Below are 54,710 nucleotides of genomic sequence, written 5' to 3' on the forward strand. Positions count from 1 at the left end.
TCTGGGGCCCGGAAGGTTATTTCCGTGACCGCGGTAGTGATTACCTGGAAGCGCAACAGACTGCACCCATGCAAATGCCGCCGGATGTCAGCACCGCCAAACGTCTGGATCCGCTGTTGCCGATCCCGCGTAACGTGGCCGATGACACCGTCAAGGGCGAGTACATCGTTCCTCGTCCGCAGCCGTTGTCGGCAGCGGCTGACGCCAGCGCCTACTCCCTGCAAAAGACCGGTGATTCGCGTTGGATCGTCGCTCAGAACCCGCCGGCCGAAGCTTGGCCTGTGGCCGTGCAGTTCTTCCAGGACAACGGTTTCCGTCTGGACGAACAGCGTCCGCAAACCGGCGAATTCACCACCACCTGGCAGCATTCCGACGAACTGTCCGCCGCGATGGCCAAGCGCCTGAGCGCAGCCGGTGTCGGCGCCGACAGCGAAACCCGCGTGCGGGTCCGCATCGAGCCAGGCGTGCAGCGCAACACCAGTGAAATCTACGTGGTCAGCGCCGAGCGTCCTGCCGGCAGCACCTCCGACGTGGCCTTCACCAACCGTTCGGTCAACACTGGCCTGGACGCGGCACTGGTCGACGACATGCTCGCGAGCATGAGCCGCACCTCGGAGAAGGGCGGTTCGGTTTCCATGCTGGCTTCGCGTGATTCCGATACGCCAAGTCGTGTCAGCCTGAGCGAAGACGGCAGTGGTAACCCTGTCCTGAACGTCGGCACCGATCTGGATCGTGCCTGGTCGAGCGTCGGTCGTGCGTTGGAACAGGGCGAATGGCGCGTGGAAGACATCAACCGCAGCCTCGGTTTGTACTACATCAACCTGTCTGAAAAAGCCGAGAAGAAAGACGAGAAACCTGGTTTCTTCAGCGGCCTGTTCGGCAGCGCGCCGAGCAAGGAAGAAGTTGAAGCCCGTGCCGAGCGTTATCAGGTTCGCCTGAGCAAGGTTGGCGACAACGTTCAGGTCACCGTCGAGAAAAACATCAACACCGTGGCGCCGGCAGACGTGGCGCGCAAAGTGTTGAGCGTGATTCAGGACAACCTGGGCTGATCACATGCGTTTTGCCGTTCTCGGCAGCGGTAGCCAAGGGAACGGCACGCTGATAGCCAGCGCTGACACGTATGTGCTGGTGGATTGTGGTTTCTCCCTGCGGGAAACCGAAAAACGCCTGCTGCGCTTGGGTGTGAACCCTGCGCAGTTGAGCGCGATACTCGTGACCCACGAACATGCCGACCACGTGCATGGCGTGGGTTTACTGTCTCGGCGCTACAATCTGCCTGTCTACCTCAGTCGCGGTACCCTGCGCGGGATGCGCAAACCAATTGAACCGGCTGGTCTTCTGGCCGGCGGCGAGCAACTGCAGATCGGCGCACTGAGCATCGGCGTCATTGCCGTGGCCCATGATGCACAGGAGCCGACGCAATATGTCTTCAGTGATGGTGAGCGGCGTTTTGGCCTGTTGACCGACCTGGGCTCGTATTGCAACAAGGTGCTGGACGGCTATCGGGACCTCGATGCGTTGATGATCGAGGCCAACCATTGCCGTGACATGCTGGCTCGCGGTCACTACCCGTACTTTCTCAAGCAGCGGGTAGGCGGTGAGCTGGGGCATTTGAACAACCATCAGGCGGCATTCCTGGTGTCCGAGTTGGGCTGGCAAGGCCTGCAACACCTGGTCCTGGCCCATCTGAGCAGCAAGAACAACCTGCCGCAGCTGGCCCGGCAATGTTTTGTCGACACCCTCGGGTGCGACCCGGACTGGCTGCAACTGGCCGATCAAGATTCAGGGCTCGACTGGCGACACATCGCCTAGCCCACCTACTTAGCAAGCGGAGCCCATCATGGAAAAACGTGAAGAACTCTACCGCGGCAAAGCCAAATCGGTTTTCAAGACCGACGACGCTGACCGCTTGATCCTGCTGTTTCGCAACGACACTTCGGCGTTCGACGGCAAGCGCATCGAGCAGCTCGACCGCAAAGGCATGGTGAACAACAAGTTCAACGCCTTCATCATGCAGAAACTCGAAGCAGCCGGCGTGCCGACCCAATTCGACAAACTGCTGGGCGACAACGAATGCCTGGTGAAAAAACTCGACATGATCCCGGTCGAGTGCGTCGTGCGTAACTACGCCGCCGGCAGCCTGGTCAAGCGCCTGGGCGTCGAAGAAGGCATGAAGCTCAACCCTTACACCTTCGAACTGTTCCTGAAGGACGACGCCAAGGGCGACCCGTTCATCAACGAATCCCACGTCGTGGCCTTCGGTTGGGGCACCGCCGAGCAACTGGTTCGCATGAAAGAACTGTCGCTCAAGGTCAACGAAGTCCTGAGCAAACTGTTCGACGACGCCGGCCTGCTGCTGGTCGACTTCAAACTGGAATTCGGTGTGTTCTCCGACGGCTCCATCGTCCTGGGCGACGAATTCAGCCCGGACGGCTGCCGTCTGTGGGACAAAGCCACCGGCAAGAAAATGGACAAGGACCGCTTCCGTCAGGGCCTCGGTGACGTCATCGAAGCCTACGAAGAAGTCGCCAATCGTCTGGGCGTACCGCTTTAATCGACGCAAGCATCTGATAGCACGGAAAAATTTCGCTTAGGGGGTTCGCTTCCGGCAAAAGTGTTGTTATGATGCGCGCCGTTGGAGAGATGCCAGAGTGGCCGAATGGGACGGATTCGAAATCCGTTGTACCTTCACCGGTACCTAGGGTTCGAATCCCTATCTCTCCGCCATTATTCAAAATGACTAAGCCCCTGTAATCATTAATGATTACAGGGGCTTTTTCGTTTGTTCGGTTTTTTTTAGGGCATTTTTAGGGCATTTTGATATGCCAATTTGCTTAAAGTACTGATCTCTTTTAGTGACCTTTCGTGCCTGCGTGGCACCTTTTTTAGGATTTGGCAAAAACTGTCACTTTCTGCTGATGTTTTTTCTGGGTAAAGGTGTGCGATAGCTGAGGTTACCTATGCAAGCCTAACCAAAGTTAGCTAGACTCCGCGCATGATTCGCTTCATTCCCGCAACAGGAATGCTCAGAGCGCGTGTGAAACGGATTCACACGATTCTCAGTACCATCAATCTAATTAGTGAATTTCGATGACGCAGACCACCGCTTGGACCACCGAGACGCTTCGTTTCTCTCTCCTAGGAGTTCCTGAGGGTGTAAAGGTGTCTTGGCAATCCATCGTGGGCATGGAGCCAGAATCGGTTACAAATCGTCCAGCACAACAGCTATCCATCCAGGAAGGTCCTTTCGAGGGCGGGCGACTGATCATCACCTCCCACCCTGGTCGGGTTGATATTACGCTGGCAGCATTGCCACATGACCCGACAAGCCATCCAACGTTGGGTGATTTTTCTAGCGTCAGCGCAAAGTTTGAATCTCGGCTGTGCGCCCTTAAATTGCCGACAGTTGCCCGATTGGCAATGGGCGCAATCCTGAATGTTTTTCCCGGTTCAGTGGAAAGAAGTCACGTAATGTTTAAAGAGTTAGTGCCAGAAGTAAGTTTTGGTGCTGATGCCTCTGATCTTATGTTTCAGGTAAACCGAGTTAAGAAGTTTCCAAAAATTAGCGGAATGATAATGAATAGGCTGACCAAATGGTCTCAATTGTTAAGTCAGACTGTTCAATATCAAAATCATGAAGCATTAGGCACAAAGCAGAATCATCTTATTCAGCTTGAATTGGATATAAATACTCACGCCAATTCTAAGCTTCCACATGCTGATGCGTATAAGACTATTATTGCGGCATTCTTCAGTGAAGCTCGACTGTTAGCAGGAGTTGAAGCAAATGCAAATGGATAGTGCACCTTATGTTGTTGAGTCGTCAGTGATGATGGCTCCAATCGAAAGGCGGATCACGGATTTTTATGATTCCAATCGAGCCGCGTTGGTTGTAAGTCCAAGCTCGACTTCTAACTATCCTGCTTACGAGTTGCGTTCTCGGACGGTTTCTTATGGTTCGTCTAGTAAGGATGTCGTCAACGTTGCTGCTGCGCAAAATCAAAGCTTTAATAAAAGTGGCATTCGCGTATTCGACGCAAAAGAAGGATGGATAGTAAACGAGCTTGTCAATGTTCAGGTGAAGTCCCTGACGGGAAACTTGATAGATGCTATACAAGAGCAGCTCGATTCAATTTATGCGGTGGATGCTGCTGCTGTTATTGACCCGGATCAAAGTAGAGTGGCAATCCGAGCTGTTGTAGATGTTGTTGAAGACTACATAAAAGATAAAGATCTCTGGAGCTTGAATGAGCTTTTAGCTTTGGCGGAGCCAGCCTCCATGAGAAGGATTACGAGTGTATCTGTATTGCGTACATCATTCCGAGTACGCGATAAGCTTAGCAACTGGCCTACACTTTATGATCTTGTCTCGGCGCACCTGAAAGAAACGGGGCAGGATCCTGAGCGCGCGTTGCGTGGTTTGTCTCGGCCTAAGGTAGTTCAGATTGCCTGAGGTTAAACTAATTGGAGATGTAGGGTTGTTCGGGGCTGCAATACTACAAACACAAACTCCCGGACAACGGCATGCCGCATTAGTGTTTAAAGATCGTAGTAAGACTCATTTGAGTCTTCTTCATCTTGCATGGCATTACACCTTGAAATGTGACCCGTTCAATGCTCCCTATCGATCAGTGCCTAGTAAGCATTTTGACGATGAAGAGCTTGAGCTATTTGCGGAACACGCATCAAGGTTGTATGACGAAAACATGGCCGGTATTCCATATGGTATGGAATATACGGGGGCGTCTGTCTTTAATGGTAATTTGAGTTTTATTGATTCCCCAGGTGCTGGGTTGACGTGCGCAACTTTTATTTTAGGATTTTTTGATAGTTTGGGGTTTGAGATTCTCGATCTTTCGTCTTGGCAAAGCCGAGAGGATGATACTCAGTGGCAAGCGAGCATTTATGCAGCGCTTGAGCCCCGTCTTACTCCGGAACGCGCTGATTCTCAGCGAAACTTAATCGGTGCAGCTTATAGATTTAGACCGGAAGAGGTGGTTGGCTCTTTTGGGGTTTTTGAGTCTTCCCCCATAAAATTTGCTGATGCTGTAGAAGTCGGGGTTAAGCTACTAGACGAAATGCGTACTAAATGATTCACGGGTGGCTCCTTGTTAAGGAACCACCATGGAATGTTTTCTATGGTCTAAATCCCAACATTTTCGACACGATACCCGCCATGCTCTTGGTGTCCTTCGGTATCCACCTTCCGTAATGCTTTCTCACCATCGTTGTATCAGCATGCCCGAGCTGCCGAGCCACCCATTCAACTGGAACATAGCTCGACAGCATCTGGCTGGCAAAGGTGTTTCGACACTGGTTGGCCCCTCGGTGGCGAACTTCCGCCTTTTTCAGGTGGGCGGTAAACCAGTTGCTCAAAGTCTTGCCGCTCCAGAGCAGACCACTGGTGGAGCTGCGAAATAAAAACCTGACCTTCATCTTCTTTGAGGTGATGTTGTTACGCTGGATCACGGTGATATCAACGGCTGGTGCTTCTTTGGCGGCGGTAACAATCTCCCGCATCAATTCAAGAGCTGGGTCTATCAGTTCGACGACTCGCACCCTGGAGCGTTCTTTGGGGACTTTGAACTCACAAACGACCAGTGCGCGCCGGACTTGCACCAGGCCAGCATCAAGGTCGATATCCCTATCTCTCCGCCATTATTGAATAAGACTAAGCCCCTGTTATCGTTAAAGATTACGGGGGGCTTTTTCGTTTTTTAGGGTTTCTTTAGGGCATTTTTAGGGCAGAAGATTACGTCGCCACACCGCTTTAGGTCGCTCAGAGTCTCAAGGGGAAATACCTTGCGTAGCTATGCCATGTGCCTGCTTGGAGCTGCCAGCAGACTCAGTGATTCTAATTTTCGATTGTTAGCAACAGGCATGGCAAGACTCATCTCTTCGGATACCGCTAGCATCCGCTCAAATGGATTCAATGCTGAAGATTAGCAAAAAAAGAAATATCAACTAAAGTTATTTGTGGATCCTTACCTATCTTGCTGCTTAGGAAACATCAATGGACGTCATATTGTTTTCGTTGATCTTCATCTGTATGTTCGGCTCGGTCGCGTACGGTAAGTCCGAAACTTGTGAGAATGTAACATTTGATATTACATCTACCATTGATTTGGGTGTAGGTGCTAACAACGTATTGCTCGTCGGGGACGTTAATAATGATAAGCGTGAAGATGTATTATTTGAAGTTAATCAGATGAGCCTTGGCTTTCATGGTATGACAATATACATAACTGCAAGCGATGGAAGACCAGGTTCGCCGATAATCGTTAGGACAAATAACAGCTGGCCAAGAGATCGAGGTACTTCCTTTCAAAAACTGGCAAATACGCCTAAAGAAGCAATATTTATTAGTGAAGACATAGGCAATAGCAATTTGCATGTTAACTACTTAGCCAAGAATGCGCCAAATCCACATTTTATTAACATGAATTCGTCCGGGTTAGATATTGGGAATCTTCGGCAAGTCGGAGATTTCAATGACGATGGCTTATTAGACATGTTGATGTACTACGATTCGCCAAAACCTACCGCTGAATTATTATTTGGAAAGGGGGGGGCACAGTTTTATGCTCCGAAGGTCATCGGGGTAGATCTTGCCGAAAAAAGTGTTTTTCAAAATGGAACATCTGCAAGGCTGGATCGATATTTCGGGCCTGATAATCCTGTTGCATTAGCAATTGGTGAGCAATTGCATCATGATCAGGCAAGTGGACAAAATGTTCCTTCCAGACTCCAAGTCTTCGTTTTAGGCGGAGATGGAAAGACACTGGGGTATCCTCAAGTTGAGTGCTATATTCCAAACGAGATGTTATCGTTCATAAAAAATATGGCGCCAATCTATGATAGTTACCGCATACTATCGCATGCGCCCTGGTATCCAGTTTTTGTTACTTCGAAAAGTTCGGATCCAGCGCTTTGCCAAATTGAAAAGATTTCTAATGGGAAAGCAGAGTTCTCCACTCTTGGTGATGTAAATGGTGATGGAATGGATGATATTATTTGGAAGAGCCTTGTGGATCATCAGATATGGTTCGCGCTTAGTAAGGATTCAGTGTCGCCCGGTAAGTGGAAGCAAGGCACGATTGGTGTTGGTGAGGAAGTTTCCAATATCGCATCAGGATTTTTGAATTCTGATAAATACGCGGATTTGGTGCTTAGGACATCTAGTAAATTAATATACATGTCTCCTAGGTGTATTCCATAAGTTTTGCTAAGGAATCAACAAGAGTTTGCTTGGGTGTGATTAACTTCTAAAACCAAGCATTTTAGATACGATCCCAGCCATACTCTTGGTGTCCTTCGGTATCCATCTACCGTAATGCTTTCTTACCATCGTCGTGTCGCTATGTCCTAGCTGCCTGGCTACCCACTCAATGGGTACGTAACTAGATAGCATCTGGCTGGCGAACGTGTGACGACATTGGTTGGCACCTCGGTGGCGGATTTCCGTTTTTTTCAGATGGGCGGTAAACCAATTGCTCAATGTCTTACCACTCCAGAGCAGGCCGCTTGTGGAGCTGCGGAAAAGAAATCTGACTTTCATCTTCTTTGTCGTGATGTTGTCGCGCTGAATGACGGTTATCTCTACGGCGGGTGCTTCCTTGGCATCGGCAACAATCTCGCGCATCAGTTCGAGAGCGGGGTCAATCAGCTCAATGACTCGTACCCTGGAGCGTTCTTTGGGTACTTTGAATTCACCGACGACTAGTGCTCGTCGCACGTGAACCAAGCCGGCCTCAAGGTCGATATCCTCGATGGCAAGCGCGATGAGTTCTGACAGCATGGGCATCAAGACCGCCATGGATCTGGCCAAGGCTGACCCGTGGACGTTGCGGAAAAACTTCAGCGTGGTGATCGAGAAAACCGCCCGGGAGTTAGCTGGTACTGCATGCCTGGAGCTCGACGAGCCGGCCCCGCCCAAGCAGGAGATCTGCTGCAGCCGGATGTTCGGAAAACGCCTCACAGAGCTGGCCCCGATCAAGGAGGCCGTCGCCACTTACATGATGCGCTCTTCGGAAAAACTGCGTGCCCAGAACTCACTGTGCAAGAAGATCCGCGTCAGTATTCGGACCGGCATGTACAACCCAGATGAAGCGAAGTACGCCAATGGTGTAACGGTCGATCTGCCGTACCCCACCGACGATGTGCGTTTACTTATCACAGCGGCGATCGGCGCCCTCGATCATGTTTTCCGACCGGGTTTTAATTACAGCAAGGCTGAAGTACTGCTTTTGAATCTGTGCCAGCCTGGTGAGTACACCGATGATTTATTTGCTGCCTCGCGATCCAATAAGGCAACGCGTGTCATGACGGTGCTCGATCAGATTAACGAGCGTTGGGGACGTGGCACGCTGCGGTCTGCAAGCGTGCCGAGCTGTCCGAATTGGGCAATGCGACGGGAGCTGATGAGTCAGAGCTACACGACAAAGCTCAATCAGCTTTGGTCCGTTCCATGTTTGTAGTTAACGGGAGCTATTTGGAGTTTACGTTGGCCAATGCTTAGCCTCACCCTCTACAAGTTTTAGTAGTTTTATTTCGTTTTTAAAAGATTTTATAAAGTAGGAGTAATTATGAGAGTATGAGGGGCGAGTTTCAAGCCATGCTTTAGGATCCCACCCGCATTCAATAATGTCGGATGCGGAAAAAACAAATTCTAGCGCATCAGTGAATAGCGGCAAAAACTCTTCATAGCTTTTATATTTGAAGTCATCACTTCCATGAACGAAGTAGTTTCGAGTTTTTATCGCTAGAACTAAAACTCGGTCAATTCCGTCTGATATTTGCGGGCAATGACTTTTTACGATTTCTGCTCTATGGAGGACTTTGCTTCGTAGATTGGCTCGTCCCCACCTTTTCATAACTCCAATGGCTGCCGCTCGATCATCAGACTTCGGTAGGGTTTCAAGTATCTTTATGCATTCCTCTCGTGCGGTATTGTATTCCTGAGTTATTTCCTTGTTTGGTAGCGTAGCTTTTGAAGGCAATATATCAAAAGCATTGGCGGCGGATACAAGCCTGTCGGTGTCATAAGAGCGGTTTTTGTTCAAGCCATTTAAATATTGTATTCGCCCAATGCTCCATTCTGGTTCCCTAATAATCCAGTTTTGTAGAACCGCGGAAAACTCATCGGGCCTATGAATTGGGTTTAAGGGGGCGTCATTGGCTCCCTGGAGAGGGGGGGCCGAGATTGATGAGCTGTAACTACAATATATTTCTAAGTGATTATCTGGTAAAGAATCAAGTTTTTTGATTTTTATATCGCTGGTTTTTTGAGTGCGCCCAGCGACAATCGAAAAAAACCTAGCAAAGGTTGATATATTGTCAATTGTTTTATCGAAACTTATAGGGTCATTGAATTTTAAGTTTGCGGTTATATTGTTTTCACACGTTATTCCGGATTTTCCATCGACAGAGAAGCTAGGGCTATGGGTTATAGTTAATGCACCAATCTGGGTGTCACACTTGAATATATCTAATTTCCCGGTCCAATAGAAGACATGTGGAGTCTCTGATATTTCAGGTGGTGAAAATTCGTAATTGAGATTGGTGGTTTGTTTAATGGTTTCGTGGTTTTTGGTTAACAGAGCTTTTAACTGGTTTTCGGTGCTAAATAAATGTCCAAATGCGCTGCGATCATTAAATAATGTTGGAAGGTCGTTTGTCGTAAAACATACTTCGGTTATTGTGTTTTCGGTGTTGTTAAGTGTTGTGTAACCTATTGATGCGTAATGAGGAAAAACAGAGGCAGTGTATTCAATTCCGCCATGGTGGTAATCGTGTTGTGACCCTGCCTCGATGCACTGTAAGCATGAGATGACTTTATGGTCGAAGCCGATTCCCGTTAAAATATGAAAATCCGAGAGGGGAGGTATGGGTGATTTGCTTTTGAATGTTATTAACGTGTCTTCTCCATTAAGCTTTAGCGTGCCGAAAATTTCTTGGTCAAGTATGTTGAAGAAGCCATTTATTTCTTTTGAGTTAGCGTCCATTTGAAGGTCCTGTACGAACTGTGCCTAGCGATACTTCGACAGCTTGTAGGTGGATTTTTATTAGGGATGACATGCACAACTTATCTGCTCCACGCTCAGTATAGTGAATTCCCACTTCCTGTCGGGGCTGGCGAGGGTGTTGTTAATGAGAGATTTCAGATTTCCCAGTTGGGAGAATTTTATTGTCGACATCAACTCAAATACCTTTTGTATCTCGCTGGTATCTGGTCCGCGCGGTATTCCGCTCGGTGTTCCGAAAGTGACGCGTACAGTTTCACCGCTCACTAGAATTGCTGTTACTTCCTTAGCGCGGAGTTCTACCGGGGGTGACGTGACAACAATGCTGATGATTTCTGCGTTCTTTGCGCCAAAGTTAGATTTTAGCATGCTGCAAAATGCAAATTGCACATTTACATCGGAGGTTAGCGCTAACAAGGTTGTCTGTATTCCGTATTTGTCGGAATGGAAAAATGCTAAAATCGAGCCTGGAATATTTACTGTTATTGTTGGTGTGTTAAGCCAAGTCACGCGTACAGTGATTGTCACTCCCGTGCCGTCACTCAAGACAACACCTGTACTATCAATTTTTTCAATTGCCATTTTTACGTCCTTTGTAGGATTATTCGGAGGGGGTTGCAGGGATTGCTAACGATTGGTGGCCAGATAAGCAGTCTGCGAGCAGGTGTGCATATGTGACGAGAACTTTTATTATTTCCTCAAGCGTATCGTTATAAGAAAATGGTATGTCTGGATGGCCGGCTCGTTCGAGGAGTTTTATAAGGTTGTCGTTACTTGGGTGTATGTAGGAGTTTATGGTATTTCTATACCGCTCTTTCTCAGGCGTGTTGATGTTGGACTCGTTTAAAGTCTTCTCAATAAATTTTTCTTTGTTGTCGATTTTACCGTTATTGTGAACTATTGCATGTCGAAGCTTTTCTATAAAGGTAATAGCAAACCTAAAATTGACATTCTGGCAGTTGGTTTTTTCTAGTTTTTCGAGGTCGCTGAGCTTTTTCCTGAATTGGATTAATATTGACGATGGTTTGTTTTTCTTTTTTTCTTTTGTATAATTCAGGTGCCATTCTTTATCTAATGTATAAATTTCGTGGAGTGTAAGTGCTCCATAGTCGGATAGAGGCCAGAAATTTTTGTCGCGGAATCCTATGTCGGCGTAAAGCTCTTCAATGTAGTCTTCGAAGATCTCGTAAGCCTCAGCTAATATCCATTGGTACTGCTTGTTTCTATGCTGTAATTCAAAATTTATTTGGTCGTCTATATTTTGAGTTTTCTTCCCGTACGAGAGTAGTTCGTTGGTTTTTGCAGAATAGAAGAACATCCTATTTATTGACCTTGGAATGTTCTCGTAAGGGCTGTCTTGTAAGGATTCTCTTTTTTTTGCCTCATGTAAGTTTTCAAGATTTTTGTCGCTGTTGGAGCGGGCAGCGCGCTGCAGTAGAATCAATTCAGAGATTTTAGTGCAGAAGTTGTTAAATATTTTTTGGGGGGGCATTTGAACTCCTATCCTTAGGCTTCGTGCCAGTTCGGATGCGTAGTTACTATCGAACAATGCTTCTGTCCTTTGACTGCCACTGACAGTTAACTGACCGTTACCATAACATTCCCCTGCCTCGAAACTTCATTGCGAGGGCTGTTATTTTTTTTTGCCAATTTCCAGAAAGGCAGTCAGGTACTGATCGAGAATTCCGGTGTGCTCTAACATTCGAAAAGAATTTCTATGAGCAGCATTTTTTTCATGGGCTTCAGTGATACTGCACCATGAGCATTGCTTCAAATCAAAATTTATTTTTGGTTCTTTGCACGATTCACATCTTTCATTATGCGGAACTATTTCTTTGCCATTAAAGATGTAAGTTTTATTTTCGCCATCTAGGAAAAACGGGGTTGTGGTGCTTTTGCCGATGCGCTTCTCGTAATAATTGCATCCTACTATTTGTGAAATTTCTTTTATCTTGTCCTTCAAGGGTTGTGCTGCTTTTGCGCCTACAATTAAGGATGTTACGAAGTTTGCAGGGAAGTAAAGAAGCGTTAGGGTTTCGTTGATTTTATCGATGTTTTTTTCGTTAACGATGAGGCGTCTTTCCTGCTCGTAGCTCCAGCACGTTTGTTTGGAGAAATAGGCGGAGCTTCCAATCGCTTGCTGTAGCCATCCTATATGCCTCGGTTTAGATACTACATATGCACGATCAAGCATGCCCTGCATCCCTTCGTGAGGGCTGTCTCGGTAATCAATGTTTCCAAAGCTTGGGTCTGAGTTTTTTGATTCGAGCCACTCGTCAAGTGCAGCTTCATTTATTTGGGCGACAAAGCCCTGAGAATTTGATGCGTAATGAGCCCACATTGGAGTGATTAATGGAGACTTTGAAAAGCAGGTAACTGGCTGTTGAGTTACCATTGAGATCATCTCGTTGTAATATGCGAGAATTTCAGGGCCTTGATTGTAGTCGATGGTTAAAAAAAATTCGAATGGATCATTATAATCTTTCAAGTAGGAAAGCTTTAAGCTACATGTTCCATCTGCTAGCAAAAATTTGTCAGCTATTTCCGGGCCCATGTATTTATATAAATTGTTATTGTCTTCCATGATCAAGTTACCTCGGCTAAGCATGTGATGTGTTTATTGGCGAAGGCAGAATGCCATCCTTAAGCACCTGACTGGAAGAAAAATTAAATTTGGGAGGGGTATGGGGGTGAGGGGTGGTACAAAAATGGCAGGCGAATTTTATTCTTAATATTGCGCATCATTAGGGTTGCCGGCTGCCACCGGAAGCCGTCGATTCGATTAAGGCAGATTCTGTTAGGGGGGAAGGTTTAGGGCAAAATTAGGGCAAATACAGGGCCGCGATAGGCCGCAGCACGCCACAGGCAGAGGTCGAAAACGCCGTATTTGATGGTCTGGAGCGGTCCTCAGAGATTCATGAAGGGGTTCGAATCCCTATCTCTCCGCCATTATTGAATAAGACTAAGCCACTGAAATTGTTAAAGATTTCAGGGGCTTTTTCGTTTCTGGCATTTCGTTCAGGTATCGCTTTTTGCTATCGAAGCTGAACTCTCGCCTGGATCACCCACAACCCCAGCAAAGTCAGAACAGCAAAGCCCCCGCCCATCAAGAAAGTGCCTTGGAAGCCTACCGTGTCCCACAACGCCCCAGCGATGACGCTGGCCAGCAGCAAGGCCAACCCGGTCAACAGATTGAACATGCCAAATGCCGTCCTGCGCAGTTCAGCCGGCGCGCAATCGGCGATCAGGGCGGCGAATATCCCTTGGGTAAACCCCATGTGCAGCCCCCATAGAACGACGCCAACGACCAGGCCACCGATACCCGGCGCGAATGCCAGAGTCAGGTCGGCAGCAATCAGCAATACCAGCCCTGCGCCGAGCACCGCTACGCGGCTGACACGATCAGACAAAGCCCCGGCGGGATAGGCTGACAGTGAGTACGCCACCCCCATCAGGACAAGCACCGCTGGCGCCCACATCGGCGCCAGCCCGACAGCCTGACCGCGCAGAATCAGAAAGGCTTCGCTGAAACGCGCCAGGGTGAATACCGCAGCGACACCCACCACCCACCAGTAGCCAGCACCCAGTCGGGCTAATTCCCGCCGGCTCAAAGGCGCACGCACCCGGCGCGTCCCTTCCACTTGTTTGGGCTCATGAACGAACACCAGCAGCACCGCGACGGCAAGGAAGGCCGGGATGACGGCCACCCAGAACACCGTCTGGAAGTGGTTCGCGGTTAGCCACATCAATCCGATCGCCAGCAACGGTCCCAGGAATGCACCCACGGTATCCAGAGTTTGCCGCAGGCCGAAAGCTGCCCCCCGTATCTCGGGCGGCGTGATGTCGGCCACCAACGCATCGCGCGGGGCGCCGCGAATACCTTTGCCAATGCGGTCGATAAAACGCGCCCCGATCAGCCAGTCCAGCGAGCCCGCCAAAGGAAAGATCGGTTTGGACAGTGCCCCCAATCCATAGCCCAGCGCCGCGAGCAGTTTGCGCTTGCCCAATCGATCGCTGAGTGCCCCGGAGAATACCTTGGTGATCGAGGCCGTAGCCTCGGCTATGCCTTCGATGAGACCCACGGCCAGAACGGAGGTACCCAGTACGGTGACCATATAGAGCGGCAACAATGCATGGATCATCTCTGAGGAGATGTCCATCAGCATCGAGACGAAGCCCAATGCCCAGATGCCGCCAGGCATGGTGCGCCAAACGTTGCCGGTTGACGCCTTCTCGGTTGGCGCAGTAGTCGAAGTGCCACCCGACTTGTCAGTGGTTTTCATCATGAGCCTCGAAAGCCTGTTTGGCGTAGACATCTAATAGCGCCTCGCACCCCTGCAGCCGTGTTGCCGTTACCTGCGCCAACATACGCTGTATCAACGAGTGATTTCGATCAAACAGTTGCGCAATGTCTCTGGCTTTCGGTGTAACCCTGGTCATTAGCTATCATGCAATACAGGGCAAATCACCGGATGACGGGGGAGTGCATGAACAGATGGCGACGGATTTGGGTGTTTGTGAAGCTGGTGGCAGCATTTGCGGCTTGCCTGGCCGTTGCTGTTCAGGCTTTTAGCTACATGTTGGAAAGTCCCGACGCAGAGCAAATGCACCCTTTGAGCATTGTGGTTGTCGGACTGATCTTTGGCTTCATCACCTATGGAATCCTTTCACTGATTGAAAGGGCTGTGCGGGGTTTCCTGCCCCATCGTGCCCCAGTCACCACCACGGTAGCGGCTCAACCTCAAACAGAACTTGAGGAAGATGCCGTGCTGATGGAAGAACAGCCTTTGGTCCTGTCAGCTGACGATTCAACTCAGCAGAAAAATCAGTGAACAGTCTGTATGGCATGGATTACCGGGCGATCACCAAAGGCTCGAATCAGAGTTTTTGCGTCGGACCAGACAGCACCGCAGCGTAAGAAAAATATGCATCTTCAAGGGAAAAGTTACTCAACGCAGTCACCCAATTTACCGCCCCCCGAATCTATTGGTCGTCCCGCCAATCAAGGCTGGATCTGCGCAACATCCCCTGACATTGAAAGACCCTGCTGCAAAAAATCCTCATCTACTCTCGTTTCGCAGATCACTGATCTGCCGTCATCAGCAATCGCAAGGAGCGAGCAATGTATTTTGAGATTTACAGGCAAACCCGTGGCATCGCACAGACCGGCAAAGGCCAATGGCGGTGGCGTTTGAGGGCGGGAAACCATGAAACGATTGCCAGCGGGGAGGCTTACGTCAATAAGTCTGATTGTGTGCATGCCATCAGTTTGATTCAAGGGACCCACGATCAGACCCCGGTCAAGGAAATCTAGGCTTCAGGTGGTGAAGCTGCTCGGTCAGAGCAGCTTCGTTTCAACGGGCGGTCTTACGGTTGTGAGTGCCGCTGCCTGAATCCGAATTAAGCGCAAACTGCTGAGTCGCATAGACGCCGATTGCGACACCTACCTAAACTGTCATCAGATTTGGGAGCGGGGTCAGTGGATGAATCGTAACGAACTACGCAAGGCCGACATCAACCTGATGGTGGTGTTTGAAACGCTGATGCTCGAACGTAACGTCACCCGGGTGGCGGAAAAGTTGTTTCTCGGTCAGCCGACCATCAGTTCGGCACTCAATCGCTTGCGCACGATGTTCAACGACCCGCTGTTCATTCGTGTCGGGCATCGTATGGAGCCGACGGCGCGGGCCGAGGAGATTATTCTGCACCTGTCGCCGGCGCTGGATTCGTTGTCGGTGGCGTTGAGCCTGACCCATGATTTCGACCCCGCCAGCAGCACCATGACCTTTCGTATCGGGCTGTCGGACGATGTCGAGTTTGGCCTGCTGCCGCCGTTGCTGCGTGCCCTGCGCCAGGAAGCACCCAAGGTGGTGTTCGTGGTGCAGCATGTCGATTACTGGCGGATTCCGGATTTGCTGGCGTCGGGCGACATCACGGTGGGTATCAGCCAGACTCGCGGGCTGCCGGCCAACGCCAAGCGCAAGTTGTTGCGACACATCCTGCCCTGCATTTTGCGCGCGGACGCATCGGACACACCGTTGACGCTCGATGAATATTGCGCGCGACCGCACGTGCTGGTTTCCCACACCGCCAATGTCAGTGGTTACGCCGATGAGTGGCTGGCGGAGATTGGTCGTACGCGCCAAGTCGTCCTTTCCGTGCCGCAATACAGCTCGTTACCGGCCTTGCTAGCCGGGACCGATCTGATCGCCAGTCTGCCGGATTACGCCGCCGAAGCGATGGCCGCGTCTGGCCAGCTGTTCAAGGAACTGTTCCCGTTCAAGGCGCCGACCCTGGATCTGTCGATGGTCTGGCTCAGTCATGTCGATACGGACCCCGCCGAGCGCTGGTTGAGGTCGAGGCTGGAGGCGTTCATGAGTGAACGCGCGCTTTTACCGCCCGAGTGAGTAGGGCGATGCTGTGTTATATGTACGACCTTTCTGCCCACTTTCAGGAGCTCAGTCATGCCTCACCTGCACATGGAATACACCGCCAACCTGCCCGAGCTCAATGCCGACGTGGCGTTGATCCGGCTCAACAATGCGTTGGTGGCTTCCGGTCAGTTTGCTGCCGAATACGACATCAAGAGCCGAGCGGTGAAGGTTGAGACGTTCAAGGTCGGCACGGTGTCAGGTGAGCGAGCTTTTGTGCATGTGAAACTGGCACTGTTGAGCGGTCGCTCACCGCAGATCAAGCAGCAGTTGTCCGAAAGCTTGCTGGCCGTGGTGCAGGACCTGTGTGATTGGCCGACGGATATTGAAGTCCAGCTGGCCGTGGAAATCCTCGACATCGATCGAGAGTCCTACACCAAGATTGCCATCAGCCACTGAGTTTCAGGCCATTTCCTGCTCGGTGCAGGCCTTGACCACTTGCTCGCGCAGCCAGGTGTTGGCGCTGTCCTGATCGACATTCTGGCTCCACTGCATGTCGAGACTGAAACCGGGCAAGCCGTTGGGCGCTTCGCAGTGATTGAAGATCGCGTCGTTGGCCAGCAATTGCTGGATACGCCGAGGCAGGGTCAGGATGAAGTCGGTGCCGGTGATCATCTTCAGTGCTGCGCTGTAGCTATTGGAACGCGCGACGATCTGCCGTTTTTGCGCCTGCTGCGCCAGCCAGCCGTCGACCATGTTGGTGGTGGAAGTCCAGGGGGTCGGGAACACGTGCCGGCGTTCAACAAAGGCTTGCAGGCTTAAACGCGGCTCCGGCGGTGTGGCGCGTTTATCGAAGACACAGACAAGGTCGTCCTCCAGCAGTATCCGGGATTTGAAATCACCGTGATTGCGATGAAAGTTCGGACCGAAGCAAATCACCAGGTCGAGGCTGCCGTCGCGTAGCTCTTCGGCCGGGATGTCGGTTTCAAACTTGTGCATGTTGACCATCACTGGCAGGTCGGCGAAATCGAAGCTTTTCAACAGACGCGGCAGGATCAACTGCTCGAAGTATTCCGGTGCGCAGATATTGAAGGTGACTGGTTGCAGGGTAGGGTCGAATGCTGGCGCACCGGCGTGACACAGATTGATGCTTTCGAGGATCTTCAGCACGTGGGCGTACATGGTGCTGGCTTTGTAGGTGGGGCGCATACCCGCACGGGTATTGATGAACAGTTCGTCTTCGAAGCTGGTGCGCAGCTTTTTCAGGCAGTAACTCACGGTGGACTGGCTGACGCAGAGCGCCTCGGATACACCGCTGACGCTGCTTTGCTCATACACGGCAATAAACACCATGAGGTCCTGCATATCGAGCTTTCTAAGCAAGTTACTGTTCAACATCTGTTCCGTCTCGCTGTGCTCCTTGCGCTGACTGTGCGCAAATTTGTGCGAGTGATCCTAACGGAACGATGGTGCCAGGAGAATGCCTTGTAGGAGTTTTCATGGAAAGTTGTAGGGCCGTTCCAGAGGCCTTCAGCCCTGAACGGCTGCAGGCACCCCGCGGCGGCTGGACATCAGCAGTGCCCACATACCGACTCCCACCAGCAGCGCGCCGATGATTTCCAGCGGCAGTGGCGACTGACGTAACCAGAACCAGTGAAACAATGTGAGGAACAGCGTGCTCAGGTAAATGTAGGAAATAACCGAGGACGGGGCGATAACGCCGATGGCCCGATGCAGCAGCCAGAAGGTCGCCAGCGTGGCGAACACCGCCAGGTAAATCAGCCACCAGAAATCGCTCACGGTCAGCAATGACGCCGATCGCCAGCCACCGCTGAATCCACAGAATGCCAGCAGAAACAGCGCGCCGAACAGCATGTTCCAGAAAGTCATGCCCACCGGGCCGCGACCCTTGAGGCTGCTGGCCTTGAGCCGTTGACTCAGGGGCGAGTAGAGCGCCATCGCCAGGCAACCGACGCCATACACCGACACTGCATACAACGAAGGCAGCTCACCAGGGCCTGCGCCTTTCAAAACCAGCAACACGGCCCCGGCAGCGGCAATCAGCATCGGCAGCACCCGCTGTTTCAGGTTGCTGTCGGGCATCAATACGGCTTCGAACAGCAATGTCAGCAGTGGCACCAAGGTGAACATCGTTCCGGTATTGACGGCCGAGGTGTAGCGCAATGCCTCGAACAGCGAGCCGAAATACACCGCCAGCAGCAAGCCGAGCGCGGCATGGCCGAACAGTCCGCGGGCGGTCATGGCGGTATCGCCCTTGAACAGCAGCAGCGGCAAAAATACCAGGGCGCAGAACAGCAGGCGCAAACCGGTCAGCAGGATCGGGTCGATGGCCTGACTGACCTGTGCTGCCGCAGAAAACGATGCAGCGATCAACAGTGCCCAGAGCAGCATGCCGACGTGAGCGGCGGCGAAACCGGTGTGTTTCATGATGTGAGTTCCAGGGTCAGCGAATGTGTTGGGCGTAATGCCGCGGATCGAAGCGTAAGACCATCAGGATCATCAGTGCCATAACGCCGGTCAGTGACCACCAGGCCCATTCGAAGCTACCGAGCTGATCGCGGATCAACCCGGCAATCAGCGGCGAGAGACCGGCGATCAGGTAGCCGATGCCTTGCACGAACGCGGTCAGGCCACCGGCACGCTGGGGATTGTCCAGATGATCCAGGGACACGATCAGGCTCATCGGGAACAGTCCGCCGATGCCGAGCCCCAACAGGCAGGGCCACAACAGGCTCAAGTGTTGCGGGCTGAGAATAAGCCCGCAGAAACCGGCCATGATCAGCGCCAGCAACACCACCAGCACCACGCGCCGGTCACGGCTGCGGTTGGCGATGGCCGGTGTCAGCAGGCCGGACAACACTTCCATGGCAGTCAAGAAACCCAGAAGCAGCCCGGCGTTTTGTTCGCTCCAACCCTTTTCCACGTAGTACGGCGCCAGCCAGGCCAGCACACAGGTGTAGGACGCCGTGCCCAGGCCGAAGAAGATGGCGAGTAACCAGGCGCGGGAATTGCCGAAGAAGGAGCCATTGCGCTGCGCCTGAGCAGGCTGCGCCGGCAGCCTTTCACGTTGCACGCACCAAAACAGCAACGCTACCAGCGCCAGCGCCGCCCAGATCGCCAGGCCTACGCGCCAGCTGCCGGTGCGGATCATCACCAGCGGTGCAAATGACGCCGCAATCGCTGCGCCGCCCATGATCGATGTGACGTAGAGCCCCATGCACACGGAAACGTTGTCGCTGAAGCGGGATTTGATCAGCGCCGGCATCAACGCCTGGATCAGCGCGATACCGATACCCGCCAGCACGGCGCTGAGGATCAGTTCGGCCGCTGAATCGAGGAACAACCGCGACACCGTGGCCACGCCGATGATCAGCAGCGAGAGCACCACGGTGCGTTGCTCGCCGATTCGTTGGCTGACGCTCAGCCCAAAGAACATCGCCAACCCCATCGCCATCACTGGCAGCATGGTCAACAGCGAGGCCAGGCTGAAACTCAGTGTTATGTCGCCGCGAATCGCCGACAGCAAAGGACCAACGGCGGCCATGGAAGGCCGCAGGTTCAGGGCGACAAGAATGATGCTGAGCATCAGCCAGAGAGCGGGGCGAGAGGTTGCGCGAACGTTTTCCATCTATCGGACCTTGAATGACAAGGAGCCGATTAGGCGCGCGAGGCCTGCGGGCCGCAAATCAGAAAGTCTGGAGTGGTATTTAGAAATTAAATAGTTCTGCTGCGACGCGAGCCCCAATGTGAATGTTTAGCCAGCCCACAACCAAAGTTCTTCAAATCCTGATTTAACGACTTAACCTCCCGTGTGACGCTGCGGGTCATCTGTTCTCTGCGGTTTTATCTATGGACGGTTGTCCCGTCGCACTTCCCTCCGAATTAGCCTTTTGGGCGCTGTGGCACTGCCGTCACGCGCGCCCGCCGGATTCCTGCATTTCCCGTTGATTGTTCTTACAGGTCCCGCGCCATGCGCCGGGATCAAAGCGGCGACGCCTGTGCGTTTGCCTGACGCGGAAATAAGAGAATTCCCATGAGTGTTGCCACGACATCTTTCGCCTCCAAGCAAGAAGCCCTGACCTTTCTGGAACAGAACCCGGATATCGAGATGTTCGAGTTGTTCATCCTCGACAACAACGGTGTACCTCGGGGCAAGTTGCTGCACCGCGATGAATTACTGGCGGTGTTCGAAAGCGGGCGGCCATTGCCGAGCACCATTCTTGGCCTGACCATCAACGGCGATGACGTGGAAAACTCCGGCCTGGTCTGGGACGTTGGCGATATCGACTGCCGGGCGTACCCGATCAGCGGCAGTTTGACGCGCATGCCCTGGCGGCTGATTCCTACGGCGGCGGTGCAGGTCAGCATGCACCCGAAGGAGGGCATGCCCGCGACGATTGCCGATCCACGGCATCTGCTGGCGAAAGTCATCGAGGGCTTGCAGGCCGACGGTTATTACCCGGTGATGGCGGCGGAGCTGGAGTTCTACCTGCTGGATCAGCAGCGCGACAGCAACGGTCGGCCGCAACCGGCGCGGGATGTCGATGGCGGGCGGCCGCGAGGGACTCAGGTCTACGGATTGCGTGAACTGGAACAGATCGAGCCGTTTCTGGCCGATCTCTACAGCGCCTGCAAACTCCAGGGCATTCCCGCGCGCACGGCGATTTCCGAATACGCGCCGGGGCAAGTGGAAATCACCCTCGAACACCGCACCGACGCCTTGCAGGCGATGGACGAAGCGGTGCGCTACAAACGACTGGTCAAAGGCGTGGCCCACAAACACGGGATGACGGCGTGCTTCATGGCCAAACCGTTCGATGACCTGGCGGGCACTGGCATGCACATGCACGTCAGCCTGGCGGACAAGGAGGGCAACAACCTGTTCGCCAGCGAAGCCCCGGACGGCACGCCTCTGCTCAAACAGGCGGTCGGCGGGATGCTCAGTACGTTGCTCGATTCGTTGCTGCTGTTCTGTCCGAACGCCAACTCTTACCGTCGCTTCCAGACCAACAGCTATGCGCCGCTGGCACCCACGTGGGGCGTGGACAATCGCACCGTGAGTTTGCGCGTGCCCGGCGGGCCGGCATTTTCCCGGCATATCGAACACCGCATCTGTGGCGCCGACGCCAACCCGTATCTGGCGGCTGCGGCGATTCTGGCCGGGATCCATCGCGGTATTCGCGAACAACTCGATCCTGGCGCGCCGGTGGAGGGCAATGGCTACGCCCAGGCCACGGAACTGTTGCCGACTGACTGGCTGACCACGTTGCGGGCACTGGAAGGTTCAAGCTGGGCTCGGGAAGCGTTCGGCGGTGAGTTCCTCGGCGTGTACCTGGCGGTAAAACGTGCCGAGTATCGACAGTTCATGGGCGAAGTCGGCGAGCAGGACTGGCGTTGGTATTTGAATCAAGCCTGAACAGAACCTGAACCATTCTCAAATAAATTGAGCGTTTTTGCCTCGTGCCATGAGCCAACTAATCGTTGGCTTCTTTTTCACAAAAAATTGATGGTTGGAAGCCTAAAATTAGTGACGTTGCGGCCAATGAAATTTTCACATTTGGCGAAGGCACTTTTATTCAGGAACAGCCGATCATCATGTTGAAGATTAAAGCCGTGCGCCCCGAGTGGGTGACACTGATTGCCAGCGCCTTTCTATTGGCAGGATTCAATTTAGTTCTCTGGCAACACCTGTTTGAAATCACGACCTCTGACGGTCAAGGCATCGTCATGCGTGTGGCATTCGGGGCGATGATCGTTGCTGCATTCAACATTGTGCTGACCCTGCTGGCGTTCCGGCCGCTAATGAAGCCCGTTTTGACGCTGATCTTTATGGTCAGTGCCAGCGTAGCGTACTTCATGGCTCAATATGGCGTGCTGATTGACACCGGCATGCTGCGTAACTTTGCGCAAACCAATGCGACGGAAGTGCGTGACTTGCTGTCGTTGAAGTTGCTTGTTTATATCCTTCTGTTGGGTGTCTTGCCATCGTTGTTATTGTGGCGGACCCCGGTTAATTACCGTCGCTGGCACCGTGAACTGTTAAGTAAAGCACTGGTATGTGTTGCGTCGGTTGCCGTGATCGGTGGCGTTGCACTGATTAACTATCAGGGCCTGTCTTCGTTGTTTCGCAATCATCATGAATTGCGCCTGATGGTCGTGCCAAGCAACTACATCGGTGCCTCTTTCGGCTTTCTGCGTGAGCAGGTCGCGTCTGCGCAGCAGCCCTTCGTCAAACTGGGTGAAGATGCCCAGCGAAATCCCGCCTGGCAAACCCATGAGCGCAAATCCCTGACCGTGCTGGTGGTGGGCGAAAGTGCCCGGGCCGAGAACTTCGGCGTCCTGGGGTATGACCGTGACACCACACCCAAACTGAGTAAAGAGGCCGGCCTGATCGCGTTCACCGACGTGCATTCCTGCGGGACGGAAACAGCGGTGTCGGTGCCGTGCATGTTCTCCGACATGGGCCGCAAGGATTACAACGCCAGCAAGGCAAAGAACCAGGAAGGCCTGCTGGACGTGCTCAAACGCGCGGGGCTCGACGTGATCTGGCGCGATAACCAATCGGGCTGCAAAGGCACTTGCGATCGGGTCACCCTCGACGACGTCAGTAACCTGAAAGACCCGGTGCTGTGTGCCAATAGCGAATGCCGCGATGAAATCCTGCTGCAGGGTTTGCAGCACTTCATCGATACCCTGGATAAAGACACGGTACTGGTGTTGCACCAGATGGGCAGTCACGGTCCGGAGTACTTCAAGCGCTACCCGAAAGAATACGAGCGCTTCACCCCGGTTTGTGAAAGTAACGCGCTGAACAATTGCAGTCGCGAAAGTATCGTCAATGGCTACGACAACACCCTGGTGTATACCGACCACGTGCTGTCCACCCTGATCGATTTGTTGCGTAACAATCAGGACAAAGTCGATACCGCGATGCTCTATCTGTCGGACCACGGCGAATCCCTGGGCGAGTACAACTTGTTCCTGCATGGCACGCCTTACATGCTGGCACCGGAACAACAAAAACATGTCGCGATGCTGGCCTGGTTTTCCGACAGCTATCAAAAGTCGTTCTCGGTGGACGCCAATTGCCTGCAACTGAGTCGCGACAAACCCTTGAGCCAGGACAACCTGTTCCATTCGATGCTCGGTCTGCTGGAGGTCCAGAGCAAGGTGTACAAGAAGAATCTGGATATGTTTGCTGGATGTCGTGGTGCGGTGAACGACGGCGTATTGGCCACAGAGTGAGTACCTCAACCTTTTTCCATGCCCCGGTCGCTAACGTGCGGCCAGCAGAGTTTCCCCCGAGAGCCATTGCACATGTCCGCTCAACCCCCATCTGCCATCGAGCTTGAGATCGCCCGGCGCTACGATCAGGAGCACGCCCGCGTCTGTCTTCAGCCGCGACCGCGTGGCCTGGCCGGGCGGTTGACGTTCTGGCGTGACGAGCAATTGGTGCGCAACGCGCTCAAGGCTGCCGGCGAACCGGGTCTGGTTCTTGATTTGGCTTGCGGTGTCGGGCGCTTCTGGCCGGTACTGGCCGAGCATGCCAACCGGGTGATCCTCGCGGCCGACCCGTCGCAGGACATACTCGATCATGCCCGTACCCACCATCCGCAGAGTTTGCTGGAGCGGGTCAAAACCTTTCAGAGTTCGGCGTTTACCATCGGCTTGTCGGCGAATGCGGTTGACTGCATTTTTTGCATGCAACTGTTTCAGCACCTCACCTGCCCCGAGCATCGCTTGGCCGTGCTCAAGGAGTTCCATCGGGTCAGTCGCGATACGGTGATTGTGGCGGTACGGGTCGATGCTCATTTCAAAGGTCGGCGCACGGATGCACAGGGTGCTCCGGCCCGACCGTTGGCCAGCAAGGCCGACGTCGAAGCCGAGTTCAAGCGCGCAGGTTTGCGCTTGCTCAGTCATCAGGACTTCCTGCCCGGCTGTGCGCGGATGCGCGTCTACGTACTGCGTAAGGCCGGCTAGTCTCCGCTTGTCAGACATTTCTTGCTGTTTTGCAGGCGTTTTCGCTAAAGCTCTTGTTCAGTGAATGCGCGGAAATCGCCGGGGGCGATATATACTGCGCGCCATTCTTCAAGGGAGAGCCGTGTGGCCATCGATATTCACTGGATTCGCGACAACGATAGCCTCGGTCAGTTTTGCGCCGAGTGGCAGCAGCTGCCATTCGTTGCCCTCGACACCGAATTCATGCGGGTCGACACCTTTTATCCGATTGCAGGCCTGCTGCAGATCGGCGATGGCGTACGCGCTTACCTGATTGACCCGCTGAGCATCGATAACTGGCAGCCACTGGCCGCGTTGCTGGAAAACCCGGCCGTGATCAAAGTCGTCCATGCGTGTAGCGAAGACCTCGAAGTCCTGCTGCGTCTGACCGGCAGCCTGCCGGCGCCACTGTTCGACACTCAGTTGGCCGCCGCTTACCTGAACCTGGGTTTTTCCATGGGCTATTCGCGGCTGGTGCAGGAAGTGCTCGGCATCGACCTGCCCAAGGGCGAGACCCGTTCCGACTGGCTGCAACGTCCACTTTCCGACACCCAAATCAGCTACGCCGCCGAAGATGCTTTGCACTTGGCGGAGGTTTTCGTACAGCTTCGTCCGAAGCTGTCTGACGACAAGTACGCCTGGGTCCTGGAAGACGGCGCCGAGCTGGTGGCCAACCTGCGCCGCGAAGTTGATCCGTATGAGGTCTATCGCGAAGCCAAGCTGGCCTGGAAGCTCTCCCGCGCCCAACTCGCCGTGTTGCGTGAACTGTGCGCCTGGCGCGAGCGCGAGGCCCGCGCCCGTGATCTGCCGCGCAACCGCATCGTGCGTGAGCATTCGCTGTGGCCACTGGCGCGGACTCAGCCGGACAACCTCGGCGCGCTGGCGAAAATCGAAGACATGCACCCGCGTACCGTGCGTCAGGACGGCGAATTTCTGCTTGATCTGATCAAACGCTCTGGCAGTGTGTCGCCTGATCAATGGCCGCCTGCGGTGCCGGAGCCTTTGCCGGTGGACGCCGCCACGCTGGTCAAACAGCTGCGTGCGATCGGCCAGGCCGAAGCCGAGCGCCTGAACATTGCGCCGGAGCTGATGCTGCGCAAGAAAACCCTGGAAGCGCTGCTCAAGAGCGGCTACCCCAACGGTCCTTACCAATTGCCTGATTCGCTGCGTGGCTGGCGCCGCGAATTGATGGGCCAGGCGCTGCTCGACAGCCTGGCCACCGCCGGAGAACAGCCTTGAAACGTATTTGCTCCATTTATCGAAGCTTGAAGAAAAACGAGATGTACCTCTATGTGCTCAAAAGCGATGCACTGGAGCGCGTCCCGGAAAGTCTGATGGCCGCCTTCGGCAAACCGCATCACGCCTTTGACCTGGTGCTGACCCCCGAGCGCAAACTGTCGCGCGAGGACATCACCGTGGTGCTGGAAAACCTTGAGAAGCAGGGTTACCACTTGCAAATGCCGCCGGCCGAAGACGAGTACATCGAACACTTGCCGGAAGAATTGCTGCGCCGCAACGATCCGATGTGACCGGCAGACAGGCTCTGTTCAGAGCCTTTATGAAACACTGGAATGATTTTGGCGATGGCCAGGGCGATGGAGTGATACTCCGTCGGCGGCCGTCTGCACTGTTTTTGAAAGGTTTGAACCATGCGCGTTCTGATTGCTGAACACGACCACCCGGTGTACGCCCAGCTGTTGCGTCAAGCAGCGCCCGACCTGGAAGTGCTGACCAGCGGCGACTCCGCCGAACTGGCCAGCCAGGCCGCTGATTGTCCGATCTGGCTCGGTCAGCCGGACTTGCTGGCGACCTTGCTGCGTCAGGGCCACGAGCCACAATGGCTGCAATCGACCTGGGCGGGCATTACACCGCTGCTGGCCGATGGCTTGCCACGTCACTATCGCCTGACTCGGGCGGTGGGGATTTTTGGTCAGGTCATGGCCGAATACGTGCTGACCTACATGCTCGGCCACGAGCGCGAAGTGCTGCCGCGGCTGGTCAGCCAGGTCGAGCGCAAATGGGACAGTCGCCAGGGCCAAAGTCTGGCTGGGCGCAAAGTATTGATCGTCGGCACCGGTGACATCGGCCAGACCGTGGCGCAGTTCCTTGTGCCGTTTGGTGTCGAGTTGTACGGCATCGCCAGCGAAGCCCGCGAGCAGGCGCCGTTTACCGAAGTCGGGGCGCTGGCTGATCTGCCGCGTCTGGTGGGTGAAGTGGATTACGTGATCAATCTGCTGCCCAATACGCCGAACACCCACGACCTGTACGACGCGGCGCTGTTCAAGCAGTTCAAGCCGACCGGGTTGTTCATCAACGTCGGGCGCGGCGTGGCAGTGGTCGATGCGGACCTGGTGGAGGCCTTGAAAGAAGGGCATCTGGCCGGTGCGGTGATCGACGTCTGCCGTCAGGAGCCGCTGCCGCAACGTCATCCGTTCTGGACCGCTTGGGGCTTGCTGCTGACCGGCCACAGCTCGGCACCGACCTCGCCAGCGATGATGGTGAAACTGTTTGTCGAGAACCTGCGGGCGTATCAGGCGGGTGAGGCGTTGCGCGGGGAAGTGGATTTCAATCGCGGCTACTGAGCCAACCACTTACTTGAATATTGTGCAAAACCTGTGGGAGCGAGCCTGCTCGCGAAAGCGGTCTATCAGTCAACAGTGATGTTGAATGTGACGGCCCCTTCGCGAGCAGGCTCGCTCCCACATTGGTTTTTCGGTGTGGCTTAGAGGGTGAAGTCGCCTTCAGCAGCGAGCTCGCTCAGCGGACGACGCGGGCTTGGCTCTTCGCGCGCTTGCAGGTAGTCCGCCAGCGTCGCCTTGTCGCCCAGTTTGCCCACCGCTACCGCCGCGTGCAGCGCATAACCCTCGGGAATGTTCAGCTCCTTGCGGGTCAGCTCCTGGTCGAAACCGGCCATGCCGTGGGTGTGCCAGCCGCTGATGCTCGCTTGCAGCGCCAGATGGCCCCAAGCGGAACCGGTGTCGAAGGTGTGCCACAAGGCCGGGGTTTCTTCAGTGGCGCCAGGTACCGCGAAGGTGGTTTTCGAGATCACGATCACCAGTGCCGAGGCGTGTTGTGCCCAGCTGCGGTTGAATTCGTTCAGCAGCCCCAGATAGCGCTCCCAGTTTGGCGTGTCGCGACGCGCATACAGAAACCGCCAAGGCTGCGAGTTGTAGGCCGATGGCGCCCAGCGTGCAGCTTCGAAGAAGCTCAGCAGGGTTTCTTCGGAGATCGCTTCGCCGGTGAAGGCGCGGGGCGACCAGCGGTCGGTGAACTGAGGGTGGATGGCATAGTCGGCAACGCGTGGATTAGCACTCATCAGGAGATTCCTTGCTACGTTTGAAGGTGTGGGGCGATGCAAAACCCTACTGGGCGGCGCAATAACTGACAAGCTCGTTCTACCGGCAGTCGCCAACGCTTGGCCCACAAGGGCCTTGGCACTAGACTGGCGGCCTTTTCACCACCTGATGTTGATGCTTGAGCCATGGCCGCCAAAGTCGAACCGTTCTGGATACGCAAAACCCTCGATCAACTCGATCAAGAGGAATGGGAATCGCTGTGCGACGGCTGTGGCCTGTGCTGCCTGCAAAAGCTCGAAGATGAAGACGACAACAGCGTCTATTACACGCGTATCGCCTGCAAACTGCTGGACCTGAAAACCTGTCAGTGCACCGATTACCCGAACCGCCGCGATTTCGTCCCCGACTGCATCCAGCTCACACCGGGCAAGGCTGACGAATTCAAATGGTTGCCACCGACCTGCGGCTATCGACTGGTCAGCGAAGGCAAGGACCTGCCGCTTTGGCACCATCTGGTGTGCGGTGATCGCGATGCGGTGCACCACGAACGTATTTCCCAGTCCGGGCGCATGCTCGCCGAAGGCAGCGTGGCCGAAGACGATTGGGAAGACCATCTGATTTTTCGGGCGGGTTAAACGCCAAGCGTATTAACGTTTCACGAAGGAGTGTGTATGGCTGTGGGATTGCGGCTGGCGTTGGCCTTTGGGCTTTTGGCCCTGAGTTCGCCCGTGTGGGCGGCGAAGAAGGTTGATCTGGATTACCACGTGCGCCTGTTGCCGCAAAGCGATCAGGCCGAAGTGCGGCTGACTCTGGCTCAGGGTTCTGCGGTGCGCAGTCTGGATTTCGATCTGGGCGATGGCAGCCACTACAGCGATTTCAAGGCCGACGGCCAATGGCAGCTCACGCCGGGCAAGCAGGCCCGTGGTGTCTGGCGTCCGGCCGCCGACAAGGCCAGCCTGACCTACCGCGTACGCATCAGCCACGGACGCAAGAGCGGCAGCTTCGATACGCGCATGACCCCGACCTGGGCGCTGATGCGCGGCGACGATCTGGTGCCGGCAGCCAAACTCGATCAGCAGGACGGCATTGAGCTGGTCTCACGCCTTGAATTCGAATTGCCCACCGGCTGGAAAAGCGTTGAAACTGCCTGGCCGCGAATCGGCAAGAACAAATTCCGGATCGATAACGTCTCTCGCTTGTTCGACCGGCCCACCGGCTGGATGCTCGCCGGCCACCTCGGCAGCCGTCGCACGCGGCTTGGGGAAACCGAAGTCACCGTCGCCTCGCCTCAGGGCCAAGGCATGCGCCGCATGGATGTGCTGACACTGTTGACCTTTGTCTGGCCGCAAGTGCAGGCGGTGTATCCCCGTCATCCCGTCAAACTGTTGATTGTCGGCGCCAACGACCCGATGTGGCGCGGCAGCCTGGGCGCGCACGAATCGATCTATCTGAACACCCGTCTGCCGCTGGTCAGCGAAAGCGGTACCAGTGCGCTGGTGCGGGAATTGGCGCAGGTGTTCGGACGGATCAACGATCAGCAGCGCAGTGACTGGATCAGCGAAGGGTTTGCCGAGTATTACGCCATCGAACTGGTGCGTCGCGCCGGCGGCATGAGTGATGAGCGGTATGAGAGTTTGCAAAAGAAGTTGGCCAAGGACAGCCAGAACGTCACGACCTTGCGCGCTGAGCAGGTCAGCCCGGCGCAGGTGTCAAAAGCGGTCGTGTTATTGCAGGAACTGGATCGCGAGATTCGCCTGAAGACCCGCAACAAGCGTTCGCTGGATGATGTGTTGCGCGGGGCGATACATCTGGAGAGCGTGGATACCAAGGAGTTTGTTCAGCTTGCGGAAAGCGTTATTGGCGAGTCTTCCAAGGTCCTTGATACCGAATTGCTTCAGTAACACCGCCTTCGCGAGCAAGCTCGCTCCCACAGGTGACCGCATTCCAATATGGGAGCGACGGTGCGACGATTCGACCTGCTCGCGAAGAGGCCTTAAGCCTCAATGAAAATCTCGGGTTAAACCCCGGTTTTCGGCGACTTCAACGAATCATTACCGGTCACGGTAGCGGTATTGGTCGCCGCTTCAGCATTCGCCTTCAACCGGTTCAACTCTTCACCCGCCCGCTGAATCTTCGCCCGCCCGTTGTTCATGTCCTGACGGCTTTTCTCCAGCAGGCTTTTCGCCGAACTGTGCCCGGTAATACCACGCGCCAGGGCCACACCGCCGATCGCCACTTGAATCAACCCGAACACACCACCGCGACGCAGGCCCTTGCCGACCATCACCACGCCGCCGGCCAGGGAACCGATGCGCTCCCAACCCTGCACGTTCTGCTCAGTGTGAGTCTGGAACGGGGTCGATTCGATGCGTTCTACGCGTTTGAGTTCGCTCATGATCTGTCTCCTGGCTGGAATGACGCTTCAAGAATAGATAATCAAGAATAGATAATTAAGCTGACTGCCGAGGCGGGCGGCTTGTTCCATCGGATGTACGCTGAATCAGCGAAATTTCGCCCCGGACCGGGTGTTGAGTCCCTTGGACATGCGGTCATAGAGCACGACGTTGACGGTGGCCGCCAGGTTCATGCAACCGGTGGTCGGGATGTAGACCACGTCTTCGCACCAGTCGCGAATCTCTTTATCCAGCGAGCCGTCTTCCGGGCCGAAGATGTACAGCGCGCGGTCCGGGTGTGTGTATTCCGGCAGCGAACGGGCGCCGTCCACCAATTCCACAGCAACCGGCACGCAGCCCAGCGGCAGGATTTTTTTCAGGTCGTCGATGCCGATCAGCGGAATGTCGTAGTGGACACGCTTGGTGTCGGTGACGAAGTCGGCGGCGCGTTCATAACGTTTGCCGGTATAGAACACGGACGCCACGCCATAGCAGCCAGCGGCGCGCATCACCGAACCGACGTTCTCCGGTGATTTGGGGTTATACAAACCAATGCAGCTGTACCGTTTGTCTGCCACGAGCGGGTGCCTTCGGGGAAAAAACGGCGATTATACGGGGATTGGGGGAGGGTGGTCAGTTTGTAGATTGGTGGTGTCTGGTCAGCCGCCTTCGCGAGCAAGCTCGCTCCCACATTTGATCTCTGGTGTTCACAAATACTGTGTTCACAGAAGATCCCCTGTGGGAGCGAGCTTGCTCGCGATGAGGCCAGTCAAGGCACTGAAGATCTTCAGTCTTCCTTCTTCATCAGGCCGGCCAACGCGGCAAACGGGTTATGCGTCGCCTTGGCGATTTTCGGCGAGCTCAGCGAGCCTTCACCGAAATACTGTTGATCGGTGTACCGCGAGTGTTCGTTGTCGTGGCAATACAGGCACAACAATTCCCAGTTCGAGCCGTCCTGAGGGTTGTTGTCGTGATTGTGGTCGCGGTGGTGCACGGTCAGTTCGCTCAGGCGCTTGCCGGAAAACTCACGGGCGCAGCGGCCGCACACGTGCGGGTACATTTTCAGGGCCTTGTCGCGGTAACCCATTTCCTTGTCGCGCTGGTTGTCGGCAAGGATGCGGTCCAGTTTCGACGTGTTGGTCGGTGGCGTTGACGAACTCATGGGTTCACCTTTGTAAAAAGACTAATGACGGTATTAAGCGCAGTTTAGCTCAGCCCTTGAGCTTCTCGGCAATCCAGATGGTGTGGCGGGTACCTTTGTTGCCATGGGCGAAGACCTGGACTTCCTCGGCCTTGAAGCCGGCCTTCTTCAGTTTGTCGGAAAACTGTCGGTCAGCGCTCGCGGACCAGACGGCCAACACGCCTTTGGGCCGCAGGGCCTTGGCGCAGGCGCTCAGGCCGCCGGCGGAGTAGAGCCAGCTGTTGGCCTTCTGGGTCAGGCCTTCGGGGCCGTTGTCGACGTCGAGCATGATCGCGTCGAAACCTTGCGGCTCGGCTTGCAGGACTTTGGCCACGTCTTCCATGCGGATTACGGTGCGCGGGTCCAGCAGCGGGTTCCCGGCTTTCTCGCCCAGCGGTCCACGGTTCCACTCCACCACACCCGGCACCAGTTCGGCGACCACCACTTCAGCGGTCTTGCCCAGATGCTTGAGGGCCGAGGCGAGGGTGAAGCCCATGCCCAGGCCGCCGATCAGCACGCGCGAATTCGGCCGACCGGCCACTTTACGGCACGGGATCTCCGCCAGAGCGTCTTCCGAGCCGTGCATGCGGGTGTTCATCAGTTGCCCGCCGTCGCCGCCCTGGATCTTGATGACGAAATCCTCGCCGTATTCGAACAGGCACAAGGCACCGCCATTTTCAGGAATTGGAGTGGTGTCGAGCAGAACGAAACGTTTCATGGGGCTCACTTGAGGAGAAATTGGCATAAGAGGGAGAAGGCAAACACGCGCAGTTGGGAGTAGCCTGCAAAAAGACAACAAGGCCAACGGAGCCATTGATGAAGCGCACCATTCTAACGGTCATTGCCTTGGCCGCGCTCTCGATAACTGCAGTGCAGGCCCAGCAGTTGCAAACCATTCCGACCAGCCCTGCGTCGCTGCCCGGTTCGCCCGGCACCGCGACACCGACACCGTACCCGCAAATCACCCCGACCAGCGTGCCCAAGGTCGGCCCCGGCAGTGGCGGCCCGCCGCTGGTGCCGATCGAGATGCCCAGTCCTCCGACCAAGGATCAACCGTTGCCGGGCCTTGAGCCAAACAGCACGAAGATCAAGTCACCCGGCGGTTAAACCTGCTGCGAGAGCAGTTGCCCATCGGCCATGCGCAAGCGTTTGGAGAGGGAGACGGCGAGGGCGCGGATGATTTTGGCGGCGATTTTCGGCGCATCGTTGAGCATCTTTTCCAGCGAGTCCTTGCCCAGATTGAGCAACTGACAATTGCTCGCGGCCACGCAACTGGCCGAGCGGCGTTCGCCGTCGAGTACGGCCATTTCGCCGAACGCCCGACCGCTGCGTAACGTGGCCATGGTCACCAGGTGCCCGTCGCTGTTGGTTTTCTGCACCGCCACCTGGCCGGTGTGGATGATGCACATGAAGCTGCCGGCATCGCCCTCATGGAAAATCTCTTCGCCCTGAGCAATGGTGCTGATGCTGAAGTAACCCGAGGCCGCGGCGAAGTCCGCCGGCAGCAGTTGATCGAACAGGCCACAGTCCATCAGCCAGTCGCGAATTTCGTTGTTCAGTAAGGTCGGTTCTGACATGTCGTCACGGTCTTTTTCTTGTGTTTGTTGCTGTTCCGGATCTGCAATCCACCACAAATCCCTTGTGGGAGCGGGCTTGCTCGCGAAGGCGGTGTGTCAGACAACATTGATGTTGAATGTGATGGCCTCTTCGCGAGCAAGCCCGCTCCCACAGGGGGTATGTGTCGTACCGGGCCCGGTGTCTGGTGTTAAGACCGACACGCCGGGCCAAGTTCCTCAGGCGATGCCCAAAACCTTGAAAACAAATGCGTATTCGAGTGCTACGTCACGTAATCCCTGATAACGACCGCTCATCCCGCCATGCCCTGCACCCAATTCGGTTTTGAGCAGCAGGGGATTGGTGTCGGTTTTGGTTGCACGTAATTTCGCCACCCACTTGGCCGCTTCCCAGTACTGCACGCGACTGTCGTTGTAGCCGGCAATCACCAGGGTCGCCGGATAGGCTTGCGCGGTGACGTTTTCGTACGGGGCGTAGGCCTTGATCCGATCATAGACGTCCGGTTCTTCAGGATTGCCCCATTCGTCGTACTCGGTGACGGTCAACGGCAGATCCGGGTCGAGCATGGTGTTCAGCACGTCGACGAACGGCACTTCGGCAATCGCAGCAGCAAACAATTCCGGCCGCTGATTGAGCACCGCGCCGATCAGCAGACCACCGGCGCTGCCGCCGCTGATCGCCAGTTGCTGAGGTGTGGTGAAGCCATTGGCGATCAGGTGCTCGGCGCAGGCAATGAAGTCGCTGAAGGTGTTGTGTTTGTGTTCCTGCTTGCCGGCGCGATACCAGGCCTCGCCCAGTTCACCGCCGCCACGCACGTGAGCGATGGCGAACGCCACGCCACGGTCCAGCAGACTCAAACGAGCGTGGGAGAACCACGGGTCGAGGCTTTCACCGTAAGCACCGTAGCCGTACAGATAAAGTGGTGTCGGCTTACCGAGGGCTTCGCGTTTGACGACGAGGCTGATCGGCACTTTCGTACCGTCCGGTGCGGTCGCCCACAGACGCTGACTGACGTAGGCATCGGCGTCGAACGGACCGAGCACCGGGGTTTCCTTGAGGACTTTCTGCTCGCCGCTGCCCAATACCAGTTGGCGGATTTGCGCCGGACGGTTCAACGCTTCGTAGCGCAGACGGATCCTGTCACTGACGAACTCCAGGCTGTTTTGCACATGCAGGCTGTAGGCCGCATCCGGCAATTGCACGCGGTAGCTCGGCAGGTCTTGCGGATGAACTTCGATGATCGGCAAGCCACCTTCACGCAAGCTCAGGGTCATGGCCCCGGCGTTCAGGCTCATACCTTCGATCATCACCGTGTCGCTGTGGGGGATCAGGTTCTGCCAGTCGGCCTCGGTCGGCGCCACGCCGGTGTCTACGGCGTGGTACAGGGCAAAGTTGATGCCGTCGCGATTGGTGCGAATGAACCAGGTCCATTGACCGTCGAGCGCGCCGTGATCGACGTCGTACTCATGGTCTTCAACCCTCGGTGCGATGCAGGTAAACGCCTGCTGCGGCTGGAACGCATCGAGTACCCAGACTTCGCTGGTGGTCTTGCTGCCCAGGGACAGCAGCAATTGCTGCTCGGAACTGGAGCGATAGCAATGCATGAAGAATCGACCGTCCGGCTCATGGAACACCTCTTCAGCCGCCGTACCGTCCAGCCGATAGCGGAACAGTTTGTGCGGGCGATGGGTGTCGTCCAGCTCGCCGAAGAACAGCGTCAGGCTGTCATTGGCCCAGGTCATGCTGCCGTCGCAATCCTGGAATTCCAGTTCACTGACACGTCCGTTGGACAATTCCTTCACGAACAGCGTGAAAATCTCATCGCCCGTGGCATCGATGCTGTAGGCCAGACGCTGGTGGTCCGGGCTGATACTGAAGGCGCCCAGGGAGAAGAATCCACCTTTGGCCAGTTCGTTCGGGTCCAGCAGCAGCTGTTCCTGGCTTTCGTCGAGCTGCAGGCTGTCATCGACAGGGCGCGGGCAGCGGTAGTGACGAGCATATTCATCACCGGCCGTGGTGCGCGTGTAATACAGGTAAGGGCCCCAAGGGGAGGGCAAGGACAGGTCGGTTTCGAGAATCCGGGCCTTGATCTCTTCGAACAGGGTTTCACGCAACCCGGCCTGATCGGCGGTTTGCGCCTCTTGGTAGCGGTTTTCCGCCTTCAGGTAGTCGAGCACCGCGTCGGTGTCGCGCTCCTGCAGCCAGGCATACGGGTCGTCGCCTTCGGCCTTGCGGGCAATGGGAGCGTCGGAAACGTTGACGGATAGGGGCATGAAGGACTCTCGAGCGTTTTACGAAATAGGGTTCGCAGACGGCGGGCAAGCCTGACGTGCGAAAAGTCGTTACTATAAGCGCCTATTTGCCTGCCTTGCCATGGACACCATGACCGAGAACGACTATCTGATCGCTTGGGGCCTCTACGCCTTCGCCGCTTTGGGCTGCCTGTTGGTGTGGATGCGCTTGACCCGCTGGATGTGGCGCTGGCTGCGTGAGCCGCTGCGGCTATTGGTTGCTGTGTTGCTGTTCAGCCCGACCATCATTGATCCGGTGAAGGAAAAGGTCGCTCCGGCCATCGCCATCACGGCCCTCGATTTGCTGTTCAAAGTCGGCAACAACGCCTGGCGCGCGATTTCCGACCTGTTCATGTACGGCATGATCGCTTTCGGCATTTACCTGGTTTTCGTGGCGATTCGTTTCCCTATCGAACGGGCGTCCAACGCTCGCAAGGAACAGGCTGCCGCTGCCAAGGCTGCTGCCCGGGCCGATGACCCTGAAGAGGATCATCCTTTCGGCGGTGCGGGCGATGATCGTTACGGTCGTCCACCGGTGCCGAGCAACCCTCAGCGATTGCGGGTCGAACCGCGTCTGTAACCTTGCCCCTGCCTTTCAGCGAGAATCCGAGCATGTGTGAGTTATTGGGCATGAGCGCCAATGTGCCGACCGATATCGTGTTCAGCTTCACCGGGCTAATGCAGCGCGGCGGCCGCACCGGTCCGCACCGTGACGGCTGGGGCATCGCCTTTTACGAGGGCCATGGCCTGCGTCTGTTTCAGGACCCGGCGGCAAGCTGTGAGTCCGAAGTCGCGAACCTGGTGCAACGCTATCCGATCAAGAGCGAAGTGGTGATCGGGCACATCCGCCAGGCCAATGTCGGCAAGGTCTGCCTGTCCAATACCCATCCGTTTGTGCGTGAGCTGTGGGGCCGTAACTGGTGTTTCGCCCACAACGGCCAGCTCGCGGAGTTTCAACCGATCAAGAGTTTTTACCGCCCCGTCGGCGATACCGACAGCGAAGCGGCGTTCTGCGATCTGCTAAACCGCGTGCGCGCAGCGTTCCCGGAACCGGTAGAGGTCGAAGAACTGCTGCCAGACCTGGTGGCCGCCTGCGCCGAATACCGCAGCAAAGGCGTGTTCAACTGTCTGCTCAGCGATGGTGATTGGTTGTTCTGCTATTGCTCGACCAAACTGGCGCAGATCACCCGCCGCGCGCCATTCGGCCCGGCGCGTTTGAAGGACGTCGATGTGATCGTCGATTTCCAGGCCGAAACCACGCCCAACGACGTGGTCACGGTGATCGCCACCGAACCCTTGACCGAAAACGAAACCTGGACCCGCTACGAACCGGGCCAATGGAGCCTTTGGCGACGCGGTGAATGCGTCAGCCAGGGCAAGACCGAATAAGGATTTCCCTTCATGTTGCTCAGTTATCTACGGCTGGTGTTGTTCGCGGCGGGCCTGTTGATCGGTGTCCAGGTGCCAGGGTTCATCAGCGATTATGCCAAGCGGGTCGAAGCGCATCTGATTGAAGCGCAGACCGGTCTGAGCGGTTTTCAGGGCACGGCGAATCAGTTCTTCAAGGGTGACATGCAGGCATTGGTGGCCCATTACCGCGCCAGCGAAGACCCGATCTTTCGCAGCGATGCCGACAGCCTGAGCACCTTGCTGACCCGTCAACTGGCCCTCGATAAACAGTTCCAGGCCATGCAGGGCCCGTGGTACATCCGCTTCCTGCAAGTGGCATTGGCCGCCGATCCGGATATTCGCAAGGAAACCTGGAATGGCTACAGCTACCAGATCCTGCTGACGCCGGAAGCGATGATCTGGGGCATGAGCGGGGCGTTGCTGTTGTCGTTCGGCATTGAATGCCTGTTCCGTCTGATCGACTGGGTGGTGCTGGGTGGCAAACGCCTGCGCCAGAGCCGGCCGATCGAAGATCGGGATGTGCGGGGGCTGTAAGAAAAAGATCAAAAGATCGCAGCCTTCGGCAGCTCCTACAGGTGTACACATTCCAATGTAGGAGCTGCCGAAGGCTGCGATCTTTTGATTTCAGCTCACCGAAGGTTTGCTCAGGAGGATGTAGTTCTCACCCACCTTCTTCGCATACCCGTCCAGCACCTGCTGACACAACGAAACAATCTCCTCGACCCACTCCACGCCAACCCGCCACGACACCACCACCTGCAAATTCGGTGGCCGTTGATCGATGGCCAGCAAGGTCAATTCCCCCCGCGCCAGTTCCTCGGCTACCAGTACCGGTGGCAGCGCACCAATACCAAATCCGTCCCGCAACAACCGGGTGATCGCCGACACCGAGTTCACGCAGTTCAACCGTGGCGTCATGATGCCGTTGGCCTGCATCAGGGCGAGAATCTCCTGATGCGGATGAGAGTTTTTCGAATAGGTAATGATCCGTTCCCGCGCCAGGTCGGCAATGCCTGAATACTCGCGGTTGTAGATCGAGTTAGTCGCCACAATCCAGCCCATCGGGTGACTGGCCAGCTCAAGGCTGCGCACGCTTTCCTGACGCAACAGGTCGGTTTGCAGGATCAGATCGAGAAAGCCTTTTTGCAGCTGATCGCAGAGGTTGAGCGCGGTATCGGCCACCAACTCGATTTCCACCAGCGGATAGTGATCCATCATTTGCGCCACCAACGGACTCAGCCAGGTATGGATGACCGTGTCCATCACGCCGATGCGAACCCGTCCAACCTTGCTCGAACGGGTTTCGATCGACTGCTTGAGGGATTGCATGGTGTCCATCATTTGCTCGGCGTACTCGAGCACTTTCAAGCCTTCGGGCGTCAGGCTCACGCCACGTGAATCACGCAGGAACAGCTTCACCCCGAGTTCGCCTTCGAGCACGGCAATGCGGCTGGAAATCGACGCCTGGGTGGTGAAGAGCTTGTCTGCCGTCAGGCGAAAACTCTTGAGTCGGGCGACCCAGACAAAGGTCTCGAGAAACTTCAGGTTCATGGGGTCAGCTCGTGCGACCCGCTTTAGGGATAAGGTTTTCTTATGTCTAGGGCGGGTTTTTATTAGTTGGACGTAACAGGGCCGGCAGCCCAAAAATCAGGCCATCCGGTTCCCACGATAGGCGTCGTCGGGGCTCAGAACAATACCAATAAAAATTAGCGCGGAGATTTGCCATGAGTGCGCCCGACACGCTCAACATCCCAAAAGCCACGGTTCGCCCGGGACCTTTCGACTGGTACCGCAACATCAATAAACAGGAACGCCGCACCTTCTGGAGCTGCAAGATCGGCTATGGCCTGGACGGCATGGACACCCAGATGCTCAGCTTCGTGGTGCCGACCCTGATTGCGATGTGGGGCATCACCACCGGCGAGGCCGGGCTGATTCACACCAGCACCCTGATCGCCTCGGCCATCGGCGGTTGGGTGGCGGGAATTCTCTCCGACCGCATCGGTCGCGTACGCACCTTGCAACTCACCGTGCTGTGGTTCGCCTTTTTCACCTTCCTCTGCGGTTTCGCCCAGAACTACGAACAACTGCTGATCAGCCGCACGCTGATGGGCTTCGGTTTCGGCGGCGAATGGACCGCCGGCGCGGTGTTGATGGGTGAAGTGATTCGCGCCAAGGACCGCGGCAAGGCTGTCGGCATGGTGCAATCCGGCTGGGCATTGGGTTGGGGACTGACGGCGATCTTGTATGCGCTGCTGTTCTCGGTGCTGCCACCGGAAGACGCCTGGCGCGCACTGTTCATCCTTGGCATCGTGCCGGCGATTTTCGTGATCTTCGTCCGCCGGCTGGTCAAGGACCCGGAAATCTATCGCGAAGCCAAGGCTAAGCAAGAACCCAGCAATCCGGCAAAATTCTACGAGATCTTCGCTCCCGGCATCCTTTTCACCACGATTCGCGCCTCGGTGCTGACCACCGGAGCTCTGGGCGGTTACTACGCGATCACCTCCTGGTTGCCGACCTTTCTGAAGAACGAACGCGGTTTGAGCGTACTCGGTACGGGCGGTTATCTGGCGATGGTGATCGTCGGTTCCTACGTCGGTTATGTCATCAGCGCGTACTTGACTGACATCCTCGGGCGTAAAAAGAACTTCATTCTGTTCGCGGTCGGCTCGTTCACCATTGTTCTGCTCTACACCCAATTGCCGGTCAGCAATGGCGTGATGCTCTGGCTGGGCTTTCCTCTGGGCTTCTTCGCTTCGGGGATTTTCAGTGGCATGGGCGCGTTTTTGACCGAGCTGTTTCCAACGCGGATTCGCGGTTCGGGTCAGGGCTTTTGCTACAACATTGGCCGGGCGTTGGCGGCGTTGTTCCCACTGTTGATCGGCGTGATGAGCCAGAAGGTGCCATTGAGTGTGGGAATCGGTGCTTTTGCGGCGGTGTCCTACGGGGTGGTGATCCTTGCGGCCCTGAGCCTGCCGGAAACCCGTGGCAAGCAACTCGAAGCCGAGTAACTGATAATCTGCGGGCAAATGCCTTACAGATAGAAAAGAATAAAACTTACAGGAGTGTTCACCGTGAGCCGCCTGCTATTGAACTGCGACATCGGCGAGAGTTTCGGCAACTGGACCATGGGTCTGGACGCCGAGGTCATGCCCTTCATCGATTGCGCCAACATCGCCTGCGGCTTTCATGCGGGCGACCCGAGCATCATGCGCAAGACGGTCAGCCTGGCCCTGAGCAACGGGGTTCAGATCGGCGCACATCCGGCGTATCAGGATCTGGTCGGCTTTGGCCGCCGTTCCATGGCCTATACCGCCCAGGAACTTCAGGACATTGTGCATTACCAGATCGGCGCCCTCGACGGCATTTGCCGGGCTCAGGGCGGGCGGGTGAGTTACGTCAAGCCGCACGGTGCGATGTACAACGACATGATGGCCAACCCGGCGCAATTGCGCGCGGTGCTTCAGGCTGTGGCGTCCTATGATCGCCAGTTACCGCTGATGTTGATGGCCACTCGCGACAACAGCACAGCCCAGCAGTTGGGCGATGAGTACGGCGTAACCCTGTGGTTCGAAGCCTTCGCCGATCGCGCTTACGACAGCGCAGGAATGCTGGTCTCGCGGCAACTGTCGGGCGCGGTGCATCACGATCCTGAAACAATCATCGAACAGGCGCTGACCATTGCCCGCGGCGGCAACCTCACGGCCAGCGATGGCAGTGCCTTGCACTTGCAAGCCAACACCCTTTGCGTACACGGGGACAATGCCAGTTCGGTAGCCGCTGTGCGGCGTATTCGCGAAGCACTTGATCAGCAGAGCGCGTCATGAACCTGCGGGTAGAAGTGGTGGCGCTGGATTGCCTGATGGTGCGCCTGTTCGATGAGATAGCCGAAGCGAACATGCCGTGGATGCTCGCCGCCAGTGAAAGTCTGCGTGCTGCATTCGCCGGGAATCTGATCGATCTGGTGCCGTCCTATACGACGTTGATGGTGCATTACGATCTGACCGCGTTGAGTCCGGCCCAGGCTCGGGAGCTGATCGCCGAGGCCTTGATCGATCTGTCGCCCAACGCCTGCACCCGTGGCAAATGTCATGTGTTGCCGGTCTGGTATGACTTGAGCGTTGGCCCGGAGTTGAGCCTGTTGTCCCAGCGCAGCGGATTGGCCGTGGATGAAGTGATCCGTCGCCACAGCGAGCGCGAATATCAGGTATTCGCCTTGGGTTTTGCGCCGGGTTTCGCCTTCATGGGGCTGGTGGAAGAAGCACTGGCCGCGCCGCGTCTGAACACTCCGCGTAAAAAAGTGGCTGCGGGAAGCGTCGGCATCGCCGAACGCCAAACCGCCGCTTACCCGGTGGTGTCCCCCGGTGGCTGGAATCTGATCGGCCGCACCCCGGCCAAATTGTTCGACCGCGAACGCGACGGCTACAGCCTGATGCAACCAGGCGACACGGTGCGCTTCGAAGCCGTCAGCCATGCCGAATTCATCAATCTGGGTGGTGATGACACGCCATTGGAGGCGCAGGCATGAGCCGTCTATCAATAGAAGCGAGTACACCGCTGTGCCTGTTGCAGGACGCTGGCCGTTTCGGCGTGCGGCATCTGGGCGTGACCCAGGGCGGGGCGGCGGATTGGCGGTCGATGTCGTGGGCCAATTGGTTGCTGGGCAATGGCCTGGATGCACCGGTGATTGAAATCACCCTCGGCGGGTTTACTGTCGTTGCCGAAGAGGATTGCGTGCTGGCGTTGGCCGGGGCGGATCTGGGGGCGCAGGTGGATGGCGAGGCGTTGGCACCGTGGCGCAGTTTCAGGCTGAACAAAGGTCAGCAATTGCAATTCACCCAGCCGCTGCTTGGGGCCCGGGCATATTTGGCAGCCCCGGGCGGATTTGATGCGCCAAAGGTGTTGGGCAGTAGCGCAACCGTGGTCCGTGAGGAACTCGGCGGGCTGGATGGCATGGGCCGGGCGTTGGCCAAAGATGCGCAGTTGAGCTACTCGGGCAGCTCGCTGCTACTGCTGCGGGCGTTGGCGCCCGAACAGGTGCCGGATTTCAAACTCAACGCGCCGCTGGACCTGGTGCTCGGTGCCCAGATCGGCGAGTTCAGTGGACAGAGTTTGTTCGACGCGTTCAACAGCGTCTGGACCCTCGACAGCCGTGCCGACCGGATGGGCATCCGCTTGCTGGGAACGGCGTTGCGGTATCAGGGTAAGCCGATGATTTCCGAAGGCATCCCGCTGGGTGCGGTTCAGGTGCCGCCGGACGGGCAGCCGATTGTGTTGCTCAATGATCGGCAGACCATTGGGGGGTATCCGCGATTGGGGGCGTTGACGCCGTTGGCGCTGGCGCGACTGGCGCAGTGTCTGCCGGGGACGCAGGTACGGTTGAAGCCGGTGGTGCAGGATGTCGCGCATCGGGAACAAGTCGAATATCTACGCCGGTTTTTAGAACGCTAAAAGCTTCGCGAGCAGGCTCGCTCCCACAGGGAAACTCGGTCAACTGTGGGAGCGAGCCTGCTCGCGAAGGGGTCCTGACAGGCAGTGAAGATTACTTGGAAAGAAACCGCATCCCTTCTTCCAACCCCCGCAACGTCAGCGGGTACATCTGGTCGTTAATCAAGTCCCGCACGATGTTGGTCGACGACGTATAGCCCCAGGTATCTTTCGGATACGGGTTGATCCAGATGACCTTCTTGTACTTCTCCATGAACCGCTGCATCCACACATAACCCGCTTCTTCGTTCCAGTGCTCGACGCTGCCGCCGGCCTGGGTGATTTCGTACGGCGCCATGGCGGCGTCGCCGATGAAGATCACTTTGTAGTCGGCGCCGTATTTGTGCAGCAGATCCTGGGTCGACGTGCGCTCGGAGCTGCGGCGCATGTTGTTTTTCCACACCGATTCATAAATGAAGTTGTGAAAGTAGAAGTACTCCAAGTGCTTGAACTCGGTCTTGCACGCCGAGAACAGCTCTTCGCAGATCTTCACGTGGGCGTCCATCGAGCCGCCGATGTCGAACAGCAGCAACAATTTCACGGTGTTGCGCCGTTCGGGCCGCATCTGGATGTTCAGCAGCCCGGCATCGCGCGCGGTGTGGTCGATGGTGCCATCGATGTCCAGTTCTTCCGCCGCGCCCTGGCGCGCGAATTTGCGCAGCCGCCGCAGGGCGACCTTTATGTTGCGCGTGCCCAGTTCCACCGAATCGTCGAGGTTCTTATACTCGCGCTGATCCCAGACCTTGACCGCTTTGCCCTGACGCTTGCCGGCATCGCCGACACGAATGCCTTCCGGGTTGAAGCCGCCGGAGCCAAACGGGCTGGTGCCGCCCGTGCCGATCCACTTGTTACCGCCGGCATGACGTTCTTTCTGTTCTTCGAGGCGTTTCTTGAACTCCTCGATCAGCTTGTCCAGGCCGCCGAGGGACTGGATCGCCGCCCGCTCTTCGTCGGTCAGCGAACGCTCGAACTCCTTGCGCAACCAGTCTTCCGGGATCAATGCCTGTAGGTGATCATCGAGTTTTTCCAGGCCATTGAAATAGGCACCAAACGCCCGGTCGAACTTGTCGAAATGCTTTTCGTCCTTCACCAGAATCGCCCGGGACAGGTAATAAAACTCGTCCATGTCGGCGAAGGTCACGCGTTGCTTCAGCGCGTTGATCAGGTCCAGCAGCTCCCGTACCGAGACCGGTACTTTGGCTGCGCGCATTTCATTGAACAGGTTAAGCAGCATGGCTATCGCCCTCTATCTTGTTAAACAGAGGGATCAGCGAGTGCCGCGACGGCTCATGAACGCCAGACGTTCAAGCAACTGCACGTCCTGTTCGTTCTTCACCAAAGCGCCTGCCAGCGGCGGAATGGCCTTGGTCGGATCGCGCTCGCGCAGTACCGCTTCGCCGATGTTGTCGGCCATCAGCAGCTTCAGCCAGTCCACCAGTTCGGAGGTCGATGGCTTCTTCTTCAGGCCCGGCACCTTGCGCACGTCGAAGAACACGTCCAGCGCTTCGCTGACCAGGTCTTTCTTGATGTTCGGGTAGTGCACGTCGACGATTCTCTGCATCGTGATGCGATCCGGGAACGCGATGTAGTGGAAGAAGCAGCGGCGCAGGAAGGCGTCCGGCAGCTCTTTCTCGTTGTTGGAGGTAATGATGATGATCGGGCGTTTCTTGGCCTTGATGGTCTCGTCGATCTCGTAAACGTAGAACTCCATCTTGTCGAGTTCTTGCAGCAAGTCGTTCGGGAACTCGATGTCGGCCTTGTCGATTTCGTCGATCAGCAGGATCACCCGCTCTTCGGACTCGAAGGCTTCCCACAGCTTGCCCTTTTTCAGGTAATTGCGAACGTCGTGAACCTTTTCCGTGCCCAGTTGCGAGTCACGCAGACGGCTGACCGCGTCGTACTCGTACAGGCCTTGATGCGCCTTGGTGGTGGACTTGATGTGCCAGGTGATCAATTTGGCGCCGAAGGACTCGGCCAATTGCTCGGCGAGCATGGTTTTACCGGTGCCCGGCTCGCCCTTGACCAGCAGCGGACGCTCCAGGGTGATGGCGGCGTTGACCGCCAGCTTCAGGTCATCGGTGGCGACGTAAGCCTGGGTGCCTTCGAACTTCATCTGCTAATCCTCGAACGGTAACGCCGACCTGAACGAAGCAGGGCGGGGCGCAATAATTGTAGTACCCGACTATAACGCGGTGCCCGGTCGACTGTGAACGCAGACGGCTTATTCAGTCTCTGAATGGGGCGTCACATCTTGACTCAGTATCGGCTGCTAGCCAGTATTGAGCTATCGCCATTTTGGCGATAGCTTGTTGGGCATGTCTACTAAATATCGGTTTCGCGATACGTACCGCATTCAGTTGCGTGAGAAGGATCATCCGCCGCCCCATGTCCACCTGACCGGTGGCGGGCTGGACGTCATGCTAAGCCTGGAAACCGTCGAAGTGATGGTGGGCAAGGCGCCGCCGCTGATTATCAAGGAAGCGCTGGAGTGGGTCAGGGCCCATCAGGTGCAATTGCTGGAGGATTGGAAACGATGTTACCCATGAAACGACCACGGCTGTCGGCCGTGCAGGCGTTGCCGGATCACCGCCTTGTGCTGACCTTTATCGACGGTCAGCAACTGAACCTCGATTTGAGTCGGGACCTGCGCGCCTATCCAGGGTTGCAGCCATTGCTGGAGGCTGGCGCTTTCGAAGGGGCAACCCTGGGTGATGAAGGCTGGAGCGTTGAGTGGCCCGAACTGGACATCCAGATCGGCGCCGACACTCTGTATCTGGATGCGCTCGCCCAAAACGCATCGGACGAAAACACCCGGATCTTCATCGACTGGCGCGCTCGTACCGGGCTGCCGCTCAATCAGGCGGCCGAAGCGTTGGGGGTCAGTGCCCGCAGCATCACGCGCTACAGCAGTGGTCGTGAAGCCGTACCGCGATCGCTGGCACTGGCCTGTCTGGGCTGGGACTTCTTGCAGCAGCAATCGAGCCCGGCGCGGGCGGCGGAAGAAACCGGTCGCTACATCGTCACTCGAAAACCCTAGCCCGCATCCGGTTTTGGCCGTTCGTATTGGGCATTGAACGCCTGGATGAAGCCGTTGCGTAAAATCTGCAAAAAAGCCTCGAATGCGCTGATATCTCGCTGATGCACGCTGCCCCTGAGTTGGACGCGAGTGGCAAACTGGTTCTTGCCCTGATTTTTCAGCACCGTTTCGGAGCCCCCGACGAGGGCCTCCCAAATAGAACGGAAAATCCCTTTGTCCTTGTTCTCGACATCCTGCTGCCAATTGAACACGTCGACGTCCTTCAGCAGCGGTTTGATGTAACCCGTCAATTGAGCTTTTTTAGCCTCGGCTTCAATGACCACATCACCGTGACCGGCATTGAAGTCGAACTTGCCATAGGCCGAGGCGAAGTCGTTCATGCGTTTGAGTTCGATGTCTTTGGCCCGCAGGCGGAACTCGAAATCTTCAAAGTTGCTAAAAGGGTCGAAGGTGGCGGTGGTTTCCAGTGGGGCGTGCCCGAGCAGCAGCGCCTTGCCTTCGAAGCGAGCGTCGCGTTTGCCTTTGGTGTCGACCACGTTGGTCAGGTTGTAAATGCTGGCGTTGACCTGAGTGGCGTTCATGTTCACGGGGGGCTTGGAGTTGAAGTTGCGGAAACTGATCTTGCCATCGTTGATCTGCACTTCGTTCAAGGTGATGGGGACCAGTTTGCTCAACTGCGCACGCCAGTCGGTGCCCTGACCGGTCTGGGAGTTTTGCTTGTTGGCGCCGCCGTCGACGAAGTTCACCTCGGGTTTGAAGAACTGCACCTCGGCCACGACGGCGTGGTCGTACCAGAGCGAGTGCCAGCTGACGGAAAGGTCGATCAGCGGCGCGTTGACGAAAGGCACCGGGACCTTGCCCTCGACCTTGACGATTTTCAACCCGTTGATTTTGTACGCACCGCGCCACAGGGCCAGGTCCACATCGGTGATCTGGCCACGGTAGTCGCCCATGTTCGCCAGCTTTTCATTCAGGTAGTCGCGCACCATGTAGGGCAGGGCGATGTGCAGGGCAATCAGCAGCACAACGAAGCCGGCGAGGGTCCACAGGGGCCAACTGTATCTGCGTTTCATGATGGCAAATCTCTGGCGTTGTAAAGCCATTGACTGCTGCGGTTGCGGGACGTTCGACTGACTGGACGACCAAGGGCAACAGGCATACCTTGGAGAGCTTATTTAACGCTGTATAAGGACCCAGCCATGAGCCGTATCTACGCTGACAACGCCCATTCCATCGGCAATACGCCGCTGGTGCAGATCAACCGTATCGCCCCGCGCGGCGTGACCATCCTGGCCAAGATCGAAGGGCGTAACCCCGGTTACTCGGTCAAGTGCCGGATCGGTGCAAGCATGATCTGGGACGCCGAAAGCACCGGCAAACTCAAGCCTGGCATGACCATCGTCGAACCGACCTCAGGCAATACCGGTATCGGCCTGGCATTCGTTGCTGCGGCCCGCGGTTACAAGCTGATGCTGACCATGCCGGCGTCCATGAGTATCGAACGACGCAAAGTGCTCAAGGCACTGGGGGCCGAACTGGTACTGACCGAACCGGCCAAGGGCATGAAAGGAGCGATCGAGAAGGCTGCTGAAATTGTCGCCAGCGACCCGGCTGCCTACTTCATGCCGTCGCAGTTTGAGAACCCGGCCAACCCCGCCATCCACGAAAAAACGACCGGTCCGGAAATCTGGAACGACACCGACGGTGCAGTCGACGTACTGGTGGCAGGCGTCGGAACGGGTGGAACCATTACCGGGGTTTCGCGGTATATCAAGAATACTCAGGGCAAACCGATTATTTCGGTGGCGGTGGAGCCAGTAGTGTCGCCAGTCATCACCCAGGCAATGGCTGGTGAAGAAATCAAGCCGAGCCCTCACAAGATCCAGGGTATTGGTGCCGGTTTTGTGCCAAAAAATCTTGATCTGTCGATGGTCGATCGGGTTGAGTTGGTCAGCGATGAAGAATCCAAGGCCATGGCCTTGCGCCTGATGCAGGAAGAAGGGATTTTGAGCGGCATTTCCTGCGGCGCCGCCATGGCGGTGGCCGTCCGCCTGGCGGAAACCCCGGAAATGCAGGGCAAGACCATTGTGGTGATCCTGCCGGACTCCGGTGAACGCTACCTGTCGAGCATGCTGTTCAGTGATCTGTTTACCGACCAGGAGAATCAACAATAGACGTTGCGATTTTTTGATCCAGTGGGAGGGGGGTGATTCAGGTCAGCCCCCGTTCAGGAACCTTATGTTAAGAAGTGCTTTATTGCGTAATCCTTAACACTGAATGTTGGGATACACGGGTGTTTCCCGAGGCCGGTAGTGTTTATCATGGCCGGCTGCCACGTTGGGTAAATGGCGTTGTGCAGAGTTGTCTACTATCAAGGAGTTGTTGATGACCTTTTCCCTTGCCGCGAAAGCGTCGCTGTTGCTGCTGTTCCTCGGCAGCACTCTCTATGTGCATTTGCGCGGCAAGGCACGATTGCCGGTCCTGCGTCAGTTCGTCAACCATTCAGCTTTGTTCGCGCCCTATAACGCCTTGATGTACCTGTTCTCCGGTGTACCGTCCAAACCCTATCTGGACCGCAGCAAGTTCCCGGAACTGGACGTGCTCAAGGACAACTGGGAAGTCATCCGCGACGAAGCGATGCACCTGTTCGACGAGGGCTACATTCGCGCCGCTGAAAAGAACAACGATGCCGGTTTCGGTTCGTTCTTCAAGAAAGGCTGGAAGCGTTTCTACCTCAAGTGGTACGACAAACCGCTTCCCTCAGCTGAAGCCTTGTGCCCGAAAACCGTGGCCTTGGTCAGCAGCATTCCCAACGTCAAAGGCGCCATGTTCGCGTTGCTGCCAGGCGGCAGCCACCTCAACCCGCATCGCGATCCGTTCGCCGGTTCCCTGCGTTATCACCTGGGGTTGTCGACGCCGAACTCCGACGATTGCCGGATCTTCGTCGACGGTCAGGTCTACGCCTGGCGTGATGGCGAAGACGTGATGTTCGACGAAACCTACGTGCATTGGGTCAAAAATGAAACCGACAAGACTCGGGTCATCCTGTTCTGCGACATCGAACGACCGCTGAGCAACCGCCTGATGACCCGCATCAACCGCTGGATCAGTGGCTTTTTGGGTCGCGCCACTGCACCGCAGAATCTTGATGATGAACGGGTTGGCGGGATCAATCAGGTCTATGCCTGGAGCAAGAACTCCAGTGACAAGTTCAGCGGTGTGGTCAAGCGGTGGAAGCGTCGTAATCCCAAGGCCTACCGTGTGCTGCGACCGGTGTTGGCGGTGGTGGTGCTGACATTGTTGGGGTATTGGTTGTTTGGTTGAGGCCGGTTCACATAAGAAAAAAACCGCTCTTTAAGAGCGGTTTTTTTTGAGTTGGAGAAAGCTAGGGACGTCCCGCGAGCAGGTCTGGTTCGTCGATGTGGGTACCCGTCAAGGCTACTTTGAGAAAGCGAAGCTGATTGTCGGAAAGCTTTGTCGGCATGGGTTTTGTTTCTGCCTTGGGCGATTCACCTTGGGCGGAAGACTTTTTAACGCGAGCTCGCATATTGCCTCCAGCGTTGATCTTAAATTGAACAGTTCTCACGATACTAGTCGCTCCCTATGGCCATCACAAGACGGTCTTCATTGTCGAACTCGAAACCGAGTTTTTGATAAATAGGGACCGCACCTTCTGCCGGTTCCTGAATTTCTATCAGCGTACTGCCGATTATTCGTGCGTAATGTTCGACGGCGATCAACGCCAGTGGGGCTATACGGTTTTTGAGGAGACGAGGCCTGCCTGGTTTGCCTTCCAACCGGACAATCCTGACTCGAAGTCGGCTGTTGTTGGGATTGGCAAAGCACAGCCCACATAATTCGAGGCCAAACCAGATAGCCAGATCCAGTGCAATGGGCTCTTTCGCCTTCCAGGCAATGACCTCGTCCCATGAAAAGTGTGGTTCATCCCAGAGGCTGAAAGCAGTCAAAGCATCTGCATTGATCGCTTCGAATCGCACGCTCGCTAATACATTGTTTCGGGTGCTATTTGGCTCTAGCTCGTTGGCCGGCTGAGCTATAGAGAAATTGGCCAGTTGTCGAGCCCTTGACCTATACAACTGATACCGAAGATACGTCCGTTCCCTTGGCATTCGATCTCTTGCATTCCATGTCTCCCAAAGCGGGCGATTTCATTTCATCCAGAGTAAGCAGCGCTTCTTTTGCTGTCTTTAGTGGCCCTTTGTCCAAGTCATTGCAATCCATGTCAGTCGCTGGTTATAGTCGGCGCTCGGTGGTTTTCTACCCACCGTCCAATCCATCAAAAAAGATCAGCCCATGCCAGCTTCCCTCATCAACGCGGTAGTCGATTCAGCGGTCAACGCTGGCGTCGTGCCGTGCGGGAATCAGCAGCCTGCGCAGATCAGTCATTACCCTCCACCTGTCAGTAGCACGCCGGTGTGCGCAGTCGTATCACCGCCAGGCGTTGGCTTTTCGGGCTGATCAGCTTTTTTCTGCTGTTCCCACGCCCGTCTGAAAAAGCGCCCGCTTGAAAAAAACTACTGAATTTCAGCTTCGGCTGAGTTGGCTTTTTGCCTGACTACAGGTGGTATTCATGTTTGTCCTTTCGAAACAATCCGCGCTCGCGGCGGCGTCCACGAGCCTGTTCGTTCTGCTGTGGAGCAGCGGGGCGATCTTCTCAAAATGGGGCCTGGCCCACGCGTCACCCTTTGCCTTTCTGCTGTTTCGCTTCGCTATCGCAATCTGCGGATTGGTGCTGCTGGTGCCGTTGCTCAAGCTGAAGCTGCCCAAGGGCGGCAAGCCGATGGTGTATGCGATGGCCACGGGTGTGGTGTTGCTGGGGGCTTATCAGATTTTCTATCTGCTGGCCCTGGACCTGAAAGTCACTCCGGGCGTCATGGCAACGATCATGGGCGTGCAGCCGATTCTCACGGTGGTGATCATGGAGCGTCAGCGATCAGCCAGCAGAATGTTCGGTCTGACGCTGGGTTTGGCCGGGTTGATCATGGTGGTCTATCAGGGCATTGGTCTGGCCGGCATGTCGTTCGCCGGAATGCTCTTCGGTTTGCTGGCGCTGGCGAGCATGACGTTCGGCTCGATCATGCAGAAGCGCATCACCGACAATCCACTCGGCACGCTGCCAGTGCAGTACCTGGCCGGGCTGTTGCTCTGCGGAGTCTTCGTGCCGTTCCAACCCTTTCATTTCGAACACAGCACCGGTTTTATCGTGCCGGTGTTGTGGATGGGATTGGTGGTGTCGGTGCTGGCGACGTTGCTGCTGTATCGGCTGATTGCACGGGGCAATCTGGTGAATGTCACCAGCCTGTTTTACCTGGTGCCGGCGGTGACGGCGGTGATGGACTACCTGATTTTCGGCAACCGGCTGGCGGCGTTGAGCATGCTTGGCATGTTGCTGATCATCATCGGTCTGGTGTTCGTATTCCGTAAAAACGCCTGAAACAAAACAAGGCCTGGGGCATGAGTTCCAGGTCTTTTTTTATTTGGCTAGTGCTTGCTCGGCCCACACCACAAAACTACCTGGCAACCACCTCTTTCGACTTCACCACCGCCGACTTCAGCACCAACCACAACGCCGCCGCAATCAACACCCCGCCATAGATGTGCGCCATCGACAACGGCTCATCCAGCAACAGCGCCCCCCACAGCACCCCGAACGGCGGAATCAGAAAGGTCGTGGTCATCGACTTCACCGGCCCGACCGAGCTGAGCAGGCGGAAGTAAATAATGTACGCCAACGCGGTACATACCAGCCCCAAACCCAGCAACGACAACCAGACACTCCAGCCGCCCCAGCTCTCCGGTGGCTGGCTGATCACGCTGTAACCGAACAGCGGCAACAGAAACAACGTCGCGCCGAGCATGCTGCCCACCGCCGATAGACGACTGTCGAGACCACCGGCCTGATCAAGCCAGCGTCGCGCGAGGAACCCGGCGAAACCGTAGCAGGTCGTGGCGAGCAGGCAGGCGAGGGCGCCCATCAGCAGTTGCATGTCGAACGCCACCGGACCGGCTCGGGTCAGGATGCCTACGCCCAACAGCCCGAGGAACACGCCGCCAAGTTTGGCGGCGGTGAGTTTTTCATGGAAGAACAGACCGCCGATCAGCACGCCCATCAGTGGCGTGGTGGCGTTGAAAATGGCCGAGTAACCGGCTGGCAGCACCTGGGCGGCTACCGAGTACAGGGTCGCCGGAATCCCGGAGTTGATCACTCCGAGCAGCATCACGGTTTTGAGTTTGCCTTTGAAATCCCAGCTGATGCGCATCAGCCCGAGAATCACCAACAGGCCGACCGCGGCAATCGACACGCGGAAAAAAGCAGTGGGGATTGTGCCAATCACCGGGGCGATGATGCGCATGAACAGAAAGCTCGCGCCCCAAATGGCGGCAAGCGACAACAAACGCAGAGTATCGACGGGGTTCACGGCGCTTTCCTTCCTTGATTGGCGCGCAAGTGTCGCGCCAGTCAGGACACAAGGCAATGGTTGCGTTGCGTAACAAAGGGCCACTAAGCTCAGGCCCCACGATAAGAATCAGCCGCCGAGGTTTTACCTATGCCGCAGCAATGGCCAGCCGCCGACATCGCCCGAATGATCCTCGATGGCTTTGACGATTATCGCGAGCATTTCCGCCAGATCACCGACGGCGCCCGGGCTCGCTTCGAGCAAGCCAAGTGGCAGGAGACGCAATCGGCGTCGGCCGCGCGGATCAATCTCTACGAAGAAAAAGTCAGCGAAACGGTGGCACGACTGCGCATCGCGTTTGACGCCGACACGCTGGACGTCAGTTGCTGGCCGCTGGTCAAAAGCGCATACATCACGCTGATCGACCTGCGCTTCGACGATGAACTCTCCGAGACCTGGTACAACTCGATTTTCTGCGGGCTGTTCAGCCACGACCTGATCAGCGACGGCTGCATGTTCATCCACACCACCCGGCCGAGCCTGCGCCGGGCCCGCGCCGCGCAAACCCGCACCTACAAACCTCAGGGCCAGCTGTCCGGCATGCTCGCGAGCATTTTTGCCGACTACCGCTTCAGCGAGGATTACGCCAACCTGGCGGGCGACCTGAGTCGTCTCGAAGGACAATTGCGCGAGAACCTGCCGGACTGGGTCTGCAAGGACCCGGAGCTGAGCGTCGAACTGTTTTCCTCGGTGCTTTACCGCAACAAAGGCGCGTACCTGGTCGGGCGCATCTATACCCAGGACGAACAGTGGCCGCTGGTGATTCCGCTGCTGCACCGCGAAGGTCGCGGGATTCAGATCGATGCGCTGATCACCGATGAAGCGGACGTGTCGATCATCTTCTCGTTCACCCGTTCGTATTTCATGGTCGACGTGCCGGTGCCGGCGGAGTTCATTGGTTTCCTCAAACGCATCCTGCCGGGCAAGCACATCGCCGAGTTGTACACCTCGATCGGCTTTTACAAACACGGAAAATCCGAGTTCTACCGGGCGCTGATCAATCACCTGGCCAACACCGACGACCAGTTCATCATGGCCCCGGGCGTGCGTGGCATGGTGATGAGCGTGTTTACCCTGCCGGGCTTCAACACCGTATTTAAAATCATCAAGGACCGCTTCTCGCCGTCGAAGAACGTCGACCGCGCCACGGTGATCGAGAAGTACCGTTTGGTGAAGAGCGTCGACCGGGTCGGGCGTTTGGCCGACACCCAGGAATTTGCCGACTTCCGCTTCCCGTTGAGCAAGTTCGACCCGGCCTGTCTGCAAGAATTGCTCGAAGTGGCAGCGTCCACCGTGTCGGTAGAGGACGACACCGTGCTGATCCGCCACTGCTGGACCGAACGGCGGATGACGCCGTTGAACCTGTATCTGGAGAACGCCAACGACGCTCAGGTCCGCGAGGCGTTGGAAGATTACGGCCTGGCGATCAAGCAACTGGCGGCGGCGAACATCTTTCCCGGCGACATGCTGCTGAAGAATTTTGGCGTCACGCGTCACGGGCGGGTGGTGTTTTATGACTATGACGAGATCTGCTTCCTGACTGAAGCCAACTTCCGCCACATCCCGCAACCGCGCACGCCGGAAGATGAGATGGCTTCGGAGCCGTGGTATTCGATCGGACCGCTGGATGTGTTTCCTGAAGAGTTTCCGCCGTTTTTGTTTGCTGATTCGGGGCAAAGGAAGTTGTTTGATCAGTTGCATGGTGAGCTTTACAACGCTGATTACTGGAAAAGCCTGCAAGAGGCGATTCGGGCCGGGAAGGTGATTGATGTGTTTCCGTATCGGCGCAAAGGCCTGGATAACGAGTAACGGCTGAAAACCACCCCTCACCCCAGCCCTCCCGAAACGTCGGACCGCCCCACAGGGGAGAGGGGAAAGGGAGCCGATCTGTGGTGGTTTCAGAACGTGTATTCCCCTCGATATCTCAGGTCGCAAATTTTCGAAAGTCACATAGGTCAGTCCCCTCGCCCTCCGGGAGAGGGCTAGGGTGAGGGGATTGGGGCCCCAACTGACACGCCAAACACCCCGCAAATCTGCGACAATCCGCCCCCTGCGCCACTAGACGACTTATTGCGTACCTGATGACTGACGAATCGCCTTCCATCGACAAACTGCTGAAAAACCTCGATCACGCCATGCTCGCCGACCGCCACCGGCTGCGGCGGCAGTTGCTTGAGCTGCGTAAAAAACCTGACGAGGCCAAGCTGGCCCAGTGGGTGACGCGCACGCAGGCGTCCTGTGATCAGGTGCTAGCGCGCCGCGCCAGCCTACCGGTGATTCGTTACGACGACAGCCTGCCGATCGCCGCCAAGCGCGACGAAATCAAGGCAGCGCTGCTCAAGCATCAGGTGCTGATCATTGCCGGTGAAACCGGCTCGGGTAAAACCACCCAGTTGCCGAAGATCTGCCTGGAAATCGGTCGCGGTCAGCATGGCCTGATCGGCCACACCCAGCCCCGTCGAATCGCCGCCCGCAGTGTGGCGAGCCGGGTCGCCGAAGAATTGGCGACGCCGTTGGGTGCGCTGGTTGGCTATCAGGTGCGGTTCGAGGATCAGAGCGATTCCAACACCCTGATCAAACTGATGACCGACGGCATCCTGCTGGCGGAAACCCAGAACGATCGCTACCTCGAACGCTACGACACGATCATCGTCGACGAAGCCCACGAGCGCAGCCTGAACATCGACTTCCTGCTCGGTTACCTGAAAACCCTGCTGCCGCGTCGTCCGGACCTGAAAGTCATCATCACCTCGGCGACCATCGACCTGGAGCGTTTCTCCAAGCATTTCGATGACGCTCCGATTGTCGAAGTCTCCGGCCGCACTTTCCCCGTGGAAACCTGGTATCGCCCGCTGACCCTGGAGCAAGACGAAGAGGGCAACCGCGTCGAGGATGACTTGACCGTGGATCAGGCGATCCTCGCCACCCTCGACGAAATCGCCGCGTTCGAACGCAGCGAGCGCAAAAGCCCCGGCGATGTGCTGGTGTTCCTGCCCGGTGAGCGTGAGATTCGCGACGCGGCGGACATGCTGCGCAAGGCTCAGCTCAAGCACACCGAAATTCTGCCGCTCTACGCACGACTGTCGCCGGCCGAACAGCAGCGGATTTTCCAGTCGCACCCAGGCCGTCGCGTGGTCCTGGCGACCAACG

The 54,710-nt window shown here is 56.2% G+C and carries 57 protein-coding genes, 1 tRNA gene and 1 pseudogene (2 of these 59 only partly in view); 36 read left to right on the forward strand and 23 right to left on the reverse strand.

The window, feature by feature from the left end:
• The 7 genes from bamC to ACYZTZ_RS04220 form a co-directional block, all read left to right on the forward strand.
• Window positions 1-1,049, forward strand: the 3' portion of a protein-coding gene (gene bamC, locus ACYZTZ_RS04190) for an outer membrane protein assembly factor BamC (protein WP_461997312.1). It extends 67 nt beyond the left edge of the window; the window shows 1,049 of its 1,116 coding nt (coding positions 68-1,116); the start codon falls outside the window, past its left edge; its stop codon occupies window positions 1,047-1,049.
• 4 nt (window positions 1,050-1,053) lie between these two features.
• Entirely contained in the window at window positions 1,054-1,812 is a 759-nt protein-coding gene (locus ACYZTZ_RS04195; protein WP_008034928.1) for an MBL fold metallo-hydrolase, read from the forward strand.
• A 28-nt stretch (window positions 1,813-1,840) separates the two neighbouring features.
• A complete protein-coding gene (gene purC, locus ACYZTZ_RS04200; protein WP_008034929.1) occupies window positions 1,841-2,554 on the forward strand; it encodes a phosphoribosylaminoimidazolesuccinocarboxamide synthase in 714 nt (237 codons plus the stop codon).
• A gap of 83 nt (window positions 2,555-2,637) precedes the next feature.
• A tRNA-Ser gene (locus ACYZTZ_RS04205) sits at window positions 2,638-2,727 on the forward strand.
• Between the two features lie 363 nt (window positions 2,728-3,090).
• Window positions 3,091-3,801 (forward strand): hypothetical protein, encoded by a 711-nt coding sequence (locus ACYZTZ_RS04210; RefSeq protein ID WP_461997313.1) that lies wholly within the window; start codon window positions 3,091-3,093, stop codon window positions 3,799-3,801.
• Window positions 3,788-4,453, forward strand: coding sequence for a hypothetical protein (locus ACYZTZ_RS04215; protein WP_461997314.1), 666 nt, complete (start codon window positions 3,788-3,790; stop codon window positions 4,451-4,453). The genes ACYZTZ_RS04210 and ACYZTZ_RS04215 overlap by 14 nt, the downstream gene beginning before the upstream one ends.
• Window positions 4,446-5,093, forward strand: coding sequence for a hypothetical protein (locus ACYZTZ_RS04220; protein WP_461997315.1), 648 nt, complete (start codon window positions 4,446-4,448; stop codon window positions 5,091-5,093). Before ACYZTZ_RS04215 ends, ACYZTZ_RS04220 begins: the two co-directional genes overlap by 8 nt.
• A 43-nt stretch (window positions 5,094-5,136) precedes the next feature.
• Here ACYZTZ_RS04220 and ACYZTZ_RS04225 read toward each other — a convergent pair whose 3' ends face one another.
• Window positions 5,137-5,640, reverse strand: a complete 504-nt coding sequence (locus ACYZTZ_RS04225) for a tyrosine-type recombinase/integrase (protein WP_462000638.1) — start codon at window positions 5,638-5,640, stop codon at window positions 5,137-5,139.
• Between the two features lie 373 nt (window positions 5,641-6,013).
• On the opposite strand from ACYZTZ_RS04225, the gene ACYZTZ_RS04230 reads away from it, so the two are divergent.
• On the forward strand, window positions 6,014-7,219 hold the full coding sequence (locus ACYZTZ_RS04230) for a hypothetical protein (protein ID WP_461997316.1): 1,206 nt from the start codon (window positions 6,014-6,016) through the stop codon (window positions 7,217-7,219).
• 39 nt (window positions 7,220-7,258) lie between these two features.
• On the opposite strand, the gene ACYZTZ_RS04235 is transcribed toward ACYZTZ_RS04230, so the two are convergent.
• The gene (locus ACYZTZ_RS04235) at window positions 7,259-7,816 is read right to left on the reverse strand and encodes a site-specific integrase (RefSeq protein ID WP_461997317.1); all 558 of its coding nucleotides are present in this window, start codon (window positions 7,814-7,816) and stop codon (window positions 7,259-7,261) included.
• On the opposite strand from ACYZTZ_RS04235, the pseudogene ACYZTZ_RS04240 reads away from it, so the two are divergent.
• Window positions 7,791-8,477, forward strand: a pseudogene (locus ACYZTZ_RS04240) (DUF4113 domain-containing protein); the annotation flags it as partial. The gene ACYZTZ_RS04235 and the pseudogene ACYZTZ_RS04240 sit on opposite strands and share 26 nt — an antisense overlap.
• Before the next feature lie 21 nt (window positions 8,478-8,498).
• Here ACYZTZ_RS04240 and ACYZTZ_RS04245 read toward each other — a convergent pair.
• The 5 genes from ACYZTZ_RS04245 to ACYZTZ_RS04265 form a co-directional block, all read right to left on the reverse strand.
• Window positions 8,499-10,004 (reverse strand): ApeA N-terminal domain 1-containing protein, encoded by a 1,506-nt coding sequence (locus ACYZTZ_RS04245; RefSeq protein ID WP_461997318.1) that lies wholly within the window; start codon window positions 10,002-10,004, stop codon window positions 8,499-8,501.
• Window positions 10,005-10,064: 60 nt separating this feature from the next.
• Window positions 10,065-10,604: a hypothetical protein gene (locus tag ACYZTZ_RS04250; RefSeq protein ID WP_461997319.1), complete on the reverse strand. Its 540-nt coding sequence runs from the start codon at window positions 10,602-10,604 to the stop codon at window positions 10,065-10,067.
• Between the two features lie 19 nt (window positions 10,605-10,623).
• Window positions 10,624-11,514: a hypothetical protein gene (locus ACYZTZ_RS04255; protein WP_461997320.1), complete on the reverse strand. Its 891-nt coding sequence runs from the start codon at window positions 11,512-11,514 to the stop codon at window positions 10,624-10,626.
• 141 nt (window positions 11,515-11,655) lie between these two features.
• Window positions 11,656-12,606: a DUF2971 domain-containing protein gene (locus ACYZTZ_RS04260; RefSeq protein ID WP_461997321.1), complete on the reverse strand. Its 951-nt coding sequence runs from the start codon at window positions 12,604-12,606 to the stop codon at window positions 11,656-11,658.
• Window positions 12,607-13,057: 451 nt separating this feature from the next.
• A complete protein-coding gene (locus ACYZTZ_RS04265; RefSeq protein ID WP_461997322.1) occupies window positions 13,058-14,305 on the reverse strand; it encodes an MFS transporter in 1,248 nt (415 codons plus the stop codon).
• Between the two features lie 204 nt (window positions 14,306-14,509).
• Between ACYZTZ_RS04265 and ACYZTZ_RS04270 the strand changes: the two genes are divergently transcribed.
• From ACYZTZ_RS04270 to ACYZTZ_RS04285, 4 genes are all read left to right on the forward strand, one after another.
• A complete protein-coding gene (locus tag ACYZTZ_RS04270) occupies window positions 14,510-14,854 on the forward strand; it encodes a hypothetical protein (protein WP_461997323.1) in 345 nt (114 codons plus the stop codon).
• A gap of 290 nt (window positions 14,855-15,144) precedes the next feature.
• Window positions 15,145-15,336, forward strand: coding sequence for a YegP family protein (locus tag ACYZTZ_RS04275; protein WP_056742545.1), 192 nt, complete (start codon window positions 15,145-15,147; stop codon window positions 15,334-15,336).
• 169 nt (window positions 15,337-15,505) lie between these two features.
• Window positions 15,506-16,429 carry a LysR substrate-binding domain-containing protein gene (locus tag ACYZTZ_RS04280; RefSeq protein WP_461997324.1) on the forward strand — a complete coding sequence of 308 codons (924 nt, stop codon included), beginning with the start codon at window positions 15,506-15,508 and terminating at the stop codon, window positions 16,427-16,429.
• A 57-nt stretch (window positions 16,430-16,486) separates the two neighbouring features.
• Complete coding sequence (locus tag ACYZTZ_RS04285; RefSeq protein ID WP_461997325.1) at window positions 16,487-16,852, forward strand: 5-carboxymethyl-2-hydroxymuconate Delta-isomerase; 366 nt, start codon at window positions 16,487-16,489, stop codon at window positions 16,850-16,852.
• Window positions 16,853-16,855: 3 nt separating this feature from the next.
• Here ACYZTZ_RS04285 and ACYZTZ_RS04290 read toward each other — a convergent pair whose 3' ends face one another.
• From ACYZTZ_RS04290 to ACYZTZ_RS04300, 3 genes are all read right to left on the reverse strand, one after another.
• Window positions 16,856-17,791 (reverse strand): LysR family transcriptional regulator, encoded by a 936-nt coding sequence (locus ACYZTZ_RS04290; RefSeq protein WP_461997326.1) that lies wholly within the window; start codon window positions 17,789-17,791, stop codon window positions 16,856-16,858.
• A 132-nt stretch (window positions 17,792-17,923) separates the two neighbouring features.
• Window positions 17,924-18,841, reverse strand: a complete 918-nt coding sequence (locus tag ACYZTZ_RS04295; RefSeq protein WP_461997327.1) for a DMT family transporter — start codon at window positions 18,839-18,841, stop codon at window positions 17,924-17,926.
• Between the two features lie 16 nt (window positions 18,842-18,857).
• Window positions 18,858-20,042, reverse strand: coding sequence for a cyanate transporter (locus tag ACYZTZ_RS04300; protein WP_461997328.1), 1,185 nt, complete (start codon window positions 20,040-20,042; stop codon window positions 18,858-18,860).
• 405 nt (window positions 20,043-20,447) lie between these two features.
• Between ACYZTZ_RS04300 and ACYZTZ_RS04305 the strand changes: the two genes are divergently transcribed.
• The 6 genes from ACYZTZ_RS04305 to ACYZTZ_RS04330 all read left to right on the forward strand — a co-directional run bounded on the left by ACYZTZ_RS04305 (window position 20,448) and on the right by ACYZTZ_RS04330 (window position 26,994).
• The gene (locus ACYZTZ_RS04305; RefSeq protein ID WP_461997329.1) at window positions 20,448-21,830 is read left to right on the forward strand and encodes a glutamine synthetase family protein; all 1,383 of its coding nucleotides are present in this window, start codon (window positions 20,448-20,450) and stop codon (window positions 21,828-21,830) included.
• A 179-nt stretch (window positions 21,831-22,009) separates the two neighbouring features.
• Window positions 22,010-23,659 (forward strand): phosphoethanolamine transferase, encoded by a 1,650-nt coding sequence (locus tag ACYZTZ_RS04310; protein WP_461997330.1) that lies wholly within the window; start codon window positions 22,010-22,012, stop codon window positions 23,657-23,659.
• Between the two features lie 72 nt (window positions 23,660-23,731).
• Window positions 23,732-24,394, forward strand: a complete 663-nt coding sequence (locus tag ACYZTZ_RS04315) for a class I SAM-dependent methyltransferase (RefSeq protein ID WP_461997331.1) — start codon at window positions 23,732-23,734, stop codon at window positions 24,392-24,394.
• Window positions 24,395-24,517: 123 nt separating this feature from the next.
• Window positions 24,518-25,651, forward strand: a complete 1,134-nt coding sequence (gene rnd / locus ACYZTZ_RS04320) for a ribonuclease D (RefSeq protein WP_461997332.1) — start codon at window positions 24,518-24,520, stop codon at window positions 25,649-25,651.
• The gene (locus ACYZTZ_RS04325; protein ID WP_007898694.1) at window positions 25,648-25,941 is read left to right on the forward strand and encodes a YcgL domain-containing protein; all 294 of its coding nucleotides are present in this window, start codon (window positions 25,648-25,650) and stop codon (window positions 25,939-25,941) included. The genes rnd and ACYZTZ_RS04325 overlap by 4 nt, the downstream gene beginning before the upstream one ends.
• 120 nt (window positions 25,942-26,061) lie before the next feature.
• Entirely contained in the window at window positions 26,062-26,994 is a 933-nt protein-coding gene (locus ACYZTZ_RS04330) for a D-2-hydroxyacid dehydrogenase (RefSeq protein WP_461997333.1), read from the forward strand.
• Between the two features lie 140 nt (window positions 26,995-27,134).
• On the opposite strand, the gene ACYZTZ_RS04335 is transcribed toward ACYZTZ_RS04330, so the two are convergent.
• Window positions 27,135-27,728 (reverse strand): nitroreductase family protein, encoded by a 594-nt coding sequence (locus tag ACYZTZ_RS04335; protein WP_461997334.1) that lies wholly within the window; start codon window positions 27,726-27,728, stop codon window positions 27,135-27,137.
• Between the two features lie 165 nt (window positions 27,729-27,893).
• On the opposite strand from ACYZTZ_RS04335, the gene ACYZTZ_RS04340 reads away from it, so the two are divergent.
• Both ACYZTZ_RS04340 and ACYZTZ_RS04345 read left to right on the forward strand, forming a co-directional pair.
• A complete protein-coding gene (locus ACYZTZ_RS04340; protein ID WP_007898698.1) occupies window positions 27,894-28,343 on the forward strand; it encodes a YcgN family cysteine cluster protein in 450 nt (149 codons plus the stop codon).
• 36 nt (window positions 28,344-28,379) lie between these two features.
• On the forward strand, window positions 28,380-29,609 hold the full coding sequence (locus ACYZTZ_RS04345) for a hypothetical protein (protein ID WP_461997335.1): 1,230 nt from the start codon (window positions 28,380-28,382) through the stop codon (window positions 29,607-29,609).
• Between the two features lie 116 nt (window positions 29,610-29,725).
• Here ACYZTZ_RS04345 and ACYZTZ_RS04350 read toward each other — a convergent pair whose 3' ends face one another.
• From ACYZTZ_RS04350 to ACYZTZ_RS04365, 4 genes are all read right to left on the reverse strand, one after another.
• The gene (locus ACYZTZ_RS04350; RefSeq protein ID WP_461997336.1) at window positions 29,726-30,103 is read right to left on the reverse strand and encodes a YgaP family membrane protein; all 378 of its coding nucleotides are present in this window, start codon (window positions 30,101-30,103) and stop codon (window positions 29,726-29,728) included.
• Window positions 30,104-30,208: 105 nt separating this feature from the next.
• Window positions 30,209-30,679: an RNA methyltransferase gene (locus ACYZTZ_RS04355; protein ID WP_007944014.1), complete on the reverse strand. Its 471-nt coding sequence runs from the start codon at window positions 30,677-30,679 to the stop codon at window positions 30,209-30,211.
• Between the two features lie 209 nt (window positions 30,680-30,888).
• Entirely contained in the window at window positions 30,889-31,263 is a 375-nt protein-coding gene (locus tag ACYZTZ_RS04360) for a YajD family HNH nuclease (protein ID WP_157712199.1), read from the reverse strand.
• A 49-nt stretch (window positions 31,264-31,312) separates the two neighbouring features.
• Window positions 31,313-31,999, reverse strand: a complete 687-nt coding sequence (locus ACYZTZ_RS04365) for a spermidine synthase (protein WP_007898703.1) — start codon at window positions 31,997-31,999, stop codon at window positions 31,313-31,315.
• 98 nt (window positions 32,000-32,097) lie between these two features.
• Between ACYZTZ_RS04365 and ACYZTZ_RS04370 the strand changes: the two genes are divergently transcribed.
• A complete protein-coding gene (locus ACYZTZ_RS04370) occupies window positions 32,098-32,388 on the forward strand; it encodes a hypothetical protein (protein ID WP_461997337.1) in 291 nt (96 codons plus the stop codon).
• On the opposite strand, the gene ACYZTZ_RS04375 is transcribed toward ACYZTZ_RS04370, so the two are convergent.
• Both ACYZTZ_RS04375 and ACYZTZ_RS04380 read right to left on the reverse strand, forming a co-directional pair.
• On the reverse strand, window positions 32,385-32,858 hold the full coding sequence (locus ACYZTZ_RS04375; protein ID WP_033053557.1) for a cyclic nucleotide-binding domain-containing protein: 474 nt from the start codon (window positions 32,856-32,858) through the stop codon (window positions 32,385-32,387). The two genes, ACYZTZ_RS04370 and ACYZTZ_RS04375, sit on opposite strands and share 4 nt — an antisense overlap.
• Window positions 32,859-33,074: 216 nt before the next feature.
• On the reverse strand, window positions 33,075-35,129 hold the full coding sequence (locus tag ACYZTZ_RS04380; protein ID WP_461997338.1) for a S9 family peptidase: 2,055 nt from the start codon (window positions 35,127-35,129) through the stop codon (window positions 33,075-33,077).
• A 100-nt stretch (window positions 35,130-35,229) separates the two neighbouring features.
• Here ACYZTZ_RS04380 and ACYZTZ_RS04385 point away from each other — a divergent pair, with 100 nt between their 5' ends.
• From ACYZTZ_RS04385 to ACYZTZ_RS04395, 3 genes are read left to right on the forward strand one after another with little or no spacing between them, the layout of a single operon-like run.
• Entirely contained in the window at window positions 35,230-35,727 is a 498-nt protein-coding gene (locus ACYZTZ_RS04385; RefSeq protein ID WP_461997339.1) for an MFS transporter, read from the forward strand.
• A 32-nt stretch (window positions 35,728-35,759) separates the two neighbouring features.
• On the forward strand, window positions 35,760-36,536 hold the full coding sequence (locus ACYZTZ_RS04390) for a class II glutamine amidotransferase (RefSeq protein WP_461997340.1): 777 nt from the start codon (window positions 35,760-35,762) through the stop codon (window positions 36,534-36,536).
• Between the two features lie 12 nt (window positions 36,537-36,548).
• Window positions 36,549-37,091, forward strand: coding sequence for a DUF2937 family protein (locus ACYZTZ_RS04395; RefSeq protein WP_123366761.1), 543 nt, complete (start codon window positions 36,549-36,551; stop codon window positions 37,089-37,091).
• Between the two features lie 90 nt (window positions 37,092-37,181).
• Here the strand turns inward: ACYZTZ_RS04395 and ACYZTZ_RS04400 are convergent, their stop codons facing one another.
• Window positions 37,182-38,108, reverse strand: a complete 927-nt coding sequence (locus tag ACYZTZ_RS04400) for a LysR family transcriptional regulator (protein ID WP_461997341.1) — start codon at window positions 38,106-38,108, stop codon at window positions 37,182-37,184.
• Window positions 38,109-38,281: 173 nt separating this feature from the next.
• On the opposite strand from ACYZTZ_RS04400, the gene ACYZTZ_RS04405 reads away from it, so the two are divergent.
• The 4 genes from ACYZTZ_RS04405 to ACYZTZ_RS04420 all read left to right on the forward strand — a co-directional run bounded on the left by ACYZTZ_RS04405 (window position 38,282) and on the right by ACYZTZ_RS04420 (window position 42,008).
• Window positions 38,282-39,568 (forward strand): MFS transporter, encoded by a 1,287-nt coding sequence (locus tag ACYZTZ_RS04405; protein ID WP_461997342.1) that lies wholly within the window; start codon window positions 38,282-38,284, stop codon window positions 39,566-39,568.
• A gap of 63 nt (window positions 39,569-39,631) precedes the next feature.
• Entirely contained in the window at window positions 39,632-40,384 is a 753-nt protein-coding gene (locus ACYZTZ_RS04410) for a 5-oxoprolinase subunit PxpA (RefSeq protein ID WP_461997343.1), read from the forward strand.
• On the forward strand, window positions 40,381-41,085 hold the full coding sequence (gene pxpB / locus ACYZTZ_RS04415) for a 5-oxoprolinase subunit PxpB (protein WP_461997344.1): 705 nt from the start codon (window positions 40,381-40,383) through the stop codon (window positions 41,083-41,085). Before ACYZTZ_RS04410 ends, pxpB begins: the two co-directional genes overlap by 4 nt.
• The gene (locus ACYZTZ_RS04420; protein ID WP_461997345.1) at window positions 41,082-42,008 is read left to right on the forward strand and encodes a 5-oxoprolinase subunit C family protein; all 927 of its coding nucleotides are present in this window, start codon (window positions 41,082-41,084) and stop codon (window positions 42,006-42,008) included. Before pxpB ends, ACYZTZ_RS04420 begins: the two co-directional genes overlap by 4 nt.
• A gap of 91 nt (window positions 42,009-42,099) precedes the next feature.
• Here ACYZTZ_RS04420 and ACYZTZ_RS04425 read toward each other — a convergent pair whose 3' ends face one another.
• Together ACYZTZ_RS04425 and ACYZTZ_RS04430 are read right to left on the reverse strand one after the other, a co-directional pair.
• Window positions 42,100-43,278, reverse strand: a complete 1,179-nt coding sequence (locus ACYZTZ_RS04425) for a vWA domain-containing protein (protein WP_415770787.1) — start codon at window positions 43,276-43,278, stop codon at window positions 42,100-42,102.
• Between the two features lie 33 nt (window positions 43,279-43,311).
• Complete coding sequence (locus tag ACYZTZ_RS04430) at window positions 43,312-44,157, reverse strand: AAA family ATPase (RefSeq protein WP_008067574.1); 846 nt, start codon at window positions 44,155-44,157, stop codon at window positions 43,312-43,314.
• A gap of 202 nt (window positions 44,158-44,359) precedes the next feature.
• Between ACYZTZ_RS04430 and ACYZTZ_RS04435 the strand changes: the two genes are divergently transcribed.
• Complete coding sequence (locus ACYZTZ_RS04435) at window positions 44,360-44,590, forward strand: DUF4160 domain-containing protein (protein ID WP_033047627.1); 231 nt, start codon at window positions 44,360-44,362, stop codon at window positions 44,588-44,590.
• Window positions 44,578-45,081, forward strand: a complete 504-nt coding sequence (locus ACYZTZ_RS04440) for a DUF2442 domain-containing protein (protein WP_461997346.1) — start codon at window positions 44,578-44,580, stop codon at window positions 45,079-45,081. Before ACYZTZ_RS04435 ends, ACYZTZ_RS04440 begins: the two co-directional genes overlap by 13 nt.
• On the opposite strand, the gene ACYZTZ_RS04445 is transcribed toward ACYZTZ_RS04440, so the two are convergent.
• Complete coding sequence (locus ACYZTZ_RS04445; protein WP_442965793.1) at window positions 45,078-46,184, reverse strand: DUF748 domain-containing protein; 1,107 nt, start codon at window positions 46,182-46,184, stop codon at window positions 45,078-45,080. The two genes, ACYZTZ_RS04440 and ACYZTZ_RS04445, sit on opposite strands and share 4 nt — an antisense overlap.
• A 96-nt stretch (window positions 46,185-46,280) precedes the next feature.
• On the opposite strand from ACYZTZ_RS04445, the gene cysK reads away from it, so the two are divergent.
• The gene (cysK, locus tag ACYZTZ_RS04450) at window positions 46,281-47,255 is read left to right on the forward strand and encodes a cysteine synthase A (protein WP_461997347.1); all 975 of its coding nucleotides are present in this window, start codon (window positions 46,281-46,283) and stop codon (window positions 47,253-47,255) included.
• A 211-nt stretch (window positions 47,256-47,466) separates the two neighbouring features.
• A complete protein-coding gene (locus ACYZTZ_RS04455) occupies window positions 47,467-48,405 on the forward strand; it encodes an aspartyl/asparaginyl beta-hydroxylase domain-containing protein (protein ID WP_056742630.1) in 939 nt (312 codons plus the stop codon).
• A gap of 266 nt (window positions 48,406-48,671) precedes the next feature.
• Here ACYZTZ_RS04455 and ACYZTZ_RS04460 read toward each other — a convergent pair whose 3' ends face one another.
• Complete coding sequence (locus ACYZTZ_RS04460) at window positions 48,672-49,079, reverse strand: hypothetical protein (RefSeq protein ID WP_461997348.1); 408 nt, start codon at window positions 49,077-49,079, stop codon at window positions 48,672-48,674.
• A 593-nt stretch (window positions 49,080-49,672) separates the two neighbouring features.
• On the opposite strand from ACYZTZ_RS04460, the gene ACYZTZ_RS04465 reads away from it, so the two are divergent.
• Window positions 49,673-50,536 carry a DMT family transporter gene (locus ACYZTZ_RS04465; RefSeq protein WP_461997349.1) on the forward strand — a complete coding sequence of 288 codons (864 nt, stop codon included), beginning with the start codon at window positions 49,673-49,675 and terminating at the stop codon, window positions 50,534-50,536.
• Between the two features lie 76 nt (window positions 50,537-50,612).
• Here ACYZTZ_RS04465 and ACYZTZ_RS04470 read toward each other — a convergent pair whose 3' ends face one another.
• On the reverse strand, window positions 50,613-51,521 hold the full coding sequence (locus ACYZTZ_RS04470) for a DMT family transporter (RefSeq protein ID WP_461997350.1): 909 nt from the start codon (window positions 51,519-51,521) through the stop codon (window positions 50,613-50,615).
• A gap of 129 nt (window positions 51,522-51,650) precedes the next feature.
• Between ACYZTZ_RS04470 and aceK the strand changes: the two genes are divergently transcribed.
• Together aceK and hrpA are read left to right on the forward strand one after the other, a co-directional pair.
• Window positions 51,651-53,369 (forward strand): bifunctional isocitrate dehydrogenase kinase/phosphatase, encoded by a 1,719-nt coding sequence (gene aceK / locus ACYZTZ_RS04475; protein ID WP_461997351.1) that lies wholly within the window; start codon window positions 51,651-51,653, stop codon window positions 53,367-53,369.
• Window positions 53,370-53,641: 272 nt separating this feature from the next.
• Window positions 53,642-54,710, forward strand: the 5' end (the start) of a protein-coding gene (gene hrpA, locus ACYZTZ_RS04480; RefSeq protein WP_461997352.1) for an ATP-dependent RNA helicase HrpA. 2,843 nt of this gene lie beyond the right edge of the window; the window shows 1,069 of its 3,912 coding nt (coding positions 1-1,069); its start codon is at window positions 53,642-53,644; its stop codon lies off the right edge, out of view.

The organism is Pseudomonas sp. LB3P58, from assembly GCF_054897895.1.

What these genes read in the sequence shown, in the direction of transcription:
- ACYZTZ_RS04195 (WP_008034928.1), top strand. Translation starts at nt 1,054, where the DNA reads ATGCGTTTTGCCGTTCTCGGCAGCGGTAGCCAAGGGAACGGCACGCTG.
- purC (WP_008034929.1), top strand. Translation starts at nt 1,841, where the DNA reads ATGGAAAAACGTGAAGAACTCTACCGCGGCAAAGCCAAATCGGTTTTC.
- ACYZTZ_RS04210 (WP_461997313.1), top strand. Translation starts at nt 3,091, where the DNA reads ATGACGCAGACCACCGCTTGGACCACCGAGACGCTTCGTTTCTCTCTC.
- ACYZTZ_RS04215 (WP_461997314.1), top strand. Translation starts at nt 3,788, where the DNA reads ATGCAAATGGATAGTGCACCTTATGTTGTTGAGTCGTCAGTGATGATG.
- ACYZTZ_RS04230 (WP_461997316.1), top strand. Translation starts at nt 6,014, where the DNA reads ATGGACGTCATATTGTTTTCGTTGATCTTCATCTGTATGTTCGGCTCG.
- ACYZTZ_RS04235 (WP_461997317.1), bottom strand. Translation starts at nt 7,816, where the DNA reads ATGGCGGTCTTGATGCCCATGCTGTCAGAACTCATCGCGCTTGCCATC.
- ACYZTZ_RS04245 (WP_461997318.1), bottom strand. Translation starts at nt 10,004, where the DNA reads ATGGACGCTAACTCAAAAGAAATAAATGGCTTCTTCAACATACTTGAC.
- ACYZTZ_RS04250 (WP_461997319.1), bottom strand. Translation starts at nt 10,604, where the DNA reads ATGGCAATTGAAAAAATTGATAGTACAGGTGTTGTCTTGAGTGACGGC.
- ACYZTZ_RS04255 (WP_461997320.1), bottom strand. Translation starts at nt 11,514, where the DNA reads ATGCCCCCCCAAAAAATATTTAACAACTTCTGCACTAAAATCTCTGAA.
- ACYZTZ_RS04260 (WP_461997321.1), bottom strand. Translation starts at nt 12,606, where the DNA reads ATGGAAGACAATAACAATTTATATAAATACATGGGCCCGGAAATAGCT.
- ACYZTZ_RS04265 (WP_461997322.1), bottom strand. Translation starts at nt 14,305, where the DNA reads ATGAAAACCACTGACAAGTCGGGTGGCACTTCGACTACTGCGCCAACC.
- ACYZTZ_RS04270 (WP_461997323.1), top strand. Translation starts at nt 14,510, where the DNA reads ATGAACAGATGGCGACGGATTTGGGTGTTTGTGAAGCTGGTGGCAGCA.
- ACYZTZ_RS04275 (WP_056742545.1), top strand. Translation starts at nt 15,145, where the DNA reads ATGTATTTTGAGATTTACAGGCAAACCCGTGGCATCGCACAGACCGGC.
- ACYZTZ_RS04280 (WP_461997324.1), top strand. Translation starts at nt 15,506, where the DNA reads ATGAATCGTAACGAACTACGCAAGGCCGACATCAACCTGATGGTGGTG.
- ACYZTZ_RS04285 (WP_461997325.1), top strand. Translation starts at nt 16,487, where the DNA reads ATGCCTCACCTGCACATGGAATACACCGCCAACCTGCCCGAGCTCAAT.
- ACYZTZ_RS04290 (WP_461997326.1), bottom strand. Translation starts at nt 17,791, where the DNA reads ATGTTGAACAGTAACTTGCTTAGAAAGCTCGATATGCAGGACCTCATG.
- ACYZTZ_RS04295 (WP_461997327.1), bottom strand. Translation starts at nt 18,841, where the DNA reads ATGAAACACACCGGTTTCGCCGCCGCTCACGTCGGCATGCTGCTCTGG.
- ACYZTZ_RS04300 (WP_461997328.1), bottom strand. Translation starts at nt 20,042, where the DNA reads ATGGAAAACGTTCGCGCAACCTCTCGCCCCGCTCTCTGGCTGATGCTC.
- ACYZTZ_RS04305 (WP_461997329.1), top strand. Translation starts at nt 20,448, where the DNA reads ATGAGTGTTGCCACGACATCTTTCGCCTCCAAGCAAGAAGCCCTGACC.
- ACYZTZ_RS04310 (WP_461997330.1), top strand. Translation starts at nt 22,010, where the DNA reads ATGTTGAAGATTAAAGCCGTGCGCCCCGAGTGGGTGACACTGATTGCC.
- ACYZTZ_RS04315 (WP_461997331.1), top strand. Translation starts at nt 23,732, where the DNA reads ATGTCCGCTCAACCCCCATCTGCCATCGAGCTTGAGATCGCCCGGCGC.
- ACYZTZ_RS04330 (WP_461997333.1), top strand. Translation starts at nt 26,062, where the DNA reads ATGCGCGTTCTGATTGCTGAACACGACCACCCGGTGTACGCCCAGCTG.
- ACYZTZ_RS04335 (WP_461997334.1), bottom strand. Translation starts at nt 27,728, where the DNA reads ATGAGTGCTAATCCACGCGTTGCCGACTATGCCATCCACCCTCAGTTC.
- ACYZTZ_RS04340 (WP_007898698.1), top strand. Translation starts at nt 27,894, where the DNA reads ATGGCCGCCAAAGTCGAACCGTTCTGGATACGCAAAACCCTCGATCAA.
- ACYZTZ_RS04345 (WP_461997335.1), top strand. Translation starts at nt 28,380, where the DNA reads ATGGCTGTGGGATTGCGGCTGGCGTTGGCCTTTGGGCTTTTGGCCCTG.
- ACYZTZ_RS04350 (WP_461997336.1), bottom strand. Translation starts at nt 30,103, where the DNA reads ATGAGCGAACTCAAACGCGTAGAACGCATCGAATCGACCCCGTTCCAG.
- ACYZTZ_RS04360 (WP_157712199.1), bottom strand. Translation starts at nt 31,263, where the DNA reads ATGAGTTCGTCAACGCCACCGACCAACACGTCGAAACTGGACCGCATC.
- ACYZTZ_RS04365 (WP_007898703.1), bottom strand. Translation starts at nt 31,999, where the DNA reads ATGAAACGTTTCGTTCTGCTCGACACCACTCCAATTCCTGAAAATGGC.
- ACYZTZ_RS04370 (WP_461997337.1), top strand. Translation starts at nt 32,098, where the DNA reads ATGAAGCGCACCATTCTAACGGTCATTGCCTTGGCCGCGCTCTCGATA.
- ACYZTZ_RS04375 (WP_033053557.1), bottom strand. Translation starts at nt 32,858, where the DNA reads ATGTCAGAACCGACCTTACTGAACAACGAAATTCGCGACTGGCTGATG.
- ACYZTZ_RS04380 (WP_461997338.1), bottom strand. Translation starts at nt 35,129, where the DNA reads ATGCCCCTATCCGTCAACGTTTCCGACGCTCCCATTGCCCGCAAGGCC.
- ACYZTZ_RS04385 (WP_461997339.1), top strand. Translation starts at nt 35,230, where the DNA reads ATGGACACCATGACCGAGAACGACTATCTGATCGCTTGGGGCCTCTAC.
- ACYZTZ_RS04390 (WP_461997340.1), top strand. Translation starts at nt 35,760, where the DNA reads ATGTGTGAGTTATTGGGCATGAGCGCCAATGTGCCGACCGATATCGTG.
- ACYZTZ_RS04395 (WP_123366761.1), top strand. Translation starts at nt 36,549, where the DNA reads ATGTTGCTCAGTTATCTACGGCTGGTGTTGTTCGCGGCGGGCCTGTTG.
- ACYZTZ_RS04400 (WP_461997341.1), bottom strand. Translation starts at nt 38,108, where the DNA reads ATGAACCTGAAGTTTCTCGAGACCTTTGTCTGGGTCGCCCGACTCAAG.
- ACYZTZ_RS04405 (WP_461997342.1), top strand. Translation starts at nt 38,282, where the DNA reads ATGAGTGCGCCCGACACGCTCAACATCCCAAAAGCCACGGTTCGCCCG.
- pxpB (WP_461997344.1), top strand. Translation starts at nt 40,381, where the DNA reads ATGAACCTGCGGGTAGAAGTGGTGGCGCTGGATTGCCTGATGGTGCGC.
- ACYZTZ_RS04420 (WP_461997345.1), top strand. Translation starts at nt 41,082, where the DNA reads ATGAGCCGTCTATCAATAGAAGCGAGTACACCGCTGTGCCTGTTGCAG.
- ACYZTZ_RS04425 (WP_415770787.1), bottom strand. Translation starts at nt 43,278, where the DNA reads ATGCTGCTTAACCTGTTCAATGAAATGCGCGCAGCCAAAGTACCGGTC.
- ACYZTZ_RS04430 (WP_008067574.1), bottom strand. Translation starts at nt 44,157, where the DNA reads ATGAAGTTCGAAGGCACCCAGGCTTACGTCGCCACCGATGACCTGAAG.
- ACYZTZ_RS04435 (WP_033047627.1), top strand. Translation starts at nt 44,360, where the DNA reads ATGTCTACTAAATATCGGTTTCGCGATACGTACCGCATTCAGTTGCGT.
- ACYZTZ_RS04440 (WP_461997346.1), top strand. Translation starts at nt 44,578, where the DNA reads ATGTTACCCATGAAACGACCACGGCTGTCGGCCGTGCAGGCGTTGCCG.
- ACYZTZ_RS04445 (WP_442965793.1), bottom strand. Translation starts at nt 46,184, where the DNA reads ATGGCTTTACAACGCCAGAGATTTGCCATCATGAAACGCAGATACAGT.
- cysK (WP_461997347.1), top strand. Translation starts at nt 46,281, where the DNA reads ATGAGCCGTATCTACGCTGACAACGCCCATTCCATCGGCAATACGCCG.
- ACYZTZ_RS04455 (WP_056742630.1), top strand. Translation starts at nt 47,467, where the DNA reads ATGACCTTTTCCCTTGCCGCGAAAGCGTCGCTGTTGCTGCTGTTCCTC.
- ACYZTZ_RS04465 (WP_461997349.1), top strand. Translation starts at nt 49,673, where the DNA reads ATGTTTGTCCTTTCGAAACAATCCGCGCTCGCGGCGGCGTCCACGAGC.
- aceK (WP_461997351.1), top strand. Translation starts at nt 51,651, where the DNA reads ATGCCGCAGCAATGGCCAGCCGCCGACATCGCCCGAATGATCCTCGAT.